57 protein-coding genes, 1 pseudogene and 2 riboswitches (1 of these 60 only partly in view) are annotated in these 57,671 nt (G+C 42.3%); of the genes and pseudogenes, 18 read left to right on the forward strand and 40 right to left on the reverse strand.

What is annotated here, in order from left to right:
- A protein-coding gene (locus IEV27_RS05015) for a Na-translocating system protein MpsC family protein (protein ID WP_188376344.1) crosses the window boundary here: on the reverse strand, window positions 1–159 show its 5' end (the start). It extends 198 nt beyond the left edge of the window; 159 of the gene's 357 nt are visible here — the first part of the coding sequence; it begins with the start codon at window positions 157–159; its stop codon lies off the left edge, out of view.
- A 54-nt stretch (window positions 160–213) separates the two neighbouring features.
- The gene (locus IEV27_RS05020; RefSeq protein WP_188376345.1) at window positions 214–1,473 is read right to left on the reverse strand and encodes an L-lactate MFS transporter; all 1,260 of its coding nucleotides are present in this window, start codon (window positions 1,471–1,473) and stop codon (window positions 214–216) included.
- Between the two features lie 336 nt (window positions 1,474–1,809).
- On the opposite strand from IEV27_RS05020, the gene fdhD reads away from it, so the two are divergent.
- Together fdhD and IEV27_RS05030 are read left to right on the forward strand one after the other, a co-directional pair.
- Window positions 1,810–2,631 (forward strand): formate dehydrogenase accessory sulfurtransferase FdhD, encoded by an 822-nt coding sequence (gene fdhD / locus IEV27_RS05025; protein WP_188376346.1) that lies wholly within the window; start codon window positions 1,810–1,812, stop codon window positions 2,629–2,631.
- Between the two features lie 5 nt (window positions 2,632–2,636).
- Window positions 2,637–2,867 (forward strand): group-specific protein, encoded by a 231-nt coding sequence (locus IEV27_RS05030; protein ID WP_188376347.1) that lies wholly within the window; start codon window positions 2,637–2,639, stop codon window positions 2,865–2,867.
- Between the two features lie 139 nt (window positions 2,868–3,006).
- On the opposite strand, the gene IEV27_RS05035 is transcribed toward IEV27_RS05030, so the two are convergent.
- From IEV27_RS05035 to IEV27_RS05050, 4 genes are read right to left on the reverse strand one after another with little or no spacing between them, the layout of a single operon-like run.
- Window positions 3,007–4,164, reverse strand: coding sequence for a saccharopine dehydrogenase family protein (locus IEV27_RS05035; protein ID WP_188376348.1), 1,158 nt, complete (start codon window positions 4,162–4,164; stop codon window positions 3,007–3,009).
- 32 nt (window positions 4,165–4,196) lie between these two features.
- Entirely contained in the window at window positions 4,197–5,699 is a 1,503-nt protein-coding gene (locus IEV27_RS05040) for an aldehyde dehydrogenase family protein (RefSeq protein WP_188376349.1), read from the reverse strand.
- A gap of 15 nt (window positions 5,700–5,714) precedes the next feature.
- A complete protein-coding gene (locus IEV27_RS05045) occupies window positions 5,715–7,373 on the reverse strand; it encodes a thiamine pyrophosphate-dependent enzyme (protein ID WP_245345287.1) in 1,659 nt (552 codons plus the stop codon).
- Window positions 7,370–8,545, reverse strand: coding sequence for an LL-diaminopimelate aminotransferase (locus IEV27_RS05050; protein WP_188376350.1), 1,176 nt, complete (start codon window positions 8,543–8,545; stop codon window positions 7,370–7,372). Before IEV27_RS05050 ends, IEV27_RS05045 begins: the two co-directional genes overlap by 4 nt.
- 267 nt (window positions 8,546–8,812) lie before the next feature.
- Here IEV27_RS05050 and IEV27_RS05055 point away from each other — a divergent pair, with 267 nt between their 5' ends.
- Window positions 8,813–10,000 (forward strand): CaiB/BaiF CoA transferase family protein, encoded by a 1,188-nt coding sequence (locus IEV27_RS05055; RefSeq protein WP_188376819.1) that lies wholly within the window; start codon window positions 8,813–8,815, stop codon window positions 9,998–10,000.
- An 11-nt stretch (window positions 10,001–10,011) separates the two neighbouring features.
- Window positions 10,012–11,202 (forward strand): acyl-CoA dehydrogenase family protein, encoded by a 1,191-nt coding sequence (locus tag IEV27_RS05060; RefSeq protein WP_188376351.1) that lies wholly within the window; start codon window positions 10,012–10,014, stop codon window positions 11,200–11,202.
- Window positions 11,203–11,464: 262 nt separating this feature from the next.
- On the opposite strand, the gene IEV27_RS05065 is transcribed toward IEV27_RS05060, so the two are convergent.
- Complete coding sequence (locus tag IEV27_RS05065) at window positions 11,465–11,761, reverse strand: hypothetical protein (protein ID WP_188376352.1); 297 nt, start codon at window positions 11,759–11,761, stop codon at window positions 11,465–11,467.
- 296 nt (window positions 11,762–12,057) lie between these two features.
- Between IEV27_RS05065 and IEV27_RS05070 the strand changes: the two genes are divergently transcribed.
- Window positions 12,058–12,849: a C40 family peptidase gene (locus tag IEV27_RS05070; RefSeq protein ID WP_188376353.1), complete on the forward strand. Its 792-nt coding sequence runs from the start codon at window positions 12,058–12,060 to the stop codon at window positions 12,847–12,849.
- Window positions 12,850–12,899: 50 nt separating this feature from the next.
- Here IEV27_RS05070 and IEV27_RS05075 read toward each other — a convergent pair whose 3' ends face one another.
- From IEV27_RS05075 to IEV27_RS05105, 7 genes are all read right to left on the reverse strand, one after another.
- Window positions 12,900–14,681, reverse strand: a complete 1,782-nt coding sequence (locus IEV27_RS05075) for an L-lactate permease (protein WP_188376354.1) — start codon at window positions 14,679–14,681, stop codon at window positions 12,900–12,902.
- A gap of 1,033 nt (window positions 14,682–15,714) precedes the next feature.
- Window positions 15,715–16,491, reverse strand: coding sequence for a fumarylacetoacetate hydrolase family protein (locus IEV27_RS05080; protein WP_188376355.1), 777 nt, complete (start codon window positions 16,489–16,491; stop codon window positions 15,715–15,717).
- 17 nt (window positions 16,492–16,508) lie between these two features.
- Window positions 16,509–17,975, reverse strand: a complete 1,467-nt coding sequence (locus IEV27_RS05085) for an FAD-binding oxidoreductase (RefSeq protein WP_188376356.1) — start codon at window positions 17,973–17,975, stop codon at window positions 16,509–16,511.
- 5 nt (window positions 17,976–17,980) lie between these two features.
- Complete coding sequence (locus IEV27_RS05090) at window positions 17,981–19,354, reverse strand: (Fe-S)-binding protein (protein ID WP_188376357.1); 1,374 nt, start codon at window positions 19,352–19,354, stop codon at window positions 17,981–17,983.
- A gap of 13 nt (window positions 19,355–19,367) precedes the next feature.
- The gene (locus tag IEV27_RS05095) at window positions 19,368–20,672 is read right to left on the reverse strand and encodes an FAD-binding oxidoreductase (protein ID WP_188376358.1); all 1,305 of its coding nucleotides are present in this window, start codon (window positions 20,670–20,672) and stop codon (window positions 19,368–19,370) included.
- A gap of 64 nt (window positions 20,673–20,736) precedes the next feature.
- On the reverse strand, window positions 20,737–21,465 hold the full coding sequence (locus IEV27_RS05100; RefSeq protein ID WP_229734838.1) for a FadR/GntR family transcriptional regulator: 729 nt from the start codon (window positions 21,463–21,465) through the stop codon (window positions 20,737–20,739).
- Between the two features lie 126 nt (window positions 21,466–21,591).
- Window positions 21,592–23,766 (reverse strand): malate synthase G, encoded by a 2,175-nt coding sequence (locus IEV27_RS05105; RefSeq protein WP_188376359.1) that lies wholly within the window; start codon window positions 23,764–23,766, stop codon window positions 21,592–21,594.
- 204 nt (window positions 23,767–23,970) lie between these two features.
- Here IEV27_RS05105 and IEV27_RS05110 point away from each other — a divergent pair, with 204 nt between their 5' ends.
- Window positions 23,971–24,858, forward strand: a complete 888-nt coding sequence (locus tag IEV27_RS05110; RefSeq protein WP_188376821.1) for a LysR family transcriptional regulator — start codon at window positions 23,971–23,973, stop codon at window positions 24,856–24,858.
- A 66-nt stretch (window positions 24,859–24,924) separates the two neighbouring features.
- Here the strand turns inward: IEV27_RS05110 and IEV27_RS05115 are convergent.
- Window positions 24,925–25,026, reverse strand: a pseudogene (locus IEV27_RS05115) (fructose-bisphosphatase class III); the annotation flags it as partial.
- Window positions 25,027–25,335: 309 nt separating this feature from the next.
- Here IEV27_RS05115 and IEV27_RS05120 point away from each other — a divergent pair.
- Entirely contained in the window at window positions 25,336–26,538 is a 1,203-nt protein-coding gene (locus IEV27_RS05120) for a Bcr/CflA family efflux MFS transporter (RefSeq protein ID WP_188376360.1), read from the forward strand.
- A gap of 815 nt (window positions 26,539–27,353) precedes the next feature.
- Here IEV27_RS05120 and IEV27_RS05125 read toward each other — a convergent pair.
- Window positions 27,354–28,169 (reverse strand): YitT family protein, encoded by an 816-nt coding sequence (locus IEV27_RS05125; RefSeq protein WP_188376361.1) that lies wholly within the window; start codon window positions 28,167–28,169, stop codon window positions 27,354–27,356.
- Between the two features lie 298 nt (window positions 28,170–28,467).
- Here IEV27_RS05125 and IEV27_RS05130 point away from each other — a divergent pair, with 298 nt between their 5' ends.
- Window positions 28,468–29,937, forward strand: coding sequence for a NarK family nitrate/nitrite MFS transporter (locus tag IEV27_RS05130; protein WP_188376362.1), 1,470 nt, complete (start codon window positions 28,468–28,470; stop codon window positions 29,935–29,937).
- Between the two features lie 315 nt (window positions 29,938–30,252).
- Window positions 30,253–30,356: riboswitch (SAM riboswitch) on the forward strand.
- 61 nt (window positions 30,357–30,417) lie between these two features.
- A riboswitch (cobalamin riboswitch) is annotated at window positions 30,418–30,622 on the forward strand.
- 141 nt (window positions 30,623–30,763) lie between these two features.
- Window positions 30,764–33,070 carry a 5-methyltetrahydropteroyltriglutamate--homocysteine S-methyltransferase gene (gene metE, locus IEV27_RS05135; protein ID WP_188376363.1) on the forward strand — a complete coding sequence of 769 codons (2,307 nt, stop codon included), beginning with the start codon at window positions 30,764–30,766 and terminating at the stop codon, window positions 33,068–33,070.
- Between the two features lie 196 nt (window positions 33,071–33,266).
- Here metE and IEV27_RS05140 read toward each other — a convergent pair whose 3' ends face one another.
- Together IEV27_RS05140 and IEV27_RS05145 are read right to left on the reverse strand one after the other, a co-directional pair.
- Complete coding sequence (locus IEV27_RS05140; protein WP_188376364.1) at window positions 33,267–34,112, reverse strand: protein-glutamine gamma-glutamyltransferase; 846 nt, start codon at window positions 34,110–34,112, stop codon at window positions 33,267–33,269.
- 344 nt (window positions 34,113–34,456) lie between these two features.
- Complete coding sequence (locus tag IEV27_RS05145) at window positions 34,457–35,533, reverse strand: FUSC family protein (protein ID WP_229734839.1); 1,077 nt, start codon at window positions 35,531–35,533, stop codon at window positions 34,457–34,459.
- Between the two features lie 221 nt (window positions 35,534–35,754).
- On the opposite strand from IEV27_RS05145, the gene IEV27_RS05150 reads away from it, so the two are divergent.
- Window positions 35,755–36,921, forward strand: coding sequence for an iron-containing alcohol dehydrogenase (locus IEV27_RS05150; RefSeq protein WP_188376366.1), 1,167 nt, complete (start codon window positions 35,755–35,757; stop codon window positions 36,919–36,921).
- Between the two features lie 48 nt (window positions 36,922–36,969).
- Here IEV27_RS05150 and IEV27_RS05155 read toward each other — a convergent pair whose 3' ends face one another.
- A complete protein-coding gene (locus tag IEV27_RS05155; RefSeq protein ID WP_188376367.1) occupies window positions 36,970–37,515 on the reverse strand; it encodes a hypothetical protein in 546 nt (181 codons plus the stop codon).
- A gap of 81 nt (window positions 37,516–37,596) precedes the next feature.
- On the opposite strand from IEV27_RS05155, the gene IEV27_RS05160 reads away from it, so the two are divergent.
- Together IEV27_RS05160 and IEV27_RS05165 are read left to right on the forward strand one after the other, a co-directional pair.
- Window positions 37,597–38,196, forward strand: a complete 600-nt coding sequence (locus IEV27_RS05160) for a TetR/AcrR family transcriptional regulator (protein WP_188376368.1) — start codon at window positions 37,597–37,599, stop codon at window positions 38,194–38,196.
- 77 nt (window positions 38,197–38,273) lie between these two features.
- Window positions 38,274–38,459: an H-type small acid-soluble spore protein gene (locus IEV27_RS05165; protein ID WP_188376369.1), complete on the forward strand. Its 186-nt coding sequence runs from the start codon at window positions 38,274–38,276 to the stop codon at window positions 38,457–38,459.
- Window positions 38,460–38,720: 261 nt separating this feature from the next.
- Here the strand turns inward: IEV27_RS05165 and ggt are convergent, their stop codons facing one another.
- The 6 genes from ggt to IEV27_RS05195 all read right to left on the reverse strand — a co-directional run bounded on the left by ggt (window position 38,721) and on the right by IEV27_RS05195 (window position 45,119).
- On the reverse strand, window positions 38,721–40,448 hold the full coding sequence (gene ggt / locus IEV27_RS05170; RefSeq protein WP_188376822.1) for a gamma-glutamyltransferase: 1,728 nt from the start codon (window positions 40,446–40,448) through the stop codon (window positions 38,721–38,723).
- A gap of 334 nt (window positions 40,449–40,782) precedes the next feature.
- A complete protein-coding gene (locus IEV27_RS05175) occupies window positions 40,783–42,786 on the reverse strand; it encodes a DUF6449 domain-containing protein (RefSeq protein WP_188376370.1) in 2,004 nt (667 codons plus the stop codon).
- Window positions 42,761–43,660: an ABC transporter ATP-binding protein gene (locus tag IEV27_RS05180; protein ID WP_188376371.1), complete on the reverse strand. Its 900-nt coding sequence runs from the start codon at window positions 43,658–43,660 to the stop codon at window positions 42,761–42,763. Before IEV27_RS05180 ends, IEV27_RS05175 begins: the two co-directional genes overlap by 26 nt.
- Window positions 43,653–44,030, reverse strand: a complete 378-nt coding sequence (locus tag IEV27_RS05185; protein WP_188376372.1) for a GntR family transcriptional regulator — start codon at window positions 44,028–44,030, stop codon at window positions 43,653–43,655. The genes IEV27_RS05180 and IEV27_RS05185 overlap by 8 nt, the downstream gene beginning before the upstream one ends.
- Before the next feature lie 298 nt (window positions 44,031–44,328).
- Window positions 44,329–44,757, reverse strand: a complete 429-nt coding sequence (locus tag IEV27_RS05190) for a GNAT family N-acetyltransferase (RefSeq protein ID WP_308808304.1) — start codon at window positions 44,755–44,757, stop codon at window positions 44,329–44,331.
- A gap of 83 nt (window positions 44,758–44,840) precedes the next feature.
- A complete protein-coding gene (locus tag IEV27_RS05195) occupies window positions 44,841–45,119 on the reverse strand; it encodes a YesK family protein (protein ID WP_188376374.1) in 279 nt (92 codons plus the stop codon).
- A 163-nt stretch (window positions 45,120–45,282) separates the two neighbouring features.
- Between IEV27_RS05195 and IEV27_RS05200 the strand changes: the two genes are divergently transcribed.
- Both IEV27_RS05200 and IEV27_RS19965 read left to right on the forward strand, forming a co-directional pair.
- Window positions 45,283–45,861 (forward strand): DNA-3-methyladenine glycosylase, encoded by a 579-nt coding sequence (locus tag IEV27_RS05200; protein ID WP_188376375.1) that lies wholly within the window; start codon window positions 45,283–45,285, stop codon window positions 45,859–45,861.
- A 64-nt stretch (window positions 45,862–45,925) separates the two neighbouring features.
- The gene (locus IEV27_RS19965; RefSeq protein WP_268235630.1) at window positions 45,926–46,051 is read left to right on the forward strand and encodes a hypothetical protein; all 126 of its coding nucleotides are present in this window, start codon (window positions 45,926–45,928) and stop codon (window positions 46,049–46,051) included.
- A gap of 111 nt (window positions 46,052–46,162) precedes the next feature.
- On the opposite strand, the gene IEV27_RS05205 is transcribed toward IEV27_RS19965, so the two are convergent.
- The 5 genes from IEV27_RS05205 to IEV27_RS05225 all read right to left on the reverse strand — a co-directional run bounded on the left by IEV27_RS05205 (window position 46,163) and on the right by IEV27_RS05225 (window position 49,357).
- Window positions 46,163–46,690, reverse strand: a complete 528-nt coding sequence (locus tag IEV27_RS05205) for a DinB family protein (RefSeq protein ID WP_188376376.1) — start codon at window positions 46,688–46,690, stop codon at window positions 46,163–46,165.
- 433 nt (window positions 46,691–47,123) lie between these two features.
- The gene (locus tag IEV27_RS05210) at window positions 47,124–47,606 is read right to left on the reverse strand and encodes a VOC family protein (RefSeq protein WP_188376377.1); all 483 of its coding nucleotides are present in this window, start codon (window positions 47,604–47,606) and stop codon (window positions 47,124–47,126) included.
- Window positions 47,607–47,679: 73 nt separating this feature from the next.
- The gene (locus IEV27_RS05215; protein ID WP_188376378.1) at window positions 47,680–48,204 is read right to left on the reverse strand and encodes a YcxB family protein; all 525 of its coding nucleotides are present in this window, start codon (window positions 48,202–48,204) and stop codon (window positions 47,680–47,682) included.
- Between the two features lie 65 nt (window positions 48,205–48,269).
- Window positions 48,270–48,743, reverse strand: a complete 474-nt coding sequence (locus IEV27_RS05220) for a GNAT family N-acetyltransferase (RefSeq protein WP_188376379.1) — start codon at window positions 48,741–48,743, stop codon at window positions 48,270–48,272.
- Window positions 48,725–49,357 carry a P-loop NTPase family protein gene (locus tag IEV27_RS05225; protein WP_229734840.1) on the reverse strand — a complete coding sequence of 211 codons (633 nt, stop codon included), beginning with the start codon at window positions 49,355–49,357 and terminating at the stop codon, window positions 48,725–48,727. The genes IEV27_RS05220 and IEV27_RS05225 overlap by 19 nt, the downstream gene beginning before the upstream one ends.
- A gap of 172 nt (window positions 49,358–49,529) precedes the next feature.
- Between IEV27_RS05225 and IEV27_RS05230 the strand changes: the two genes are divergently transcribed.
- Window positions 49,530–49,973 (forward strand): alkaline phosphatase, encoded by a 444-nt coding sequence (locus IEV27_RS05230; RefSeq protein WP_188376380.1) that lies wholly within the window; start codon window positions 49,530–49,532, stop codon window positions 49,971–49,973.
- Between the two features lie 401 nt (window positions 49,974–50,374).
- On the opposite strand, the gene IEV27_RS05235 is transcribed toward IEV27_RS05230, so the two are convergent.
- The 8 genes from IEV27_RS05235 to IEV27_RS05270 all read right to left on the reverse strand — a co-directional run bounded on the left by IEV27_RS05235 (window position 50,375) and on the right by IEV27_RS05270 (window position 54,337).
- Window positions 50,375–50,566 (reverse strand): hypothetical protein, encoded by a 192-nt coding sequence (locus IEV27_RS05235; protein ID WP_188376381.1) that lies wholly within the window; start codon window positions 50,564–50,566, stop codon window positions 50,375–50,377.
- A gap of 42 nt (window positions 50,567–50,608) precedes the next feature.
- On the reverse strand, window positions 50,609–50,908 hold the full coding sequence (locus tag IEV27_RS05240) for a hypothetical protein (protein WP_188376382.1): 300 nt from the start codon (window positions 50,906–50,908) through the stop codon (window positions 50,609–50,611).
- 113 nt (window positions 50,909–51,021) lie between these two features.
- Complete coding sequence (locus IEV27_RS05245; protein WP_188376383.1) at window positions 51,022–51,219, reverse strand: DUF6366 family protein; 198 nt, start codon at window positions 51,217–51,219, stop codon at window positions 51,022–51,024.
- A gap of 75 nt (window positions 51,220–51,294) precedes the next feature.
- Window positions 51,295–51,861, reverse strand: a complete 567-nt coding sequence (locus IEV27_RS05250; RefSeq protein ID WP_188376384.1) for a cell division protein FtsQ/DivIB — start codon at window positions 51,859–51,861, stop codon at window positions 51,295–51,297.
- Window positions 51,858–52,568 carry a class I SAM-dependent methyltransferase gene (locus tag IEV27_RS05255; protein ID WP_188376385.1) on the reverse strand — a complete coding sequence of 237 codons (711 nt, stop codon included), beginning with the start codon at window positions 52,566–52,568 and terminating at the stop codon, window positions 51,858–51,860. The genes IEV27_RS05250 and IEV27_RS05255 overlap by 4 nt, the downstream gene beginning before the upstream one ends.
- Before the next feature lie 20 nt (window positions 52,569–52,588).
- Complete coding sequence (locus tag IEV27_RS05260; protein WP_188376386.1) at window positions 52,589–53,116, reverse strand: GNAT family N-acetyltransferase; 528 nt, start codon at window positions 53,114–53,116, stop codon at window positions 52,589–52,591.
- Window positions 53,106–53,771, reverse strand: a complete 666-nt coding sequence (locus IEV27_RS05265; RefSeq protein WP_188376387.1) for a Type 1 glutamine amidotransferase-like domain-containing protein — start codon at window positions 53,769–53,771, stop codon at window positions 53,106–53,108. The genes IEV27_RS05260 and IEV27_RS05265 overlap by 11 nt, the downstream gene beginning before the upstream one ends.
- A gap of 77 nt (window positions 53,772–53,848) precedes the next feature.
- Window positions 53,849–54,337: a GNAT family N-acetyltransferase gene (locus IEV27_RS05270; RefSeq protein WP_188376388.1), complete on the reverse strand. Its 489-nt coding sequence runs from the start codon at window positions 54,335–54,337 to the stop codon at window positions 53,849–53,851.
- A gap of 347 nt (window positions 54,338–54,684) precedes the next feature.
- Between IEV27_RS05270 and IEV27_RS05275 the strand changes: the two genes are divergently transcribed.
- A complete protein-coding gene (locus IEV27_RS05275) occupies window positions 54,685–54,807 on the forward strand; it encodes a YjcZ family sporulation protein (protein ID WP_188376389.1) in 123 nt (40 codons plus the stop codon).
- A 219-nt stretch (window positions 54,808–55,026) separates the two neighbouring features.
- A complete protein-coding gene (locus tag IEV27_RS05280) occupies window positions 55,027–55,578 on the forward strand; it encodes a DUF2269 family protein (RefSeq protein WP_188376390.1) in 552 nt (183 codons plus the stop codon).
- Window positions 55,579–55,640: 62 nt separating this feature from the next.
- Here IEV27_RS05280 and IEV27_RS05285 read toward each other — a convergent pair whose 3' ends face one another.
- Window positions 55,641–56,672: a PLL family lectin gene (locus IEV27_RS05285; RefSeq protein ID WP_188376391.1), complete on the reverse strand. Its 1,032-nt coding sequence runs from the start codon at window positions 56,670–56,672 to the stop codon at window positions 55,641–55,643.
- A 242-nt stretch (window positions 56,673–56,914) separates the two neighbouring features.
- Here IEV27_RS05285 and IEV27_RS05290 point away from each other — a divergent pair, with 242 nt between their 5' ends.
- Window positions 56,915–57,220 carry a hypothetical protein gene (locus IEV27_RS05290; RefSeq protein ID WP_188376392.1) on the forward strand — a complete coding sequence of 102 codons (306 nt, stop codon included), beginning with the start codon at window positions 56,915–56,917 and terminating at the stop codon, window positions 57,218–57,220.
- Window positions 57,221–57,325: 105 nt separating this feature from the next.
- Here IEV27_RS05290 and IEV27_RS05295 read toward each other — a convergent pair whose 3' ends face one another.
- Window positions 57,326–57,583 carry a hypothetical protein gene (locus tag IEV27_RS05295; protein ID WP_188376393.1) on the reverse strand — a complete coding sequence of 86 codons (258 nt, stop codon included), beginning with the start codon at window positions 57,581–57,583 and terminating at the stop codon, window positions 57,326–57,328.
- Window positions 57,584–57,671: the final 88 nt, after the last annotated feature.

The raw sequence follows: 57,671 nt of genomic DNA on the forward strand, positions 1-57,671 counted from the left end.
GTTTGCAATAAACTTCTCTACAGGAGACAAATTGCCTTCCATCTCACAAATGGCCCAATTCTTACAAAACGTTGTATTAATTTTCCTTGGGCCTTTGCCCATATGTTTTTTCCGAAAGGATTTTACTAGGTTACTAAATTCCGCTTCGTATTTATTCATGGATGTTCAACCTTTTTTCGTTTATTAAAAGATTATAAGCGTACGCCTAAAAAGTCAACTAGACAACTTCTGCGCAGCTTTTTCTTGTTTGATCTGATTCATTTGCTTCAACTTTTTGATGTCCACGCGAATCCATAAAGAAACGAACAGCGCAGCGATTAACGTAATGCCAAAAATCGATAGCGTTAATACATAGCTTTCGGTTACTTCACGGATCCAGGAAACTAATAGGGGACCGACTAATCCTGCCGCCGCCCAAGCTGTTAAAATATATCCGTGAATGGCACCTAATTGCTTCGTCCCAAAAAGATCACCAATGTAAGCCGGTACAGAGGCAAACCCTCCGCCATAGCAGGAAATGATTAAGAAAAGGATCACTTGGAATAACAAGGCGTGAGTAACACTTGGCAATGCAAAAAAAGAAACGATTTGTATTAAAAAGAACGTCGTATAGACATTAGGACGTCCCATGTAATCCGAAATGGAAGCCCAGGCAATTCTCCCGGCCCCGTTGAAGAATCCCATGATGCCAACCATTGTCGCTGCAGCTCCTGCAGAAAGTCCAGCAATTTCCTGAGCAATAGGTGAAGCCACAGATAGAATGGCAATCCCACATGTAATATTGATAAAGAGCATCACCCATAATAACCAGAAGCGTCTCGTTTTGACGGCTTCGTTGGCCGTTAATTGGGATAGGTCCGGTGTTTTCTTTTTTTCCTGAACAAATTCTTTCATGTACCCTTCAGGGGGTCGTTCAAGGTAAAGAGCGGAAGCCATCATAATAATAAAATATACAATCCCTAAGATTAAAAATGTAGCTGGAATTCCAACTGATTCAATCAGTGTGGCCATAATGGGGCTTGCGATCATGGCTGAAAAGCCAAAGCCCATAATGGCCAGCCCCGTAGCTAATCCTCTGCGATCCGGGAACCATTTCACTAGTGTTGAAACAGGGGTAATATATCCAATTCCAAGTCCAATTCCAGCTAATATTCCATATGTAACATAAAGCAGCCAAATCGATTCAAGAGCCGCAGCTCCTCCAGATGCCATCATACCAACACCAAAAAAAGTGGCGGATACGATGCCCGATCGGCGGGGCCCGTGTTTTTCTACAAAGTGACCCATAAAAGCGGCAGACAAGCCTAAAAACAAAATAGCAATACTAAACGTTAACGATACATAACTGAGATCCCATCCGTATTGGTCGATCAGTGGATTCGTAAAAACACTCCATGCATAAACCGAGCCAATCGAAATGTGAATTCCTACGGCAGACAAAGCTATCAACCAGCGATTTTTTGTTTTTTTCATTCCATTCACTCCCTCTCTTCAATAAAAAAACGCCGAATCTTCCTTTTGTAAAGGGACTTTCCCCACACAAAAGAAAGAGACGACGTTTAGCTTAAGCAGGCACTCTACTTACACCAAAAGTAATCGCTTACACAAAAAGCACTTAAGTCGACGACAGGGTCGCTGTCTCGCACCTTAAATGTGACAAATGTATGAATCTATTATAGATCGTATCTTTTTTTGAAAAAAATTTCAATTGTTTTTTGCATATTTCAACCTTTCCTGCCTTCGTTCTTTCCTTTTTGTTCTATTTTTAGTAAGGTGACAACTATCAGAGTTGTTAAGTGAGGTGATTGCTTGGATGAAAATATGAGTGTAAAAAAATCGATTGTAAGATTTAAGGATGGACAATTCCATGAAGTGGAAGACGTTATCGTTACAGAATTTCCAATGACAATTTTCGTCAATGAAGAAGAATTTGCGACGATGGTATGTACCCCTGCTCATTTTGATGAGATGGTCATTGGCTTCTTAGCTTCAGAAGGCGTGATCCGTTTTCGAAAAGATATAAAAGAGCTCAAGATTGATGAGGAACAAGGGTTTGCCTATGTTGACTTGGCGGAAGGTAAAACAATAAATAACCAGCGTGACTTTTCTAAGCGTTTTATCGGATCCTGCTGTGGGAAAAGCCGTCAATTTTATTTTCAAAATGATGTGCAGACAGCTAAAACTTCTATGTCTGACACGAAAATCACTGCTGAACAATGCATTAAGCTCATGCGGCAAATGCAGGAAAACAGCCACGTCTTTAAAGGAACCGGCGGTGTTCACAATGCTGCGATTTGCACGAGTGAAGAAATGGTGGTCGGCCGAACGGACATTGGCAGACACAACGCGCTAGATAAACTTTATGGGCACTGTTTATTAAATCAAATTTCTGTAAGAGATAAAGTTCTTGTTTTTAGCGGCAGAATTTCTTCAGAAGTCTTAACAAAAGCAGCCAAAATAGGAGTTGGGATTGTATTGTCCAAGTCAGCACCTACGGATTTAGCGGTCCAGCTGGCAGACGACTTAAATATAACAGCGGTCGGATTTATCCGTGGCGGCTCGTTTAACGTGTACTCCCACCCAGAGAGAGTGATTCTTGCAGTGGATCAACAAAAGGAAGAGATGAGGTGAAGCAGATGGGTTCATGCAACATTGATCATACCGTTGAAGATACACGAAAGAAGCTGGAAGGCCAAAAGGATTACCTGCCTGGTAAACTGTATGCTGAATCGAATTCGTTCTTAAACGAAAGTCCTTCTCAAGAAGAATTAAATGAGCTTTTCCATTTATTGAAAAAATATGATTTATCCTCTGTAAAAGAACAAGAAGAACGAAATAGCAAGATTAAGGAATTGGTAGACTCATAAGGGTACCTGGTACCGAAAAAACTGTAAAAGAGCGAAGTGCCAAGTGTAAATTTCGGTACCTGGTACCCGGTGCTCACTCCTGACGACAAGAAGACCAGAACTCCACAGAGTTCTGGTCTTTTTTTGGTTTATTAAATTACTACTTCTCCTGGAAAAACTCCTCCGAAATAACGACGCCTCTTTTCGACATCTCAGCTATATACAGATCTCCTGGCACCGCCTGCTCTGGTGGAAATACCCCTCTTTTCGTAATCGATTGATTTCCGATCATTTGAGCGACGACTGAAATCGTATTCGCAGTTGCACGGGCCATCGCCGTCACTTGATTGAGCCGGTCTTTGTACGTGACCATTTCATATTGGTAGGTGGTGTTTTTGCCATCTTTCACACCGCCGACACAGACGCGAAGGAGCACGGCATCATCTTTGTCTTTTAAAGAAACGATCGGGTCAATCGCTTTTAGCAGTACTTCTCGCGGCTTCACTTTAACGCCGCCTATCTCCACTTCATAGTCATTTCTTGTCAGTTTTAAATCCACGAGCAGTTTCATTTTTTCCGCGTGCCCGGGGTAACGAATGGTTTTATATTCAAGAGTATCGATCGATGAATACGACTTGAGTAATGTGGAAGTTCCTCCAGACGTGTGAAACGCCTCTAACGGGCCAAACCGGTCAAAATACAATCGCTCAACTTCACTCAAAGAGTCGACTTCTCGCAGTTTACCATCTCGAATGATCGTGGATGGATCTGTATAATGATCCATCAGCCCTTCCATCGAAAACACGTGATTATATTCTAACGGGGGCTCTGGATGGACAGGTATTCCCCCGACAAAGAGTCGAATAGAGTTTAACTGGTCAAGTTTGCTAGCACCGTAACCTGATAATATATTAATCATCCCGGGCGCAACGCCAAGGTCAGGAATGATCGTTACTTCAGCAGCTTTTGCCTTCCCGTGTAGATCCAGTACCCGATCGGTAATATGACCGATGTGACCGCCTAAATCGACGGAACTTACACCTACATCAATTGCGGTCTGAGCGACAATCTCGTTAAAAGAGTAAAACAGTGCATTAATGACGACATCATATGATTTCAAAAACGCAGCCAATTCAGCCACATTACCTGCATCAACTTTATAAGCCTGAATTTTTGGAGAGTTAATCGCCTGGCATACAGCCTCTGCTCTTTTTACATCTAAATCAGCCAGCCCGACTTTCATCACTCCATTGCTTTGGACTAAATCACGGGCCGCTTCTTTTCCCATTAAACCGGATCCTAGAACAGCTACTTTCATAGTCCGCCTCCTTCTTAAGCCACTAACAACATCTACTCCACATCAATTTGGGCACGCTGCAGCTTGCCGCTGAAATCAACGTACACGGCTTTCCACTCGGTAAACACATCCAACGCAGCTACACCAGAATCCCGATGGCCGTTACCTGTTCCTTTTGTACCGCCAAAAGGCAGGTGAATTTCGGCACCAGTTGTGCCGGCGTTTACATACACAATTCCTGTATCTAAATCTCGCTGGGCCGCAAACACTTGATTCACGTCCCGAGTAAAAATAGAGCTGGATAATCCATACTCGACGCTATTGTTAATTTCGATCGCTTCTTCTAAATTTTTTACCGGAATCAATGATACAACCGGCCCAAAAATTTCTTCTTGCGCGATGCGCATATCCGACGTTACATCCGTAAACAAAGTTGGAGCAAAGTAATTTCCTTTCGCGTGATCACCACTCTCCAGCACGTGACCGCCGGCCAGTAATTTCGCTCCTTCTTCTTTACCTACTTGAATATAGCTTTTGATTTTTTCAAGTCCGCTCTTATTAATAATGGGGCCGACCTTAATCGATTCATCTAACCCGTTTCCAATCGTCAGCTTGGAAATTTCATTTTGCAGACGATCCTCCAGTTGCTCTTTGACACTCTCATGTACCATCACTCGACTGCAGGCCGTGCACCGCTGTCCGCTCGTCCCATACGCACTCCATAAAATTCCTTCGACCGCTAAAGACAGGTCGGCGTCATCCATGACGATCACTGCATTTTTCCCGCCCATTTCAAGGGAAACTTTCTTAAGACGCTGACCACACTTTCCAGCGATCGTGCGTCCAACTTCATTCGAGCCTGTAAAAGAAATGACGCGGATGTCACCCTGTTCGATCATCGCTTCTCCTACGGTGGATCCTGATCCGAAAACGACGTTAATGACACCTTCAGGCAACCCTGATTCTTCAAAAATCTTCGCTAATTCAAAGGCCATAATTGGCGTTTCGGTAGCCGGTTTCCAGACGACGGCATTGCCGGCAACTATAGCTGGGAATGACTTCCACGTGGCAATGGCAATCGGAAAATTCCAAGGCGTAATAATGCCGACAACACCAACAGGGGCGCGCACACTCATCGCAAATTTATCCTTAAGTTCAGAAGGCGTCGTTTGTCCAAATAAACGACGGCCTTCCCCCGCCATATAAAAGGCCATATCAATGCCTTCCTGCACTTCCCCGCGTGCTTCTTCGATTACTTTTCCATTTTCCATCGTCAATAACTGTGACAGCTTTTCCTTCTTCTCTTTCATGAGCACGCCTACACGATAGAGAACCTCAGCTCGCTGAGGTGCAGGCAAGAGAGCCCAGCTTTTTTGAGCCTTCTTCGCTGCTGCTGTTGCTTTCTCAACGTCCTGTATGCTGGATAATGGAACTTGGACGAGGGTATCTAAATTTGCCGGATTCGTAACGTCTGCATATTTCTCACTAGAAGGTGCCACCCACTTTCCATTTATAAAATTTCGAAGCTTTTCTTCTTTCATGAGTTTTTGAGTCATCGTTTCACTCCTCCTTTAATTCGAGCGATCTCTTATTTGTTGAATGGTTGAAGCAACTGAAATTTGTTCAGGATCGCTTTCGACTTCAATAACGACAGGCTTTTCTGCGTATATGGCTTTAGTAAGGGCTTGTTCAAATTCTTTTGGAGTTTCTACATAAAATCCAATTGCCCCTAATTCTTTAGCCATTTTTGAAAAAGGCACGTGACCTAAATCTGTACCGATTTTCTTATATGGAAAATGAATTTCTTGATGCATGCGAATGGTGCCGTACATCCCATTGTTAAAAACAATACTGATGACCGGGATGCTATAGCGTACAGCTGTCTCAAGCTCCTGCATCGTCATCATGAATCCCCCATCACCTGAAAGCGAGACGACTGTCCGGTTTGGCTGCGCGATTTTCACGCCTAACGCCGCGGGCATGCCGTAACCCATTGCTCCCGAGGTAGGACCAATGTATGTGTTCTTTTGATTGAACTGAAAAAATGTATGCAGCCAGCCAGCGAAATTACCTGCATCGTTGGTAAGAATCGTGCCAGCGGGCAGACGGTTTTGCAGAATGGAGATCATCTTCTGATTCGTCGTTTCTTTTCCTTTGATGGCAAGTGTGGAATCAACATAAGCTTGCCGGCGAGCTTTTGACCAGGCTGTCCATTTAGTTGGCGCGTGGATGGATGCTAAACGCTGCAACGCTTCTTTCGCGTCCGAGACCACGCCAACGTCTGGAGGGTACACTTTTCCTAGCGTTTCATAATCAATATCAATATGAACCAGTGTCTGATCTCTTCCCAGGAGAGAATAATCCTGTGTCGTGACTTCAGAGAGTCGCGTACCTATCGCAACTACTGTGTCCGCTTCCTGAATGGTATTGACGATATTAGGATTTCCTCCTAATCCAAGGTGGCCCGCGTACAGTGGATGATTGTTTGGAAACACATCGTGTCTGCGAAAAGCACTCAGAACGGGAAGACTAAATGTGGTGGCAAATTTGATTAATTCCTCTTCGGCTCCGGAGTTTTTCACTCCTCCACCGGCAATAACGACAGGACGCTCTGCTTCTTGTAATCGCTGCTCGATCTCGTGAACTTCACGTAATGAAGGACTTGGTGCAGGCTTTACAGCAGCACGAGTAAACACCATCTCGGCTTTCTTGCTTAACAAATCTTCAGGTAAAGAAATGACGACAGGACCAGGACGACCGGTTTGAGAGATTCTAAACGCTCGCTGCACAAGCTCAGGTACTCTTGAGGGCTCTTGAATTTCAACGGTCCATTTCGAGATTGGACCAAAAAACCTCTCCAAATCAACCTCCTGAAACCCTTCTCTCCCTTTAAATTGACTGTGCACCTGGCCTAAAAACACGACCATTGGAGTAGAATCCTGATACGCCGTGTGGACGCCTATAGCCAGGTTGGCTCCGCCTACTCCTCTAGTTGCCAGAACGACCGCCGGCTTCCCACTGGCTTTCGCAAACCCTTCCGCCATAAAGGCAGCACCGCCTTCATGTCTTGTGGAAATCAGTTCAATGCTCGGTTCATCAAAAATGGCATCCATAACAGGGAGGTAGCTTTCACCGGGAACACAAAACACATTAGGTATCTCTTCGATCTTGATACATTTCACAATGGCTTGAGCACTCGTTAACAGCTGAGGTTGATAGTGGATCTTCAAGGAGACCCTCCTCCATTCATTTTTTTCAATCGATGAACAGCTTCTTGCAGCCGTTCGGTAGGAACCGATAAAGAAATACGAATATACCCTTCTCCCCTTTTTCCAAAAGCTGTACCTGGTGTAACGATGACTCCAGCTTCCTCCAACACTTTCTCCGCAAACGTTTGAGAGGTTTCACCCTGGGGCACCTTTGCCCAAATGAAAAAGGTCCCTCTTGGCTGATCTGCTTCTATCCCCATTTTCTTTAAAGCGGTTATCATTTCTTTCATTCTCTCTTGATAGATCGCATTGTTTGCTTTAATGGTAGAAAAATCACTGTATAAAGCAGCCGCTCCAGCTTTTTGTATGGCTAAAAACTGGCTCGTATCCATGTTACTTTTCACGATGGATAATGCTCGAATAAGCTCCTTATTACCAACGACATAGCCGATTCTCCACCCTGTCATATTAAAACTCTTAGACAACGATCCAAATTCGACAGCGACCTCTTTTGCCCCGGGCACCTGCAGTAAACTTGGTGCTTTATAATCTTCGAACGTGACAAGATCATAAGCCGCGTCGTGAGCCATACAAAGCTTGTGTTTCTTGGCTAAAGCAACGGCCTCAGCAAACGTTTCTCGTTCGACCGTCCCTCCCGTTGGATTGCTTGGATAGTTTAAAAGCATCAGCTTCGCTTGCTCCCAATCAGCTTCTTTCACTTTTTCAAACTGTGGAACGTACCCCTTCTTTGCATGAAGCGGCAAAGGGAGAACTTTGCCGTAAGCTAAATGAATCGCTGATTGATAGACGGGATACCCAGGGTCAGGCACAAGCACTCCATCTCCAGGATCAAGGATAGCGCTTAGAAAATGGGCAATTCCTTCCTTAGAACCTATCAGCGCATGCACCTCTGTCTCTGCATCTAATGTGACGCTGTAGTGCTTCTTATAAAAGTCAGCCACAGCTTGTTTGTACTCCGAGCAGCCGCCATAAGGAGAATATTTATGATTCTCTGGTTTTCTGGCTTCTTCCGCAAGCCGGTCTATGATGAAAGATGGGGTTGGTAAATCGGGTGCCCCGATTCCTAAATCGATCACGTCGATCCCCTGATCCTGAAGCTTTTTCTTCTTTTGATGAAATACGGAAAAAAGATATGGAGGTAAACGATTCACCTGTTTGGACCCGTACTGCATGTCTTCAACCCCTAAAATCAAATTAATCTCTCTCAAACTTACCTAACGGGTTGTCCCACTGTTCTATCCTATTAGCGATCATTTCGTTTCATGATAGATCTTTTTACCTTCTATTGATCTACTGATCATATTTTGTTCATTCACTGAATAACGTGTAATGTAGGACAATCCTTTACCAGCCTGACCCAGCAGATCCCAAGCCAGTTGGATTCATACATCGTATGGGTTCAGCTGGCTTTTTCCTTAGATAGAAAGGGTGTGATCAACCTGACGGAGACGTTAAAAGGCATAAAAGTACTTGATTTAACAAGGGTGCTTGCCGGACCTTACTGTTCGATGATCTTAGGTGACCTTGGAGCTGCCGTGATTAAAGTCGAGGCACCCGGAGGAAGTGACGAAACGAGAAAGTGGGGTCCCCCTTTTAAAGAGGGGGTCAGTGCTTATTATTTATGTGCCAACCGCAATAAAAAGAGCCTTACCGTCAACTTAAAATCAAAGCAAGGCAAAGAGATTATTAGGAAACTTGTCCGTCAAAGCGATGTCGTGCTGCATAATTTCAAAACTGGAACGATGGAACGGCTCGGTCTCGATTATCTGCAATTAAAAACCATCAACCCCCAATTAATTTACTGTTCAATTACAGGCTTCGGAGAAACCGGTCCCTATAAACATTTACCAGGGTACGATTTTATCATTCAAGCGATGAGCGGTCTGATGAGTATTACAGGAGATGATGTCTCTGGTCCGCAGAAGCTCGGCGTCGCGATTACGGATATTTTAACGGGGTTATACGCGTGTATAGGGATTCAAGCGGCTCTGCTTGAACGGACTCAATCGGGGATCGGGCAAAAGATTGACTTATCGCTTTATGATTCAGCCGTCAGCTCACTGATCAACATTGGGAGCAATTATTTAATGTCAGGCCGTGTGCCTGAGAGATTAGGCAACCATCATGCCAACATCGTCCCCTATCAAACGTTTCACTCGGCTGATGGTAAGATGGTTGTTGCTGTTGGTAATGATACGCAGTTCGCCTCCCTTTGTATGGTGATTGAAGCTCCTGAATTAGCTGCAGATCCTCGTTTTCACACGAATCCAGATCGGGTGGCCCATCGAACGTTACTTGCTGAAATTTTACAAGAAGCGTTCGTTAAAAGAACAACTGGCTATTGGAAGGAAAAATGTCAAGCAGCCAACATTCCATTTGGTGCCATTCAAACGGTAGAGGATGTCGTGAAGGATGAGCAGCTGAAAGCTCGAGAAATGTTTGTTTCGGCGGACCATCCTAAAGCGGGCGAGATTCAAATGATTGGCAGTCCGTTAAAGCTGTCGCGCACCCCTATTGAAGTCAAGCGGCACCCTCCGGAACCTGGTGAACATACGGAAGAAATTCTGCAGGCGCTTGGCTACGAGAAGAAAATAATTGAGCAATTGCGAAACAAGAACACGATTTAAGGAGTGTGTATATGAATTTCGATTTTACTAATGAGCAAGTGATGCTGAGAAAAACAGTAAGAGATTTTACAGATAAAGAAATTATGCCTTTTATCAGCGAGTGGGATGCGAACGGTTATTTTGATAAGGACATTTTAAATAAGTTGGCGGATTTAGGGTTGATGGGTGTCTGTATTCCTGAGAAGTATGGCGGGAGCGGTATGGATTACAATTCGCTCGCGATTGTATGCGAAGAGTTAGAACGGGGCGATACGGCCTTTCGAACGGCGGTTTCTGTGCATACGGGGTTAAATAGTATGACGCTGCTGCAATGGGGAACGGAGCAGCAAAAGCAGAAGTATCTCATTCCACAGGCTAAAGGGGAAAAAATCGGCGCCTTCGGGTTAACCGAGCCAGGTGCCGGCTCAGATGTAGCGGCTTTGCAATCAACAGCAAAACGAGACGGAGATAGTTATATAGTAAACGGTCAGAAAACGTGGATCTCCTTATGTGACACGGCTGATCACTTTCTCGTTTTTGCTTACACAGATAAAAGTAAAAAGCACCACGGCATCTCAGCATTTATTGTTGAACGAACGATGGAAGGGTTCTCCTCGAAAGCGACGAAAGGCAAGCTTGGGATTCGTGCCGGAAACACAGGTGAACTGTTTTTTGACCAAGTGAAGGTGCCAAAAGAAAATTTAGTGGGACAAGAAGGAGATGGATTTAAAATTGCGATGGCGGCATTAGATAATGGAAGATTTACAGTAGCCGCAGGAGCGTGCGGTCAAATTATGGCTTGCTTAGAAGCCAGCATTGACTACTGCCACGCCCGAGAGACATTCGGCAAAGAAATCGGGCGGCACCAGCTTGTACAGCAGATGATCGCAAAGATGGAAGCCGGTCTTCAGATGAGCCGCTTACTCGTCTACCGTGCGGGAGAGTTGAAGAATAAAGGCGTGCGCAACACCCGTGAAACATCACTCGCGAAATGGCAGGCGTGCGACTTCGCTAATCAGGCAGCTGACGATGCGGTGCAAATTCATGGAGCTTATGGGTACTCCAGTGAATATCCCGTCGAACGCTATTTGCGCAACTCAAAAGCCCCCGTCATTTATGAAGGAACACGTGAAATCCACACCATTATGCAGGCAGAATATGTCCTAGGATACCGAAAAGATAAACCCCTTAGTCATATGCTTCCTGCATGGGATCATAATTAGCACGGCCGCCCAAAGTTCCCTTGTAAATCTCTGCTTACAAATCTAGGCTGGAACGTAACCGAATAAAGCATAAAATCATCCACCGGGTACCAGGTACCGAAATTCATACTTGGCACTTCGCTCTTTTACCTTTTTCGGTACCTGGTACCCTAATGCTCCCTCGCATCTGCTATTATACGAATATTTGTTTTTGACCACTACTTTTGTCCCACCTCTTCTTTTAGACTATCAAACCTGCTTTTCCCCACAACCTCACGGCTCTCTACATAGTCCAAATTTCTATGATTTTAATTATTCCATATGATTTCTTGGTTGTTAACAGGTAAAAATGCATCCCAAATAACAATGTCAACCCTAAATAAATAGGAAGAGTGATTACTTCTTTCTTTCTTTTCGACAAGAGGAAAACAGCCATCCAGATCATTGCTGGAATTAATCCTGACATTAAAATGATGATTTCATTGTCGGGTGCCATAACGACTCCACCTATGGATAGCATAAGGTTTTGGAGTATTAATAAACCCGAAGCAAACATAAAAAAGACATTGGCTTTCTTCATACTCCCCCTCCAAACTCAAGGATTATTTTTCCATTATACACTTATCACCTCAGACCTGGCATTTTCAACAGCAGAATTGTATTAATTGTTTGTAAAAAGAATATAAAGTCAGCTTAATCTGTTTGAAACCTGCTGTCGACTTTTGTCTGATAGACTAGGTTCTAGTTTGAAAGATCACGTGAATGACATAGTAAGCTTCAATTCATTTAAGCAAGGATTACATATGATCCTCAATTGTTGAGCTATCTGCTTTCCTGATTTCAAACTGAATAACTCAATTTTTAGGAGGATTTTACATGGTTAAGTCATCTCAGTCTGTGCGAAAGTATGTGATTTCTTCAGCACTCGTCACGACGTTAGCACTAACACCAGTTTTAACAGAAAATGTTTCTGCGAAGGCAGACCCTACTTCAACGGAATCAAGCACTTCAGCAGAAACGTCTATATTAAGTAACGGAGCTCAAGGAGAAGACGTAAAGTCTGTACAATCTGATCTCGAGGCAGAAGGATATTATACATCAAACCTTGATGGTATTTTTGGACCTCTGACAGAAGAAGCGGTAAGAGATTTCCAAGCTGATCAAGGGCTAGCTGTAGACGGTTTAGTAGGACCAGAAACAGAGTCTGCGCTTTCTAATTCTGATGACAGCACGAACGAAGAAACGACTACGGAAGAGCCAACAACTGAAGAACCAACAACTGAAGAACCTTCTTCTGATGACTCGGCTTCGCAATCTGACGTGGTTTCCATCGCAGAAGATCAAATCGGCACGCCATATGTATGGGGTGGAACAACTCCAGACGGCTTTGACAGCAGTGGGTTCATTCTCTATGTTTTCGATCAAGTTGGCATTGACTTAAATAGAAAAGAAAGTGACATGTGGTTATATGACGGCGAAAGAGTCGAATCTCCAAGTGTTGGGGACGTTGTATTCTTCGAAGGAACATATGACACAGAAGGCGCATCTCACAGCGGTATTTATATTGGAGATAACAAAATGATCCACTCTGGCAGTAACGGAGTTGAAGTAGCCGATATGAGCATCGACTACTGGCAGGATCACTATATCGGCGTTAAATCTTTTTAATAAGCTAGTAAAAAAGGGAACTTCCAACGGTGGAGGTTCCCTTTTTATAGTTATACGGTTTTTCGTTTTTGCTGAAGGTTAGCCAATGGATCACGATTTTTATTCGTAGCGATAATATAGACGGCAACTGTCGTAATGATCGCTGCGACGACAGTTCCGATATTGAAAATTCCTTTCTCCGCTGTCCATACGATGGAGTACCCAAGGGCTCCGGCAAAAGTGGCATAGTAGAGAAATGGGAAGATTGTTTTTCTAATGATATCCCCTTCTTTACCGACTAATCCGACGACAGCACAAGCGGCTACAACGTTGTGTACGCAAATCATATTTCCGGCTGCTCCCCCTACGGCTTGCAGAGCAACAATCCAGGTGGCATCGACGCCGATTTGAGCGCCAACGTCATATTGGAACAGTGAGAACATCATATTGCTGATTGTATTACTTCCTGCGATAAATGCGCCGAGACCGCCAACAAAGGAAGAGAACAGCGGCCACAAGTCCCCGGTTAAGGCGGCGACTCCATTGGCTAGCTCAATCGGCATGCTTCCAAAACCTGCTGCTCCTCCACCGGAATTCAAAAACACTTGAACCATGGGTACGGTAAAAAGAAGGGCAGCGGATGCTGGGATCATCGTTTTGCCTGATTGAGTCAAAGCGCTCTTATAAGACCTGAAATTCATTTGATGAATCGCAAACGTGATGAGGGATACGACGACAAAAATGGTGCCTGGTAAATAGAGTGGCTGGAAGCTTGCTGTTATTTCCGTACCAAAAATGTTTGGCATCGTCACATTCACCGAGGTTAACCATTCATTTAAAGGCAGGAAGGTCAATCGTGTCATGACTAGGAATAAGCCTACTAAAATGTAAGGCATCCATGCCTGAAACATCGACATTTTTCCACTTTTGTGAGCAATATCCTTAATCTCGATTTTTCCGGTCCATGAAGGATCCCACTTGGACTGTTCCTCGAAATCCCAATACTCTTCTTTAGGAGGCATGAGAAAGCCTTTTTTAGCAGCAGGAACAACGATTGCCAGTCCGACTAGACCGCCGATCATGGACGGAAACTCAGGACCAAGTACATTAGCGACAATCACATAAGGAATGGTCATCGCAAAGGCTGCAAATAAGGCGAATTTCCAAACTTTGATGCCTTCGCTGAATGACTTGTTTTTACCAAAAAAGCGAGTCATGAGCGCCACAACGAATAAAGGAACCAGTGTACCGACAATGGCATGAAGAATAGCGACACGGCCGCCGACCATAGTCGTTAAAGCCAGAAAGTTATCCGTGATGCTGGCGTCAGCTGCCAGTCCGGACTGAACCCCAACGAGAATCGGTGTCCCAACAGCACCGAAGGAAACAGGTGTACTCTGAATCACCATCCCAGCAATTACAGCAGCCATAGCTGGGAACCCTAACCCAACGAGCAGTGGAACAGCAACCGCTGCCGGCGTTCCAAACCCTGCTGACCCTTCAATAAAAGCACCAAACAGCCAGGCAATGATAATCACTTGAATGCGCCGGTCTGGCGACACATCAATAAACCCTTGCCTGATTGTCTTAAGACCTCCACTCTCCTGCAACGTGTTTAATAATAGAATCGCTCCGAAGATGATATATAAAAGCGTCCCGGCGACAACTAACCCATTGACAGAAGCAGCAGCTACCGTTGCACCAGGTACCTGCCATACAAACAACGCGAGTAAAACAGCTACTATGTACGAGATGGGCATCGCTTTGCTTGCCGGCCACCTGAGCCCTACGAGAAAAACACCTACGGCAATGATCGGTAAAAGTGATAAAAGTGCTAATGTTCCAGTATTCATGATTCACCCTCCATTGATTTTATTGTCAAATGCTTCCGGTGAATACTCCTTCCCTCCTTTCGCTTCTCCTGACAAAACATGGGTTCAAATACCATTCAAAAAACAATAATGAAAGCGCTTTCTATTTATTATAAAGTTACCTCCTACTATTTTCAATAATATTCAAATATTGTATTATTTACATACTCCGACATTGTAACGGGCTATTTTTACTATTTAATTGTTCCGCAGACCCAAATCTATATTTTGGACCCCTGGAACATCTCGTTGCCCAATTACCATCTTTTCCAAAAAAACTCCCTCACTCCCCGTTCGATTTATATATTTGGCTTTGTTAAAGTTCAGTGTTGATATTCATATACTTTAGTGGAAGACTCAGCTTGGAGATGTTTGCACTGTTTCCGTTATGTTTAACAGAGGTAAGAGCTCCGGGAAATCACTCCCTTTCCTTGGGAGCGCAGTGAGCCTCCTTCGAGCTTCGCTCTCCGGGGTCTCACCAAGCACTCTCTTCCCACAGGAGTCTCGCGATTTCCCGGAGCTCTTTGCCGATCATTAGTAGAACGGAAACTCTTATGACAGTACTTCAGCACCTTAGAACCTTTATGAAGTTTTTCACTCAGAACATGGCTAGCGGTAGACATACACCTCCTCCATCCATGTAGTGTGTCATACCCAAGCGCAATATTTTCATTCCGCTGGAATCGGAAAAACGCTCATGTGAGGGTTCGTTTCTCACCTTCATCGAATGGGGTTGTTGGGAAGCTGCGAGACTCACGTGGGAGAAGGACGTAGGCGAGATCCCACAGGGCTGCAAGCCCGAGGAAGCTCGCCACTTCCCCCACAGGAAAGCGAGTAGCTTCCCAACCACCCCTGACTGGCAACCTGGCCACGAACCCCGATTATCTCGAATTCAAGTCTTCCACTATCCTGCCATATTGTTGAATAACTTACTTGTCAATATCAACAACCACCTTAAACATAGCCATATATTTAGGGAGTAATGATGTTTTTATGAAGAGTGATTGCTGTTCATCTATGATTCTACAGAAACAGAGGTCTTTACTAATCGATTTTTCAATGTGCCGATTTCATCGATTTTACATTCCACAACGTCCTGGTCTTTTATAAAATGAGCTCCTAAAGGACTGCCCGTTAAAATGCAATCGCCCGGCTTCAGTGTCATCACCTTCGACAAATAAGAGACCATGTACGTTAAAGATACGATCATGAGATCAGTTGGACTGTTCTGCGTTTCCACTTCGTTAATGTCCGCTTTGACCGAAACCTTGGACGGATCCAGGTCCGTTTCGATGTATGGACCAATCGGCGTGAAGGTATCAAATGCCTTTCCTAATGTCCAATGGCCGTTTTCATGAAAAAGCTGCGGCGCCGTCACATCGTTTCCGATTGTATAGCCGAAAATATAATCCAGCACTTCATCTTCTTCTATATTTTTAGCTTCTTTTCCAATAATGACAGCCAATTCTGATTCAAATTTAACTTCATCAATTCCTCGTGGCATTATAATTTCTTCTTCAGTTCCGACTACCGAAGAAGCAGGTTTGAAAAAGAAGACCGGGATCTCTGGCAATTGATCCGGCTTTTCTTCTTTACTGCCCACATAGTTCGCTCCGATGCCGATGATCTTTTCCGGTACGACGGGAGCCAGCAAATTCACTTGATCTAGTGGCAGAACTTCTCCTGTATAGCCCCATCCCCCGTAAATTGGTCCCTCGATCAGACTGATGTCATCATTTGTGACGACACCATATTGGACTTCATTTTTGTACGTAAATCTAGCAAATTTCATAAACGTCTCTCCTCCTATTATTGAACGGCTACCGTGTCTTTAACGATTTTTTTTACGTCCATGCAGCGGCTCGGCGTTGGAAAAAGCTTTCCTTTATTCAGCAGGTCGTCTGGGTTGAAAACTTCTCTAATTTTAATTTGGGCTTCCAATTCTTCGTCTGTAAATACAAATCGCATTTCTTCTTTTTTCTCTATGCCGACGCCATGCTCCCCAGTAATTGATCCTCCTACGTCGGAACAGGCTTTCAAGCAGGCCGTTCCAGCTTTTAACGCTTTTTCCGTTTCCCCGGGGTTGCTGGAGTCAAATAAGATCAATGGGTGAAGATTACCATCTCCTGCATGAAAGATATTTGCAATCCTCAATCCTGATTCTTTACTGATTTCTGAAATATTCTTCAGCACTTCTGGAAGTTTACTTCTCGGAATCACACCATCCTGGACGAGATAGTCCCTTGAAATGGCTCCCATCGCTCCGAACCCTGTTTTGCGGTTCGCCCACCATCTTCCTCGTTCTTCTTCACTCTCGGCCACTTTCACTTCCCTCACGTTCCTCCCCTTACAGACAGAGAGGATTTGGTCAATCTGTTCCTCGATTCCCGCTAAAATTCCATCCACTTCAATTAATAGAAGTGCTTCAATATCATCCGGGTGCCCAACAGGATAAGATCCGGCTTCGACTCCTTCAATCGCTGTCTTGTCCATCATTTCAAGCGCAGCGGGTACAATGCCGGCAGAAATGATATCGGAAACGGCACGGCTCCCGTCTTCTATATGGTCGAAGTAAGCAAGCACCGTTTGCTTTCCTTCTGGATTTTTCAATATCCGTACGGTGATTTTTGTTACGATGCCAAGCGTCCCTTCCGAACCTGTCAAAAGTCCCATCACGTCATACCCCGGGCTATCCGGCACCCCATCTTCGCTAATCTCAATAATCTCTCCATTTGGCAAAACGACTTCAAGACCTAAAATGTGGTTCGTGGTCACCCCGTATTTCAGACAATGGGCACCACCCGCATTTTCCGCGACATTACCGCCGATGGTACATACATATTGACTGGATGGATCAGGAGCGTAATAATACCCTTTGTCCGAAATGGAATTCGTCAATTTCAAATTGACAAATCCAGGCTGGACCACGGCTTGACGGTTTTCATAGTCCACACTAAGCAAATGCTTCATTTTCACTAAGCTGATGATCACTTCACGGTTTAGAGGAATGGCCCCTCCGCTTAAGCCTGTCCCCGCACCACGGGCAAGGAAAGGGATGTCATTGATAGAGCAATAGCGGACAATGGCCGCCACTTCTTCCGTATTTTCCGGAAAAACAACGGCTTTAGGCATCGCTCTGTGTACGGTGAAGCCATCACAATCATAAGACAACAGATCCGCATCTTCATAAAGAACTTCTTTCTCCCCTACAATCTCAATCAGCTTGTTAATATGCGGATCTCTCTGCGTTTTCTTTTTCTTCTTGTTTTTAAACATCACTCTCACCCCTTCTCTGCAGCAGCTTTTGACCTATCACCCTGGATCATTTGCTTGTCTTTTTGGTAAGCCCAGTCCAGCAATTGAACGGTATGAACAATTTCGCTTTTTCGCCCATACTTCTGCACTCCCATAGCCATCTGCAGCATGCAGCCTGGATTCCCCATCGAGATCATTTCAACCTCTTGCGGCACATCCTCCATTTTTCGATCTAATACCGCCTCAGCCATCTCAGGATTGGTAATGTTATAGATTCCGGCGCTTCCGCAGCACGTATCAGCATTCGACAACTCCGTGTAATCGACACCTGGAATATCCTTAAGCATTTGTCTCGGTTCATGACGGACGCCCTGTCCATGGGCTAAGTGACAGGCATCATGATACGTAATCTTTTTGTTCAATGGGCTCTGCGGCTTTTCATAACCCGTATCATATAAGTATTTAGATACATCTTCCACTTTTTCTGAAAAAGCTTCTGCCCTGGCTTTCCACTCAGGATCATCTTTAAACAGTTCCGGGTATTCTTTTAACGCACAACCACAGCCTGCAGCATTGACGACGACTTTCTCCGAGTTTTCAAAGGCTTCAATGTTTTGCTTGGCAAGCTTCCTTCCCGTTTTCCGATCCCCTGCGTGCACATGCAGGGCTCCACAGCATGTCTGCTTCTTCGGAATGGTCACTTCATTATCGTTATGGGTCAGTACGTTGATGGTGGACTGATTGATGTCCCCGAACATGACATCCATAATACAGCCTGTCAGCATCGAAACTCTGGCTTTTGGAACTCCTCTAGCAGGTATCACATCGACATCCTTATATTTCTTCTGTACCGATGGCTTGATTGCCGGCATGATGCTCTCCATATTGGCCAGATGGTCAGGCATCACCTTCAGCGCTCCGGTTTTACGGACAACCTTCTGCAAACCACTCCGCTGATAAAACTTAAGCAGGCCGCTGAGTGTATGCATTCGCTCCTGATAGGGGAACAAACCTTTTAAGAAAAACATGCTGACCGCACCTTTCCAACCTTTGAGAGGCATCGCCTGCCGAATTTGACCGCGGGCTTCCTCGATCAAGCCGCCCACATCGACATCGGCCGGGCAGGCCGTTGTACAAGCGCGGCAGTCCAGGCACTGAAAAACAGGATCAGCGAATTGTTCATTCAGTTGAATTTTTCCTTCCGCTACTGATTTGATCAAATGTACTCTCCCGCGCGGGGAGTGCTGTTCCTGCCCTGTTTCCAAATAGGTAGGGCAGGCTTCTAGGCACATGCCGCAGTGTACGCAGTCCATCCATTTGTTTTCATCCGGATGATCGCTGCTGAAATAATTGCTTATACTTGCTGATGAGCAGGGTGCAGTTTGGCCGGACGCTGCCATTTCCTTAAGCAATTTATATCCCTCCTATAAACCGTTGATGGTTCAATGTATTGTTCGGATCGATCGTGTGCTTGATTCCTTCAAACAAAAAGAAGTACGACGTCTTTCCGCCCCATATATCGATTTGATTTCTCAAGTCATACAAAAGGTGTTTTACGACGGCATACCCTTTCCTCACTTCCGTGATCCTGCGCAGATGATATACAGCTGCCGTAACTTCTTCTCCTTTTCCAGACACTATATAGTGACTAATTCCATGCCCCAGACCACCGTGGGCTTCTACACTCACGTCATGTTCCAGCTCAATGCTTTTTGACTCTTTCATGATTTGATAAACGTCCATGTTTTTACTTGCTACCTTAACCACTGCTTGTGTAATTTCAGCAGCTTTATCTGTAAGGCTGTTAGGAGCATGCGACCTAAACGTTTTCCAAAAATTCTGCGCTTCCTGTTGGGTAAGCACTTCTGCATAGCATCCATCAGGTTTATGCTTTTCGATCCACTCCTCCTGATCACGGCACGACTTCTCTACATCCTCAAAAGCAATCAGCAGCGTATACGCTTCACGGTTGATCATTTTTTTCGATAAAGCGGGGTTTAGTAGTTCAAGCGTAACAGGCTCCTTCATAGAATCCTGAATGCTCACACCAAGCTGCTTTAAGTCATCAATCCGGTCCTCTGAAGCAGATACTTGCACAAGACTCTCATATTTAGGGATCGGCCGTAGTTTCATGGTGATTTCTGTAATGACTCCTAACGTTCCCATAGCTCCGATAAACAGCTTATTCATGTCATAACCAGCTACATTTTTAACAACCTTGCCACCAGTCCGAATGACTTGCCCGTCTGGGTATACCACTCGTAAACCAATCACAAGATCCCTGGCCGAACCGTACTTTAACCTTTTGGGACCGCTTTCATTTGCGGCAATGACTCCTCCTATGGTGGACTGATCGGGCCAATTCGGATCGATGGCTATCATTTGATGGTGTTCCTGTAGAAATTCCTGGAGTTCTGTTATGGTTGTCCCTGCTCGTACAGTGACAGTCATGTCTCCAACGTTATGCTCTACTACTCCTTTGTACTCTGCCATCGAAAGGGTATAATCATAATTCTCTTTTATCCCTCCATATCCACGTTTACTCCCTCCAGATTCAATGGAGACGCTCTTCCCCTCTTGATTTGCCTTCTGAAGGATTTCTGAGATTTCATCTTCACTTTTTGGTGTAACTACAGCAGCCCCTTTGTTTCCGAATCGATCGACTAAAGAAACCGATGAACCATTCTGCTGTCCCGGATGTGACGCTTGAAAATCCACTTCATTCACCTCTTTTGTTTGTTAATTAAGAAGAACGGATTTACTATGCATAAAAAAACTTCTTTTACTTACCAATATCCAGAGATTTCTCCTGATCGTACTTTCGCATAAGGTTTCGTACAAACTCCAAGTGATTCAACATAGCTTCACTTGAAGGTTCAGCTTCCCCCGCCTTAATTTTTTCAAAAATGAGCGCATGCTGCTCGATGACTTCTTCTAAAATCAATGGATCCGATACGATCGAACAGTGAAATTCAACCATTGATTGTTTAATAGATGAGGAAATAAAATCCATCAACCTATAGAGAATTTGATTACCGGAAGCCTCAGCAATATGAAGGTGAAATTTATAATCAGACTGCTCATGCCCCTCACCTTCCTTCGTCTTCATCTCGTTCATGGCCAGTTCCATTGCTTGTAGATCTTCGGAGGTCCGCCGTTGGGCTGCCAGTTTTACCATACCAGGCTCTAATATCTCCCTCACTTGAAACAATTCTTCGATAGATTGTTGGTTGGATAAAAGTAAAAATTGATGAAGCAGCTTAGCGGTGTCGAAGCGACAGACGTAAGTCCCCTCACCCTGCCTGGTTTCTACCAGACCTTTTCCTTTTAATGAAGTGATCGCATCTCTTACAGCGGATCTTCCCACCCCAAAAAGGTCACATAATTCGCGGACCGATGGCAGTTTCTCTCCAGGTTGAAACTTATGGGAACGAATGGAGGCTTCCAAATGCTCTTCTACACGTTCAGATACTTTTTTAGTAGAAATTTTTTCAACTCTCAGCAGCCCCACCCCTTTCAGTTATCACATATCTGACAAGTCATCGCGCAGGCCGGTAATCAAGATTAAAAAAAACGTGATACAACAGGAGCCACTAACTTTCCGTTAATGGCTCTGGTTGTCATGACTTGAACAATATTAATTTGCGTACACTTTCTCTTTCACTTCTCTGCGGCGGCGGTGTAAGATCGGCTCGGTGTAGCCGCTCGGCTGATCATACCCTTTAAAAACCAAATCGCAGGCGGCTTGGAAAGCGATGGATTTATCATAATCAGCAGACATCGGATGGTAATCCGGATCATCAGCATTTTGCTCGTCTACCACTTTGGCCATGCGTTTTAACGTTTCCATCACTTGTTCTTCATTAACAATACCGTGATGCAGCCAATTCGCCATGTGCTGGCTGGAAATACGGAGTGTGGCCCGGTCTTCCATAAGCTCGACGTTATTAATGTTCGGAACTTTAGAACAACCAACTCCATGCTCCACCCAGCGAACAACATACCCAAGAATACCCTGCGCATTGTTATCCAGTTCTTCCTGGATTTCCTCTTCACTCCAATTCGAATTCTCCGCCACCGGGATTTGTAAAATGGCTTCCTGCTCATCCGTTCGGTCTTTAGCCAGCTCACTTTGGACTTGTGCGATATCAATTTGATGATAATGAAGGGCGTGTAAGGTAGCCGCCGTCGGCGATGGAACCCAGGCTGTATTGGCCCCTGCTTTTAACTGACCGTCCTTTGTTTCCAGCATATCAGCCATCAAATCAGGCATCGCCCACATCCCTTTACCGATTTGGGCTTTCCCTTGAAAGCCGCTGGCAAGACCGACACGTACATTGGATCTCTCATAGCCATTCAACCATGCGGATCCTTTCATATCGTTCTTTCTAATCATTGGACCTGCTTCCATAGACGTATGGATTTCGTCTCCCGTTCGATCAAGAAAGCCTGTATTAATAAAAGCAATGCGCTCTTTCACTTCATTGATGCATGCTTTTAAGTTCAGTGTCGTACGGCGTTCTTCATCCATAACTCCAATTTTTAACGTATTCCGTTTATAGCCGAGCAGATCCTCGGTACGATTGAACAAATCGTTTGCAAAAGCGACTTCCTCGGATCCATGCATTTTTGGTTTCACGATATAAACGGATCCTTTTTTAGAGTTTTGGTATTGACCATTGTTCAACACATCGTGCTTCGCAAGCAGGCCGGTAATTACAGTATCAATGATCCCTTCAGGTACCTCTTCTCCATTTTGATCAATGACCGCATCACTTGTCATCAGATGACCAACATTACGCGCGAACATGAGGGAACGGCCCGGAAGCGTTAATTCTCCTCCCTCCGGCGTGGTGTACGTACGGTCTGGATTCATCTCCCGCGTTACTTCTTTATCGCCTTTAGCAAACGTTACCGATAAATCTCCTTTAAGAAGACCTAAATAGTTCCGGTAGACCTCAACTTTATCTTCCGCATCAACTGCAGTAACAGAATCTTCAAAGTCCATAATCGTGGTTAAAGCAGATTCAACAAGAATGTCCTTCACACCTGCTTCATCCGTGCGGCCGATCGGATGAGTGTGGTCCACTTGAACTTCCAGATGAATGCCATTATTCTTTAACAGAATCGCCCTGGGAGCCTCCGGCTGTCCTGAAAAGCCAGCCAATTGAGCAGAATCCTTCAAACTTGTTGTCTTTCCATCTGTCAGTTTAGCGACCAATTGACCATCAAAAAATTGATAAGATTCTACATTCTTGTGGGAGCCCTCAGCTAACGGCACCCTTTCATCGAGGAATTTTTTAGAGAAAGCAATGACTTTCTCTCCACGTACAGGGTTATAATCTCCCTTGATCTCCGCGCCATCTTCTTCACTAATGGCATCCGTGCCGTATAAAGCATCATACAAACTTCCCCAGCGGGCATTTGCTGCATTGATCGCATAGCGTGCATTATTAACCGGAACGACGAGCTGAGGACCCGCCTGTACGGTTATTTCATCATCAATGTCCTGAGTGGACACTTGAAAATCTTCAACATCCGGCTCAATATAATTCAACTCTTTTAAAAAAGATCGATACGCTTCAGGCTGAATCGTTGGGTTTTGCTTGTGATACTCATGAATTTTGTTTTGAAGGTCGCCTCGTTTCTTCAACAAAGCTTTATTTTCTGGAGCAAGGTTGTGAATAATCGCCTCCAGCCCTGACCAAAAATCATCACTGGAAATACCGCTATTTGGAATGGCTTCTTTGTTGATGAACTCATACAAAACGGGAGCCACTTTTACATTACCTACTGTTACATAATCTTTCACAATACATTCCTCCTTGAATGGATTAAAGAATTGTCCATGTTGAAACGCTTACATTTTTTGTCGGAACATTCTTTCTATTTGTTGTTATTTATCTTATAATAAAATTTACCATATCAAAAATACATATTTAGAATGAGTCGTATTCCTTTTAGTTATAACTCATCGAGCAGAAGGTGAAATTCAGCGGAATGGAGCGTGAATCAATTGGACATTCGTCATTTGGAGTATTTTTCAGAAGTAGCTAAACAATTGAGCTTTACGAAAGCCGCTTCAACCCTGCATGTTTCTCAGCCGTCACTTAGTAAAGCTGTTAAGCAGTTAGAAGATGAATTGGGCGTCCCCTTATTTTACCGGTCGAAGAAGGTAGAATTAACGGATGCCGGTAAAGCTGTTCTCACAAACGCGATCAATGTGTTAGACGCCTTTCACAATTTAACCTCTGAATTAAGCGATATCATTGAATTAAAGAAAGGGGAAATTAAAATCGGAATCCCCCCGATCACTGGTGCTGCTTTTTTCTCAAAGCTGATCAGCTATTATCGCGACCAGTATCCGCAAGTTAAGATTCTCTTAAGTGAAGTCGGTTCTAAAATGATTAAACAAGGCGTTGAGGATGGCTCACTAGATATTGGGCTAGTATGCAATGTTCCTGTGAAAAAAGATAACTTGGAAGTACTCGAAGTGATCAACGATCCCCTCATGCTTCTGGTCCATCAGGATAATAAATTGGCTCAACAAGTACGAGTTGATTTAACGGACCTCGATCAAGAATCTTTCATTCTCTACCGGCAGGATTTCTCCCTTCATGACCGGATCATTGAAGAATGCAGCACAAAAGGATTTTATCCAAATGTCGTCTGCCACAGCTCACATCGCGACTTTATGATTGAAATGGTTGAAGCTAAAGTCGGAATCGCTTTACTGCCAAGTGAAATAGCCACCACCATTCAAGATCGCGCGATTAAAGTGATTCCTCTTGAAAACTCGAACTTAAGTCTCGAGCTCGGCATGGTGTGGAAAAAAAATAAATACCTGCCCTTTGCCGTTCGGGAATTTATTGACTTGTCTAAACAGTACCTGACAAAAGTATAATGTTCATCCCCAGGCAAATGGAGCACGTCCAGCGTTCATTCGCTGGACGTCTTTAATGAACGTATCAGCTTGTCCGAGTTTATATAGCAATTCTACTATAATATAGGCGAACTGATTCGGCAGTGCATTACGTAATTTCGAACGCGTGTATTTAGAAGAAGCATAACTCCCCTAACTACACTTCCTGCTAATAAAGCCTTTGACAATTTGGAAAGTACTTATCATTATTTGTTTCGCTGCTACAACTGGATTAACCCTTTCCATTCACTTCATCTCTAACATTCTTTCATTTTCTTCAATATAATTTTCTCCAAAAAATTCCCTCAATTGAATTACTCTAGCAACCCTTCCCCTTTCGTTTTTACAATAAATATTGTATAGTGTATGGGTTCTAAAATTAGGTAAAAAAGACGAACATAATCTAGCAAACTATAAAGCAGAAAAAGTCGTCTTAGGTAAGAAAGGTGCTATCAATCTATGATTCATAACCCAACAGGAAAAGAGCGATTAGGCCTGGCTTTTCTTTTAGGAATGCTTGGAATTCTCGGACCGCTTAATATCGATATGTATTTACCGAGTTTTCCTGGCATTGCTAGTGATTTAAATGCCAGTGCTTCGCTTGTACAGCTTAGTTTAACCACGTGTTTGATTGGTCTCGCTGTAGGCCAAATTGTTATTGGTCCTATAAGTGATGCGCAGGGACGAAGAAAACCGTTAATGATTTCAATCTTCTTATTTGCGGTAGCTTCTCTTCTTTGTGCACTCGCCCCGAATATTACAACGCTCATAGCAGCCCGTTTTCTCCAAGGGTTTACGGCTTCTGCCGGAGTGGTGCTATCCCGGGCTGTGGTACGAGACGTGTTCAGTGGAAGAGAACTGACGAAATTTTTTGCGCTGCTCATGGTGATCAATGCAACGGCTCCAATGATTGCGCCCATGGCAGGCGGAGCCATTTTGCTCTTGCCTTTTTCTAGCTGGCATACGATCTTTTATTTTTTAAGTATACTCGGTCTTTTAATTGTGTTCGTGATTTCGCTGAAGTTAAAAGAAACACTGCCGCCGGAAAAAAGAATACCGAGCACAATTGGACATTCTCTCCGTACAATTGGAAGCGTATTTAAAGATCGTTCGTTTATCGGATATGCCTTAACCATCGGCTTTGTACATGGGGGCAGTTTTGCTTATGTATCAGGAACTCCCTTTGTCTATCAGGACATTTATGGCGTCTCTCCTCAAGTATTTAGTGTGTTATTTGGGATTAATGGTCTTGCCATTATCTCTGGAAGTTTTATTATTGGTCGACTAGGCGGCATCATACACGAACGGAGCCTGCTTCGGACCGCCATTCTTACTGCGGTAACGGCTACTTCATTCCTTCTTGTCATGACAATTATCGAAGGACCGTTACCTGCGTTAGTCATTCCGATTTTCATTTATATGACATCAATGGGCATGGTTTTAACCAGTACCTTTACGCTAGCGATGGAACATCAGGGCCACCGAGCAGGAAGCGCAAGTGCTGTCCTAGGAATGCTCCCCCTATTATTCGGCTCAATGGTTTCTCCACTTGTGGGGATTAATGAAACGACAGCTGTCCCAATGGGAGCGACATTATTTATAACATCTTCCATAGGATGTATTACGTTCTTTACACTAACGAAAAAGCCTTCGGAAGCCTAAGATTTAACAAAAAACAATATCAATTTCCGAAAAGAGCTTAGAACAATACGAAATAAAACATCAAACAATCCGAACGATTCGATTGATATCCGTTCGGATGATTTATGTTCAAGAAAGGACTTTCCCCCCTTCGCTCGGACAAAAAACTAAGGTCATTGAAAATCTGAAGATCCATGAAAGTCAGAATTTAAATAAGCGGTCTGTGTGAAATTTATTTTCCCACACAGACCGCTTTTCTTCTAATTTTAGAGATTTGCGCCTTCTCTACCTTTATTTCAACCTTATTTCGTTCTTTAGCCTTTTGCTTAGGTAAAGTTAGTCAATACTTCTTGAGGAGATGTTTGATTTTATTCACGACTGACAACCTATAGAAGGTTTTAGGAGGAGATATTTAAACATACGAATGGGATATTAGATTGATCTCTGTTGATGCCACGATGAGCGTTCGGTGGTGACGCCTGGTCGATTAAAACCGGCCACGTCCTGTGCGTCGCGGGAACAGCGCGAGCCGAAGATCCACTTGGTCAAGTGAACTTCTTGACCAAGTTAGCTGAGACCGTGCCCGCGGCAATCATCCACCGACAAGCGATTCGTGGAGATCAGTGATCTCAGCCTTCTCCCAAAGCTTTATTCGATTGATCGGAAGAACGAGTGAGCCAAGATCGCCGAGTGCGGGTTTCGCGAGGAAGCTCGGGCGCTCGTCCGCGGAAAGGGAAGGGGCCTTCGCTCCTGGCAGCAAGAAAAAAAGCTTGCGGAAAAACAAGGGTTTCTCCACAAGCTGAAGTCGCTTATCACAGTGATAAGCGACTTTTTAATTACCTTCTAAAGTTCCCTATGACTTCAACCGTTTCACTAATACTTACAAATGCTCGTGAATCCACACTTGTAATCAGAGATTTAACAAACGCCAATTCATATCGTGAAATCACTGTATAAAGAACTTTTCGCTCTGTATTCGAATAGCCGCCCTGGCCATCCATCACGGTAATGCCACGTATCAAATTGCTGATCAATTCGTTTTTCAGTTCGTCTCCACGATCGGTTACCACCATTAAGTTCAGTTTAATATGGCGTGTATGCACACGGTCAATGACGATCCCTGTAATGTAGATCGACGCCATCGTGTACAACGCTAAGTCCCACGAAAAAATAAACCCAGAGATAAAAACGACGCCGCTGTTTAAGCTGAAAATTAATCCACCAAGCGGAATATCACGTTTTTGAGTAAGAACCAGTCCAATCACATCAAAACCACCAGTGGACCCGTAAAAACGTATAATAAAACCGATAGCAATTCCGGCGATGACCCCTCCAAATACAGTAGATAATAACGCATCATCAGTGACTTTAAGAACTGGAATATACTGCATGGCTATAGAAGTAGTAAATACAGAAAATATACTGTTCCATATAAACTCTTTTCCAAGCTTCATCCATCCAATAATTAGTATAGGAATATTTAAAATAACGAGCCAGAGCCCCGTGTTTACAGGCGTTAACAAGCCGAAAACCATGGCCAGACCTGTAATCCCTCCAGATAATACTTCATGTGGCAGTAAGAACAAGTTAAAAGCAAACCCTAACACAATCGAACACACAAATAGGACAGCGAATCTATATAAACGATTCATTTTCACGGCACCTCAATCTAAATAGTGATTTAAACACCTAATGAATTTTAGGGGCCATAAAAATGAAAGTCAATACTTTTTCTATGTATTTAGGGCTATCGATTTATATGCTTTAAAGGATTAAAATCCGCATGGTTCTGTCGTTTTCCGCTCTGTTTTACTCTCTTCTGCCCTCCTCCGATTCAAATAGTAAAAACGAAGTGTTTTTTCAATTTCATGTCAGAAAACCTAACACAACTTATGACAAAGTTCTCTATTTTTGAAATAATCAGTTTATTAACAAATTGGAGGCTTGGTTATGGTCGAAGAAAAGGTTACATACAAAGGAAACAAGAAAATCTTATTCATGACAACATTCGCATTTTTCTTAAGCTTCGTTGTCTGGTTTAATATGGCACCTTTCGCATCTACGATTCAAAAAACGTTGCAATTATCTAATGAAGAGATCGCTGTCCTGCTGTCAATCAACGTTGCTTTAACAATTCCTGCAAGAATTATCATTGGTATGCTCGTTGATCGATTTGGGCCGAAACATGTGTACGCCACTTTGTTGCTTGCCGTTAGTATTCCTTGTTTTTGGTTTGCCTTTGCTAATTCATTCTGGCAATTGTTTATGGCTCGGGCATTATTATCCGTCGTCGGTGCAGGATTTGTTATTGGCATTCGAATGGTATCCGAGTGGTTTCCAGAAAAACACCTCGGCTTGGCAGAAGGTATATACGGAGGATGGGGCAATTTCGGATCTTCAGCAGCAGCCTTCTCCCTGCCGCTTCTTGCCTTGTTGTTTGGAGGAGAAAATGGCTGGCGCCTGGCGATCGCTCTAACCGGCGTTTTATGTATTGTGTATGCATTTATTTATTTTAAATCCGTTGAAAACACACCTTCCGGCAAAGAATTTAAAAGACCAAAACGAAGTGGCGCGATGGAAGTCACCAGCTACCGAAGCATGTTCGGTCTTATGCTGATGTCTATTCCTTTATATGCTGCTCTTGCTTTAATCACGTGGCAATTAAGTAATACATCAATCATTTCTAATCAAATCGCTACGTTAATTTACGTCATTCTTGCAGCCATCTATTTTTATAACTTATATAAAATTTGGGTAGTTAACCGCGATCATTTACGAAAAGGCGTCCCTGAGGAAGAACAGTATTCGTTTAAACAGGTGGCTATTTTAGACTTCGCTTATTTTATCACTTTCGGTTCAGAATTAGCCGTTATTTCTATGCTGCCAATGTTTTTTGAAGCCACGTTCAGCATGGGAGTAGCCGGGGCAGGAATGATCGCCAGCTCGTTTGCCTTTATGAACCTTGTGGCCCGCCCAGGCGGTGGTTGGCTCAGTGATAAATTTGGCCGTAAGAAGACACTCATTATTTTGTTAGCCGCTACCTCCGTCGCTTATCTTGGAATGGCACAGATCGGGTCCGATTGGTCAATTGTAGCTGCTGTTCTATTGACGATGACGTGTTCCTTCTTTGTACAAGCTGGTGAGGGTGCTGTATTCTCGATGGTGCCACTCGTTAAAAAACGCCTGACCGGACAAGTGGCAGGTATGGTCGGTGCTTACGGAAATGTTGGCTCTGTCTTATTTTTAGCCGTACTCAGCGTACTAAACCCTTCACTGTTTTTCTTAGGAATTTCCATTATGGCGTTTTGCTGCTTTATCGCTTGTTTCTTCTTAAAAGAACCAGGCGAAGCACGTGTCACCGAGCGTCAGCCAGTAAAGGAAGAAGAAACGAGAAAGTCTGGAAAAGAAGTGGCGATTTAAATTTATTAAAAGTGATTCCCTCCATAAGGGAATCACTCAGCTTGTAGAGAAACCTTAGTTCTCTCTTTTACCTCGACAGTGTAACCATTTCTTCTATGAGGAGGAGTAAAGGGTTGTAGGAAACGACTCCCTTTCCAGGGGCGAATGGTGTGCCGCTATGAAAACAGAATGTGCAACAGGGCATTCACCTACGATGGTTCCGCGAGCCCACTATGATTAAAGGAACGGAAAAAGAGCTGATTTATAGTTTCCACTATTTATTTACGTTGACAGCTTCTCCCTCCCATGCTAGTCTTGTAATCAATTCAATAGAATCTCTTATTTCGAGAGGTGGAGGGACTGGCCCTGTGAAACCCGGCAACCGATCCATTTGATTGTGGTGCTAATTCCAGCAAAGCGAACGCTTTGAAAAATAAGAGAGGTGCGTGTGTAAACCTCTCTCACCGGGAGGTTTTTTGTATACACATGCAAGAATCATTTAAATATTGTAGATCACTCAGGTGCTGAATAAACTCATAAGAGCTTATTCAGCTTAATAGGGAAGCCCGGTGAAAATCCGGCACGGTCCCGCCACTGTTAGAGGGAGCACCCTGCAGCATGTCACTTTCTTTTTTTATAAAAGATGGGAAGACGCAGGAATGTGAAGATCTTAAGTCAGGAGACCTGCCTGGTGATGACGCACTACAACCTACGAGGAATAGGGAGGTGTTAGGACACGTAACGGGATCAGTCTGTCTATACAGGCTGAATTTGAAAATACTGTCATAACAATCTCTCTTTTCACAAGAGAGATTTTTTTATTGCATTTATTTTACGAGGAGGAAAAATGATGACAAAGAGTTCGAACTTAGGTTATCCAAGAATCGGAGAAAAGCGAGAATGGAAGAAAGCATTGGAGCAGTACTGGAAAGGAAACATAGGTGAGCAAGAGCTTCAAACTGAGTTAGAAAACTTAAGACTCTATGATCTTAAAAAACAAAAAGATCTGGGCATTGATTTAATCCCCGTTGGAGATTTCAGTCTCTATGATCACGTCCTTGATACAGCTGTGATGTTTGGTTTGATTCCTGAACGTTTTCAGCATCAAGACGAGAAATCTCTGCAAACGTACTTTGATATCGCTCGCGGCAATAAAGATGCTGTAGCTTCTGAAATGACAAAATGGTTTAACACGAACTACCATTACATCGTTCCTGAAGTTTCATCAGAAACGGAACCGAGACTTGTAGAAAACCGACTGCTTCCCTACTTTTTAGAAGCAAAGGAAAAGCACGGGATTATAGGAAAACCAGTGCTTCTCGGTCCCGTATCCTTATTAAAATTAGCCAAAGGCTATGAGAATAAAGACTTTGACAAACTAGTAGAGAAACTCGTTCCGTTGTACATACAAGTACTACAGCAGCTTGAACTTGCTGGAGCAGAATGGGTCCAAATCGATGAGCCCATCTTAGCCACGACATTAACTGAATACGATATCAACGTTTTTAAGAAAGTTTATCAATCCATCGACAGTAAGCTCTCCAGTTTGAACGTTTTACTGCAAACGTATTTTGAATCCGTCGATCATTATGAAGAAGTCGTTTCTCTTCCCGTGGCCGGAATTGGCCTCGATTTCGTTCATGATGAAGGGGCGAACTTGGAGGCATTGAAGAAGTATGGTTTCCCAGCAGATAAATCTCTTGCAGCTGGCATCATCAATGGACGAAACATATGGAAGGATGATCTCAACACTTCATTGACTGTACTTGAAACACTGCGTTCCTTCGTAAATGAGGATCGCTTAATTGTTCAACCCTCATGCAGTTTATTGCATGTACCCGTGACGGTTGAAACTGAATATGAATTACATCCGCAGCTAAAGAATGCCCTGGCCTTTGCAGATCAAAAGCTAGAAGAAATCAACCTTTTAACGGAGGGATTAAATAAAGGAAGACAAACGGTTGAAAAAAAGCTGACCGATCAAGCACACTGTCGCGAACAATTATGGAAGTCCGCCAGCAGAAATAACGAGGATGTACAAAAGGAAGTGGAATTTTGGAAAGGTGTCGAACCAACACGCGAGCAGCACTTCGCTAAGCGCCAAACCATTCATCAAAACTTTTTCAACCTACCTTTATTACCAACTACGACGATCGGCAGTCTGCCGCAAACGACTGATATCAGGCAAGGACGTCTAAAGTGGCGCAGAGGCGATTGGTCTGATGCTGACTACCAAGACTTTGTTGAAGCAAATATCAAGGAGTGGGTTGCACGTCAAGAAGAAATCGGACTTGATGTTCTGATCCACGGAGAGTTTGAACGTAATGATATGGTCGAATTCTTTGGTGAAAAACTCGATGGATTTGCCTTCACAAGGTATGCCTGGGTGCAGTCCTATGGTTCGCGCTGCGTGAAGCCTCCTATCATTTATGGAGATATTGCTTTAACCGAACCGATGACCGTGAAGGAAATTAGCTTCGCTCAATCGCTGACCGAAAAGCCGGTCAAAGGAATGCTCACAGGACCGATTACGATTTTAAACTGGTCCTTTGTACGCGAGGATATCAGCGAATTTGATGTAACCAAGCAAATCGCCTTAGCGCTTCAAAAAGAAATAAGAGCTTTAGAGGAAAATCAAATTCATATGATTCAAGTCGATGAACCTGCTTTACGGGAAGGCTTGCCGCTTAAACCTAAGAAGCAGCAGCAATACCTGGATGAAGCGGTCTACGCTTTTAAACTCGCTACCTCTGCTGTTAAGAATGAAACACAAATTCACACGCATATGTGTTACTCCGAATTTGGAGAAATTATGAATACGATCGATGAATTGGATGCCGACGTCATTTCTATTGAAGCAGCTAGAAGCCACGGAGAACTGATCGCTGATTTTGAAGAGCAGTCGTACGAGAAAGGGATTGGACTTGGTGTGTATGATATTCATAGTCCACGTGTTCCTGAGGTGGAAGAAATGGAAAGGTATATTCTTCGTGCATTGAAAGTACTTGACCCGCGTCAGTTCTGGGTCAACCCTGATTGTGGATTAAAAACAAGAGACGTCACTGAAACAACGGAGGCCCTGACAAACATGGTAAAAGCCGCTCACCACGTCCGAGAAAAAGTTGAACAGAAGTCAATGGCAAACAAAGGGTAGTTTTCACAAAATTAGCTAGGACAGATGAAAATATGCGATTACAGAGTTCCTTCACTTTGTCTGGTGAAAAGGAACTGGAAAAGCGACGCATTCCTCTTCCCAACGCAAGGAATAGAGATAATTAAGGTTTCTCTACAATCTGAAACGCTTAGAGCGCTCCTCTAAGCGTTTTTTTAATGATCCGTTTTCCTTTCTACTACCGTTTAAACACTTTACTAAAGAAATAACGGTAGCGATCATACGAAATCGAGTTCTCATCATGCAAAATCATGGCAGGCTGGTATTTACGTACGGCTCCATTTCGCGTCGTAACCGCAAACTGCTGTAAATGTCTAAAGGATGGGCGAACGACTAAATTTGTTAAATACGCAGACTGAGTGGACATCGGGTGTCTTAATTCATTGAGAGTCTCAATCATTTCTTTCGCTGTCATGATTCCGAGTCCGTGCCCAAAGTAAAGGTCCTTCCCAACCACAATCGCATTTTCTCCTCTCCACTGAGGTGCTCTAGGGTCAAAGCCCGGATTATCAAAATATACGACATCTCCTGGTAAAAACCGATTGATGTACGTAGGGTATAACCCAAGATCACTATCCGCGTGCCAGCTATAAATATAAAGATCAGGGAAAATTCGATTAAAATTAGATTCTCCTAAGACATTCAATACCGCATGATAGTAAATGATGAGCATAGCCCCTGCACATTCAAAAGCATAGCGGTCACTATTTGTAAAGATATCCTTAATGGCAGCAGAAGGTCGTACACCTGGTCTAAGACGCAGCGCTCCATATCCCGATAAAAGCCAGTAATCAGGATTGCTGCGAGTTGTTTCAAAAGTAGCAAATTCGACTTGACTGCCGTTCATTAATTCTGCACTCTTCACAATTTCTTTCCTCAGTTTTACTTCAAATATTAATTCATTCCTAGATCCATAAGTATAAACGGCCGGTGAATCCAACATCTGCCGAATAATCATTTGTTCTCTGCTATCCATCGTCCCTATATCATTTTGCTGAAAAGGGACCCCCGCTACTTGAATCATCCCGTCCCTCCTCCTCTTTGTAAAGTTTGTTCACCCTTACTACATGCCTATTCCAATGAACAGGAATACTTGTTAAAAACCTTTTCTTACTCCACCTCTCCGTGTCTCGTGTAAACAAATCGTGAAGCCTTAACATATAAAAAAGACCCTTTCTCAAGGGGCGATCCCGCAGGAAAGCGTTCTTCGCATTCCGAGGAAGCTGAGTCCGTGCCCACGGAAAGCGAAGTGTTTTGACGGAGCGAGGGAAAAAAATTTCTTGGCGCATAAATAATCCGAACTGATTAATAAAATCGTTCGGATTATTTTATGCCTTATTCAGTTTTGTCCAGCCTCTTTACGTATATCTACTTTATGTAACATCGCTCAATGATCCGCTGATTCGAATGGCACAGTTCTGCTATTTCCTCAAGAACATCATGCAAACTTAGTAGTTCATAAATTAAAATCGTCTGAGGCGGCAGATGCTGCCTAAAGTGTTTCTCCTGCTCCACATGATTCTCTTTCCATTTCCAAAATAAAGCATCCAGCTTCTCGACGGTTACAAAATGATCTTCACTCATGTGATGGGCTGGGTCCTTTAAGATCTGCATGTATGAAGTGGTCACTTCTTCAATCAGTTTACGTTCATGAGGCTTAAATTCTGAGAGGTTTGCTTCCACATATTGAAGGTTGCCTAAATGAAACGTAATCTGCTGCAATGCCCCAAGCTTTCTTTGCGAAAATTGAAAAGCTCGCATTTCCTCATTCGTATGCTTGTGGTATTTCCATTCCTCTCGTTGGAACTGAGACAATTGATACGTCTTTTCTAAATGAGCTGTGAGCTGACGATAAGAGCGGTTTATACGCCTTGACCTCTCATGAGAAGCTCCTTTTTCTGCGATTACGATTGATTCAAGCAGCTGAGCTGCATGTCCGTATAAATCATTTACACTTTGAAAAATCCGAGAAGTGTAATTCGGCGGCAACAAGAAAAAGTTTACGATCGTAGAAACGACAATTCCGATCGATGTCGTTCCTAATCTTGTCAGAAACGACACAAAGTGCTGATCCTGAAAATCTGGAATCATAGCCGTGGCGGTTATCGTGGCAACCAATATACCATCATCCAGCTTTAATTTGTGACAAATGGCAATCGTCAACATAGCCGCTAAAGCAAATGTTAGAGCGCTTTTTCCCCATATCGCATAAAAAGTAGTAGCTAAAAGAGCACCTATAGCTGAGGCGGGAAAGCGAATGGCTGCTTTTTTAATCGAGTCAGCGGCTGTATGTTCGATCGTGACAATAGCCGTAATGACAGCAAATACAACGGGTAAATTAAAAAAACCACAGATCAGTGCGGTTACGAATACTGATATTCCTGTTTTTAAGGTTCGTCCACCTAAAAAATGAGATTCTCTTATTGAGTCGATGAACTTAGACACGTTAATCACTTCCATAGGTATACTTAGCCCCAATTTTACACGATACATTAAGAATTTGCAGGCTTTTCTAGAAAGAACTTGAACTCTGCTATGCCTTTCCCTTCCCCATTTTATTGAATGAAAAGACGATCCGTATGTTTAACAATTCCCATTCTCGTGAATGACAACGTAATATGCTGGTTATGCCAGCACTAAAACTAGAAAAACAGGAGGCAATCAACATGAATCGATTTACTATTCCACGCGATATTTATTTCGGAAAAGATGCACTAGATATATTAAAATCAATCAAAGGTAAAAAAGCTGTTTTAGTGATTGGCGGCGGATCCGTCAAAGAAAACGGCAACTTAGATACGATTCAAAATAACCTTTCTGAAGCCAACATTGAGACAAAAGTGATTGAAGGGATTACACAAGAACCTTCTACCCAACTGGTTCAGGAGCACCTTCCTGTTCTTAACGATTACCAGCCCGATTGGATTATTGGAATCGGCGGCGGCTCCCCAATGGATGCGGCAAAAGCGATGTGGATTTCTTTTGAACATCCAGATTTAACATTCGAAGACATGGCTCAGCCGTTCAACTTGCCAGAATTACGATCAAAAGCTAAATTCGCCGGTATTCCTACGACTAGCGGTACGGCTTCTGAAATCTCTAACCTTTCCGTCATTACAGATTCAGAAACAGGCGTAAAGTATCCATTGGCGGACTTCGAACTTACTCCAGACCTTGCGATCATTGATCCCGTAATGGTTGAAGCCATGCCTAAGAAAGTTTTAGCTTATAGTGGAATGGATGCAGTGACTCACAGCATCGAAGCCTATGTAGCTAAACCACGTACTACATTTACGAATTCATTGTCGATCGAAGCGGCCGAAATCTTAAAAGATCATCTGCTGTCCTCCTATAATGGAGACCAGGAATCTCGTGAACAAGTCCATTATGCTCAAGCGATGGCAGGCATGGCATTCGCAAATGCCGTACTCGGAAATGTGCACAGCATGGCTCATAAAAGCGGTCCGACTTTTGAAGTGCCCCACGGTTGTGCGAATGCTATTTATTTACCATATGTCATTCAATTTAATCGCAGTGAAGTCGAAGATCGTTTCGCAGCAATTGCACGAAGAATTGGCTTATCTGGAAATTCAGATAAAGAGCTAGTCGATTCATTAATCGCCTGGGTTCGTGACCTGAATCGCGAAATGGATGTACCAAATACACTTAAAGAATTTGGTGTTTCTGAAGAACTGTTTAAAGAACATGTAGATAAAATGGCAGAGAATGCTATGGAAGACCCTTGTACAGGTACGAATCCACGTGAAACGTCTGTAGAAGAGATGAAGAAATTGTTCGAAGCGGCTTACTACGGTCAAGAAGTTACATTCTAATGATGAAATAGATCATGGCCTCGGTTTAGTAACCGGGGCCATTTTTAATTAAACGTTCATCCCATTTTCTTTTCTCGGCATTAAGGTGTAGCTAAAACTAATGAAAAAATCAATAACTAAAACGAAGGACCATAATTGCAGGGTGCGAAACAATGCCTCCGTCTGAGAAATGTTATTAACAAATAAAATAATAGCTCCTATTAGTACTCCTCCAATCATCCATGCCAAAACATGACGATACCAGCCCTTTCGTTCCTTTCTCGCATGTTCAACTCCATATTTTTTCTTTGAAACTGGTTTTTGCCCATGTACGAACCAATAAGCAAATCTTTCATCTGCCCATTGGATCAGTTGATGGCCATATGCCGCACTAATACCAATATAAACTGCAGCAACTCCGTGTACAGTCGTTGCGACAGCCCCATTCTTCAGGTCAGCAACAGTGGCTGCGAGCAGGATAATATCTACGATAGGGGTACAAATAAGCAGCAGAGCTCCTAGCTTCTTTTTCTTGAAAACATATCTAGCGATTAATCCTGCTAAGACAAATACCCAAAATCCTATTTCACACGCAATAATTAACCAACCAATCAAATCAGCACCCCTTTTTCTAATACGTTTGTATTAAATAATACCAAATTTATTTATTTAATACAATTGTGTTAAAATATATTTATGCCAAAATTAGTTGATCATGATAAACGAAAAATTCAAATAGCAGAAGCCACTTGGAAAGTGATTGTAGAGGATGGATTAGAACAAGCTACTGTAAGAAAAATTGCAAAAACAGCCGGATTATCAGTAGGTGCTTTACGTCACTACTTTTCAACTCAATCAGAGTTATTATTATTTTCGATGGAGCTTGTATCTGAACGCGTAAAACAACGAGCTGAAGGAAAAAATTTTGAAGGCTCTCCCATGGAGATGGTAACTGAAGCGATATGCGAGTTATTGCCTGTGGATGAAGAGCGGCGGATTGAAATGGAGGTATGGTTTGTTTTCTCTGCCAAAACGCTCGTCGATGCGAAGCTTGAAGCACTAAGTGAAACCGTTTATTCCGAAATGCATCAAGGATTAAGGAATGTCATCGAGCTCCTATACTCTCTTGACCTTCTTAAAGAAAATCTCGATCTAGATGTTGAAATTGATCGGTTACATGCGTTAGTTGATGGCATGGCACTGCACCATCTGTTACATCCTGCCACCTTCATGTATGAGAAAATGATCCGAACATTAACTTATCATATAGAAACGCTTTGTAAAGGTTCCTTATAAATTTTTACCACCTCACGAATAGATCTATAGGTTCGGGTGAGAATAACATAACGACTTGGTAAAGGAGGACGTTATGTATGAACAAAGAACGAGCAAAAGAAATCTTCCACTCCCCTGAAATGATCGATGTCACTCATGAGGACAGACACGTCTATATTGAAGAAGTCATTGAAAGAAATGAGACCGCTCGAGTTCATCCGATGGATCAGCCAAACATCATTCAAGAAGTTCCATTGTATGAATTAAAAGAAGCTCAACATTAAAAACAGTCTGGGTAAAATAGAATAAAGCATTAAATAATCCGAACGATTTTATAGAAATCAGTTCGGATTATTTATGTTACATCGAATGTGCGCCGCTTCGTCAAAATACTTCGCTTTCCGTGGGCACGTCCTCAGCTTCCTCAGAAAGCAAAGAGCGCTTTCCTGCGGGATCTTCGGCTCGGGCTGTTCCCACAGAATTCTTCGTATTTTGACTACGCTCATGATCTGCTTTTTACGAATGTTCGTTTTTAGTTGATCACATTATTTTTTCAACGGCTTGCCCGCGGTTTTGTCTAAACCAACCGCAGTACCTGCTCTAGAGGAATCGGCAGCACCTTTATAAGTCCCGTCTTCCAGGATCTTTATAGCTTGGACATTTCCTATTTCTACAGGACTGCTCTGCCATTCATGTCCCCATTCTTCCATTGTGTCTCTAACATCAGTTGGTATACCTTCCTCCCACCTGATTTGAGGGTAAGAAGCACTATAAATTCTCGGCTCCTCAATGGCATCCTTTAACTCCATATCATAATCAATGACATTTACGAGTGTTTGAAGGACAGAAGTGATAATGGTAGGTCCGCCTGGTGAACCGAGTGTCATAAATGGTTCGCCATCTTCAAATACCATCGTAGGCGTCATACTGCTCATTGGACGTTTGTTTGGCTCAACCTGATTAGGACCGCCTGGCACAGCGCTGAAGTCCGTGATTTCATTATTCAGCATGAAACCATATTCAGGAACCATAATTCCGGAACCAAAGACTTGTTCAATCGTCGTCGTATAGGACACGTGATTTCCCCATTTATCTGCTACACTGAAATGAGTCGTCTCTCCAATTTCGCGGTCATCCTCTTCATTAACCGTCGCTTCAGGTGCTCCATCTTGATAAGCCCATGGATCTCCCGGTTCGACATTTTCATTTGCCTGGCCAAATTCAATAAGAGAGGCACGCTCTGCTAAGTATTCTTCATTCAACATACCTTCCATAGGTACATCCACAAATTGTGTATCTCCAATGTATGCATTTCGATCGGCATAGGCAAGGTGCATCGCTTCAGCCAGTAAATGGTACTTTTCAGGCGACCTTGCATCGTACTCACTAAAGTCAAAGCCTTCTAACATTTTTAACATTTGAAGAACGGTCAGTCCTCCTGAACTCGGAGGCGACATCGAAACAATCTCATACCCCCGGTACGTGCCTGTTACAGGTTCATCAATTGATAGTTCATAATTAGCCAAATCCTGACTGGTCATGCTTCCCCCAAATTCTTGGACGGTATCTGCCAGTGCCTGACCAATTTCACCGCCGTAAAAGGCATCAAGGCCGCTTTTCCGAATTTCCTTAAAAGTGTTAGCTAAATCTTCCTGAACTAATAATTCGCCTTCCTGTAATGGTTCCCCATTAGGCATAAACACATCCTTTGCTGCACTTCTGCCTAATTCATACTGATTATCTTCAATAGCATCCGCAAGGACATCATTGACCTCTACCCCTTTTTGGGCAAGCTTAATGGCTGGGTTAATCAGTTGATTAAAAGGCTGCGTTCCCCATTCTTCATGGGCTGTCATTAACCCTTTCAACGTTCCAGGAACACCTACTGCATCTCCGCTAATATGGCGCTCTGAAAAAGGGATGACATTCCCGTTTTCATCAAGAAACATATCTGGGGTAGCCCCTGCTGGAGCACGTTCACGACTATCAATGATGGAGACATCGTCTTCATTAGCATCGTACACCATCATAAAACCACCGCCGCCAATCCCCGACATCATAGGTTCAGCTACGTTAAGTGCCAATTGAATGGCAATCGCTGCATCCATTGCAGTGCCGCCTTTGCGAAGAACCTCCGCTCCTATTTCTGATGCCGCCGGGTGAGCAGTAGCTACCATTCCCTCTGTTCCATAGGCCACTTCATCATTTGATTGCTGTGGTCCTTTGGCAAGGGCTCCTGCTGGTAATGACATGGTGAACAAAAGCACAATCATGACAAACCAAGATAAAAACCGAGTACGTTTTACGTTCAATATTTCTCCTCCTTTCTATATTGTTCTACATTTTACAGAATATTCGAAATATATCATATAGACGATACCTCCTAATTACTGCTAATTTATAGAAGGCCATTCATCGAATGATGAAATTCTACGGTTCCATTCGACTATTAAACGACATCATTCAACGAAAGCCCCTATAAAAGCACACAAATTAAATAGGTAGTTGGATAGACACCATTCAACAAAAAAATGGACCAGTTTCAGCCTGGTCCACGTTTTTCTTACGCTGTATAGTAGAGTTGGTCAATCATTTTATAAATCGCAGTTATTTCTCATTTCCCAGAGCTTCTATAACAAACTCTGGAGCATCATTTTCATGAACACCCATGACTGGATTGACGTAACCCCGGCCTTCATCTAAATAAAAACCGACTAAGTAAGCCCCGTTGGATTGGTTAGAAGGAGCCTCCAGCATTTCGTTTATGCGATCAGCATTTTCAATCCTCAAAGGAACTTTACCTGATTCTTTCATTTGTTCAATAGCCAAGTCTGGAGGTAAATCACGGGAATGCTGCCACTCATAAACCTCGACGTATTCAACATCATCGGCTTGCAGCATGACTTGCTCTTGAAGCCCTTCTTCTATCAGCCATTCCTGTGTATTTAAATACGTCAGCTCTAATGAAAAGTGGACAGGCTCTTCACCGTTAATCGTTGCCTCGACAAATGAACCTAATTCAGCTGCACCATTTACCCTCTGATAAGGCAACTGATAAATGTCCTTTTTCACATTTTCCAAAAAGCCTGCTATTTTATCAGGTTCTACAATTTCTATATTACTTCCCTTATAGGGGGCATGAATACTTAGGCGATCAACTTGATCAATATCGACATTAAGGATAGGATTGTTCATTTCTTTATATTCTTTCGTTTTGGAAATAGCGTCTAGTTCTTCTTGTAAGCGAGCGAGGTCTGCTTGATACGAACGATACGTCTCCTCCCCGTTCTCTAATTCATAAGCAATGAAAATCCTTTCCCCGTCTCGCTTAAGCGGATCTCCTTCTTGAAGAAGTTTTTCATGCAAAACTTTAACCGTCTCAATCGTATCCTCTGATTCAATCAACTGATTTTCTTCACTTGTCATATACTCGTCATACTGATAGTAGCTGGTGCCTAAGTAAACACCTTTGACTTCACCGCTGGCAGGAACATGATTTTCGTAGGTGATAAAGACCAGAGGAATTAAAGCAATCAATAAAGCAGCCACTGCTCCATAAACAGCAAGCCCCTTCCACTGGGGGACCGAGAACACTCTCCACGTTTTACGCAGAAGCATAACAGATAAGAAGAACCCAAAAATCCCACCGAAGAAGTATCCAAAGATGATCCATCCATACGTGTTTTGAGTTTCTCCGAAATACATTCCGGCAAATAACGCGAAGCAAAAGGTAACCCCAAACTTAAAAACCGGCCTGAGCCAGGAAACAGCAATTGGGTGCGACGCTGACTCGAGCTGCCGCTTTTTATAAATAAACCTGGAAATAAAGTAAAACAATACCGTGATGAGTACATAAATCCCTAGAACCGAGTAACTTACGGGTATAAAACCTTCCCCTGCATCGATGCTGGAGAAATCAGCTACATCAGCAATCGGCGACAAATGGGGAATGGATTGATCGAGCACTGTACTCCCTGAAAAACCATTGACGTAAAAGCTGATGTGGTAAAAAACAAGTGCAACAATACCCATCGGAAACAAAAGAAGAATAAAAGTCAAAACACCATGCACAGCTGACAGCCCCGTTAACGTTCCGACAAATACTCCTGCCATAAAAACGAACCACGATACAATGATCATTAACAATAGCCAGTTTCCGAGGTCAGCGATATTATAAAAGTCAACGACATCAGCAAACCCTATGAAAAGAAGCATAATGAAGCCAATCAATAGGATTGGCACCAGTAATAAAACAAAACCACTCATTAAGCGGTAGTTAAACAATGTTTCACGACGTATCGGCAGACTATGAACAAAGTCTGAAGATGACGTGACGTGCAAATAACGAAACAGGAACACAGCCATCAACACAGGCAGCCCAAACAAGAGAATCATTTGAATCTCGAATAAAAATGTCGATGAAAATAATCCTGTATCCTTTGGATACATTCCATAGTTCGCTGCTTCAATCACATCATCACTAAGCGCCATGGCTAACTGTAAGGGCAACGTAAACATCAGCCCGATAAAATAAACAATACTAATCCAGCCGACGTTCCTAAAATCCTGCTTGAACATCTCTTTCTTAAACGAGGATGTTTTCAATGGCATAACCCGCACCTCCCAGCTCATAAATAAAAATCTCTTCTAATGTAAGCGGAAGGCGATCAAAAATAACCGGCTGATACTGATGAATGGCTGCCGATATGTCCTGGTCGTTTCCTTTTACAATCATAAGAAGAACGCTTCCCCTTCTTTCGTAATAGAGAATGTCGAGATCACTGTTTAAAATGGCTTCCTGATCACCCGTTAAAGCCACCTGAATTTTATGAACATCGGCTTTTAAATCATCTAAATCCCTCTCAAGAAGCATCTGTCCTTTATGTAAAATACCGACGTGATCACAAATATCTTCCACTTCTCTTAAGTTGTGCGAAGAAATCAATACCGTCATGTCACGCTCCGCCACGTCCTGGATCATGAGGCTGCGTACTTTTTTCCGCATGACAGCATCCAATCCATCGAACGGTTCATCTAAAACCAGAACATCCGGCATGCACGACATGGCCAGCCAAAAAGCTACTTGCCTCTGCATTCCTTTTGAAAATTGACTGATTTTTTTATTTTCCTCTAATTGAAAAACGTCTTTTAACTTTTGGTACCGCTCTTCATTCCACGAATGATAGAGGTCTTTATAATAATTCGCCATATGCTTTACGGTGTATTGAGGTAAAAAGTAAAGGGCATCCGGAAGAAAGACCATTCGCTGCTTCATATCTTGATTTTCAAAAACTTCTTCCTCATTGACCATCACCTTACCGGACTGCTGCTTTAATATACCGACAACCAGACGCATCAGCGTCGTCTTCCCTGCTCCATTGGATCCTAATAAACCGTAGATGGATCCTTTGTCTACATGAAAGGTCACTTCATGAAGTACTTTATCGTTATCAAATGATTTATGAACCTTACATACGTCAATCATTCTCCTGTCCCCTTTCTACTTCCCGAAGAAGTGATTCAATTTCTTTTGAAGTCATTCCAAGATAGATCGCCTCAGCGAATAACTTTCTCAACTCTTCCCTCACTTTGTTCAACTCCTCTTCATTCTCTGATGGTTTTACAGGATGAACGAAGCTCCCTTTTCCTTTTAAGGAATAGATATAGCCTTGAGATTCCAGCTCCCTATAGGCTTTTTGAATCGTATTAGGATTGATCGTCAGCTGCTGAGCCAATTCCCGAACGGAAGGAAGTTTTTCATCCTCTTTTAAAACATTAGTAATGATTAACTGCTTTAACTTTTCCACCAACTGCTCGTAGATCGGTTTTCGACTTCTAACATCCAGCTCAAACATGTATACACCTCCAAACCATAGGTTTATCTGTATTAACTGTATTAGTATATGTATTACAGTTATGATTATAGTCCAATTTCTTTAATTTGGAAAGAGTTTTTTTCATAGGAAAGAATTTTGGCAAAAGAAAAGCGCTTATCAAAAGAGTGATAAGCACTTTTCTAATACGTTATTTTAGAATGGAACCAGCTATTTTTATCAGCGGAAATCGAAATATATAAGCGGTTATAAAGATATTTCAGCGAATAATTTATTTTATCAGCAGTTTTTGAAAAATATCAGCAAATTTTTAAATTTATCAGCGTAACCTCTTACTCATGGAGTAGACGAGCACTTTTTTCACATCAAGCTGAATTTCTTTCTCAAATTCCATCCCTGCCTTGGTGGCGACGCTGATGGACCCCGCATTTCCAGGTTGAACGAGAGCCATCAGTTTATCTACATGTAATTGCTGAAAGGCGACATTCACTAACGTGGCCGCAGCTTCAGTTGCGTACCCATTTTTCCAATAACGCTGGTCAATCCAGTATCCCAGCTCTATCTCTTCTGTATGATCCATACGTTGAGGCACGAGACCAGAGTGACCAATCTTGGCATTATCCTCTTTTCTGATGACTACATGCATCCCTAAATCAGGGTGTTGTTTATATGTATCGTAAATCCAATGCAGGAACGCTTTCATACCCTCCTGATCCTTGACTTCTCCATCACCTATATACTGCATCATTTAAGGATTAGTCAGCATCGATTGTAAAAACCCTTCATCCTCCGGCATATAAGGCCTCAAATATAAACGATTCGTTGTTAAATTCATTTACTCTCTCCTCTATTAGAATTTATCATTCTAATAAGCAGCATGATGAGCAAAACAATCAACCCAAAGAGAAATATACTAACCCCTAATAAGCTCACTCCCATGCCTTCAAAACGCCGTACTACCCATAGTCCGTAGTAATAAACGGACAGCCCTGCCAGGCAAACGATCAGTAATAAAGCAAAAGCAAACTTGCGATGATACAATAGGTAGAGCATGAAAACAAATCCTATAGCCATGAGGATACCAGGCACTACATTTAGTAGGAAATCCATTTCCAGCTGACCTCCTTTAGTTTTACCGACGAAATTCATAATTTTACCAGTGAAAATCGATTTCTATAGATAGTGGGACATAACTCCCTAGAAAATACTGGTAATCAAAGATTATCACATAATAATTAGTGATAGAACCATTTTATAAGAGGTGTTACGAATAATGAATGTTCTGCCAAAAGACTTTTACGAGCAGCCAACGTTAGAACTCGCCCGCTCCCTCTTAGGGTGCGAGCTTGTGAAGGAAACGGACGAAGGTACGGCTTCAGGTTATATTGTGGAAACAGAAGCTTATATCGGACCGGTTGATCGTGCGGCTCACAGTTACAACTATAAAAGAACGAAACGAACAGAGGTTATGTTCGGACCTTCAGGATATGCTTATACGTATGTGATGCATACCCACTGCCTCGTTAATGTGGTCAGCGGCGAGGAAGGAAGCCCGGAAGCTGTTCTCATCCGCGCTGTTGAGCCTCTCGAAGGAATCAACTTAATGTACGAAAGACGAGGAGATAAAAAGGAGAAGGATTTAACGAATGGACCTGGAAAACTAACAAAAGCTTTGGGGATTATTCGCAGCGATTACGGCCGTCCTTATGACAATCCTCCCCTTTATATTAGAGAGGGTTTTAAACCTGCTCACATTTCACAGGGAAAAAGAATCGGTATTGAGAACTCAGGAGATGCGCGTGATTTTCCGTGGCGTTTTTGGGTTACGGATAACAAATTTGTTTCAAGATAAGGGGAATAGGACCTTCCTTTCAGCAAATACTGAAAGTAGATATTCTTAAGGAGGTTCTACTTTCATGAACAGTAACGACTATCACATAGCCAACCTTTCAGAAACTGAACAAGAGAAGTTAGCAAGTCTTGAGAAAGAATTAGGGAAAATATTAATTGCATGGGAAGGCGAACAATCCGTTCAAAATTAATACATGTAAATGAAGGGACAGTTTCTACAAGAGAAACTGTCCCTTTCTTATTCTTTTTCACGTTCGTTGTGATCCCAGTGTTGTTCAAAAGCTTAGCCACTGCTAATGGTTTCATAACAACTCTTTATTATTTAGCAGCCTTTTCATCATCCTTATCTGCCCTCGATGATTAATCTCATCCTCCATTACGTGATACCACAAGTAATAATTATTATGTGGAATTCCATTCGGCCAGTGCTTCAATTCACATAACCACTTATCATCTTTTACTTTCAATTGTTTTAAGGTGTCCGCTCGCACTTCATTCAATAAGGCGGTGTAATAGTGAATGTCTTTATATTTTATACTGCGTCTAGCCATTTCTCCTAACTCTAAAGCGATTCCCCATTTTGATTTTTCCCGTTCAGTTAGATCCCGGTTTTCAAATGAAATCACCTGATGGACAAATTCAATCGCCGCTATATGATATAAGAGAGCTGCGATCGAGTTCCCCTGTTCGTAAGGCAAAGCATCTAGTTCTTCAACAGTTAAATATGCTACTTCTTCTAACGTAACTTCTTTTGTATGCTCCAGCATAGAAACAAGTTCTCCAACCTTAGGTGAATACCCTTCAACCGGCTCGATTTGGTAATGAATCATTTTTGCCCTCCCTCTATACACCTCTTAACATTACCAATTTATAAGAAAATGAATAGTCTAATTTTTTCATCTGAGGAATGGTATACTTAACTTATATAAGAAGAGGCAGGAACAAAACTGAATAAAGCAAAAAATCATCCGAACGATACTATTGAAATCAGTTCGGATGATTTATGTTAAATCGAGTGTACGCCGTCCCGTCAAAATACTACGCTAATCATCTGCGTTATACGATTGTTCGTTTTTGACATCACAGCTTTACTTATGTTCCAGCATTTTTTTGTATTCTTTGATAGCATATGTCCAACTAACAACACCAATTAACATAAGAATAATAGGCAGAGCTTTTAGAGTACCAAAAAAAGAGAAACCTTCCATAGAAAATATGGAAAGGATCGGCCGTCCACTCAACCAAAGTAAAGTTGCTGATTTCTTATTGATGATAAGCTTTTTCTAACTCTTTAATTTCCAGCTTCTTCATTTGAAGCATGGCTTTCATCACTTGTTGTGCTTTTATTGGATCAGGATCATTTAATCGTTCACGTAACAATTTAGGAACAATTTGCCACGACACACCAAACTGGTCAGCCAGCCAGCCACATTCCACTTCCTCCCCATCTTTAGAAAGCTTTTCCCAAAGTTCATCTATTTCTTCCTGCGTGTCACAATCAACTAAAAAAGAAATAGCTGGAGAAAATGAAAAATGGGCACCGCCGTTTAAAGCGATAAAGGACATTCCCTCAATTTCAAATGAAACGGTCATCACACTTCCAGCAGGTCCCGGCCCTGCATCGCCATAGTAAGCAACGTTAAGAATCCTGGAATTAGAAAAGGTGGAAACATAAAACTGCGCCGCTTGTTCCGCCTGGTACTCGAACCATAAATTTGGGCTGATTTTCGAAAGGGAAAGATTCATGTCTTCTTTATGCTCCTTTCCTTTTTATCGCCTGTCTATTGAAAAGATTCGATGCCTGGATCCATTCTCCTGCTTAAAGAAATTTAATTTGATTCGTATCAGCATATTTCTTAATCATGGCTTTAAACGTATCGATTTCCTCTTCTGTATCAAAGAACCACTTGGACAAAATTAATGCGTGATGCTTAGATACATATAATTGAAAAAGATCCTTTTGCTCTTGCACAGACAAGAGATCAGACCATTGATATTGGTTCACTGATTTCTCGAACTTCTGTTTAATATCCATCGAACGGAATATATAGGTGATTTCACTTTGCAGTCTGCGATCTTTATTAAACTCTCTAGTGGCTCTCACATTAATCATAAGAATGAGAAACAACAATACGAAACCAGCGAGGAGAAAAGAGACCACACTCGTCACGAGTAATGAAATAAGCCATGGACCTTCCATTGATCGAAAACTCACATAAAAAAACAATGCGAACGCTGCAAGAAAATAAATAAGTTTCACTTTTTTCATATGGTAATTGTTATGCCTTCTATAATCTCCAACGGTTAATGCACCGCTGACCGTCAATCTCTGATTTTCCTTCATGCACTCACTCCTTGAAACGACTTTCCTCATTAGCTTATCACGAAGGAAGAATTTTTTGGCTAAAATTACTTTACATGCTTGATAAAAAGAACGCGTTCTTGTCCTTTTCCATCATAATTGGTGACCACAGGCACACCATTCATCACTTTGTCTCCATGGTCGAAATCAAATCCAATCTTCGTGTGGAAATCAATTGAAGTTTTATTGATCGGAGATGTCACCGCACGAACGATGGAACGTCCTGATTGTTTGACGACATTGAAAAATTCACCGTAAAGCTTTCTAGCGATATCTTTTTGTCTATATTCCGGATCAACGCCGACAAAATGAACATAAGCTTCATCTTTATGCGTTTGAGAATAAAATGTGATGAGAAAACCTATAATTTTCCCATTCTCTTCTGCCACAAAGCTGGTATCTTTAAAATGAATAAAGAACAATTTCGGCAGCATATCAGCCATCGATCGTCCACCCCACCAATCATTAATTAAAGGCGAGATCACACCATAATCATCGGCTGTTACATGTCTAATTTGCACGATTTTACCTCCTCAATAAACGTACGATCGTTTCGAATGATTACTAGTTTTTCTTCATAATCGGCCAACTTCTCCAAAATGACGGGATTCCTCTCAAAAGAAGCATTCCATTTAAACATTTTAATGAATATCGAAAAAGTCGGGGTATAGTTAGCTTTTTCAAAGCCCAGCTTTTGCTTTATAAACCTCTTAATGATTCTATACTTACGTCGTTTATAAGCATTATCTAGAAAGATGATGACGTCAGCTTCCTGAAAACTTTTCATCATCCACGGCTCGTGATGAACACCTTCCACAATCCAAGCCTCGGACACGAGAATATGATTTAAATACTCTTCTCTTTCTCGTTCAGTCCTTCGAATATCTTCTTTATTTCTGATCCATACCACGTTATCAAGCTCATAATAAGGGATATCAAGTTTAGCAGACAGTTTTCCAGTTAACGTCGTTTTCCCGCTCGCTACAGACCCAATAATATGTATTTTCTTCCCTTCCACCAGGCAATCCCCCCTGCGAAAAAATGAACTTGGCAAGCGGCTGCGTCCATAATCCAAATAGAATCCATAAACAAGTGATGAGTAAAAAACAAACGTAAAATTAATGCGATTTTTCATCCTCTTCGTCCTTCCACTGATTCTTCAAGACATCTACGTAGTGTTTGCTTTCAATGAGCGACAAGCCAAATGTTTCTCTCTCTAATTTAACCGCCTTTCCATCTTTTCCCTCATTCAACAGAGCACATAATTTCCGGTTAATCGGATCATCTGGGATCTTAATTTCTGGAACATGGCTGAGCAATTGAATGAGGATCAGAGTAATATCGCACAAGTCGTAGAGGAGTATACAGGGTTAGAGTTAACGGATGATGAAGTAGAAACGATTCGTTCAGCAGAAAAACCAAACGAAGCCATCAATAATGTTGTTAGTGACCGGGCCCTTGTAGGAGGGACGAGTTCAGTACATACCGGTGTGGATGTCCCAATTTATGCATATGGACCAGCATCTGATGACTTTTCCGGATTAGTTGAGAATACGGATCTTCCGAAAATAATGGCTGAAGCGATGGGGGTTAAACTTGGCAGTTCAACAGAAGATGAGCAGAGCAAAGATAAAGGAAAAAATAAAGATAAGCACATTTACTGGGAAGATCAAGGAGGACTGACCTACGCCACACCTTTAATGGGATGGGATAAGCGTACTCTCGTAGACTATTTGAAATCCAATGGCTAACCTTCTGATTTCACATTTCGAGGCGAAATAGCCGACAGCTTTGAAGTTGAAGACTATAAGGGCACGACACCTCAAAACATAACTATGCTCGATCAGTTGAAGAAAGCATTAGACTAGTCATTTACAACAAAAAAACGGAGGCCGCCATATTCAATTTGGCGGCCTTCATTTATTGTTGAGACTATTGAAGAAATGTCGCTATCTTTGTCGTTAAAGCGTTATTAACTGGAGTTAGGGCGCTATCGTTTAGAGATAGGACGTTATCTTCTGACGTTATGTCGCTGTCTCACCTTTCCATTGCCACTACTACCAGTAAAAACCCCCAAGAAAAAAACGCGGCACCGACGGTAACTATCAAATGGCGTCAACTTTATTTTCTAAAGAAAAAGCCCTTCCCTCTATCAGTTTTCTCGGAAGTTCAGTAGGTCACGGAACACTTCAACGTTCACAAAGTCCCTTGAAAAATTCGGCATTATTTCTAACCAATGTACACCTGAGAAGATACCTGAAAGAACAATCAATCCAAAGAATAAAGTAAGCACTATGAAAGTGAATCCAACAAATTCAAGGCTTTCTCTTCGTTCAGTACTCATCATCCTTCTCCTTTCCTATATTCTTAAGGTCAGTGGAAAGGATTACGGATAAAAGCCTTCGTTTTCTTGATAAAGAATAGCGTACACAGCATGAGGTTGGATAAAGCTCCTTTTTTGAAGAAAAGTTGTGCAGAAAACGTTTTTTATAATTGAAACCGGAAGCAGAACTACTTCTTTGCTGGACAAAGAAGGGATGGAATTAACCTGCGAAACAGCCGCAATTGAATGTTGAGCACTCAATTCTTCTTCCTGGTGATAATACGACTGTGGTTGTACCTTTTGCATTCCTAAAAGTAACGTCAGCAAGATGATGAAAATAAAAACTGCTGATTTTTTCTCCAATTGCTTTTCCGCCTATTCTGTATTAGATGTAGTGAGTTGTTAGCAACTATTATTCTTATACTATAACCTCGCGTGAATGTTTCGAGGATAGGGAAGAAGGACTATTTATGCTCCTAATTAAAGAGGTAAAGGAAGGCAATAAACCCGATAATCATAGCTGTAACCAGTATCCCCGTTCCCTTCCAGCTTAACCCGCCGACTAAGTCCGGGAGTCCCGAACCTTGAGCACTGCTGGCCATGCTGCTTTTTGATTCTTCTTGCTTTAATCTTTCTCGGCACATTTCCGGCGTTTCATTATTGTCTCTCACCATCTCATCTCCTTAATTTCTCGTATGGTACATTTAATTAATAGGCAGTATTCGCTTAAAGTTCTTTTAAGTAGAAATTTATGCACCTCTGCTGCTATGATACACGTTGTAAAATTCTTTAAAAGACTGAGCATTTTGTCTATAGACCTTGCGAATGCTGCTGTAGCGATTTTGTAATTCTTTTCTTGAAGCCCATTCATCGTCTTTCGTAACTCTTAACTCATTTTCAAGATGCTGCAGATTGGTAACGAATAAATCTAAAGCGCTTTTCGTTTCCTGATCATACCCTTCTTGGTATAGAGCAAGGGAGAATGCAGCATCGATTGATTGCTCCACTCTGACCTCAGCCATCATAAGTTCTTCAGGCGGCAATTGAGCACTTTCTTGATACAACCAATCAAAATCGTAAATATTCTTCATAATGTACAACCGATTAACAGTCACATCGTCTATGGCTTCGTCCGATTCCCAGACGTCATCCAGAGGTTTTAAAATGTCTTCTTCTGTATAGGTGTGAGCATTCGTCACTTCTACATTTTTGTAAAAACTGATCGGGCTGTACGGGTATTGCCAGATCGAAATTAGGTAAATCGCAAGGATAGCAGCTCCGATCCCCCACCATATTTTCTTTTTAGACGTACTCATTTAGTCCTCTCCTTCTTTTTTTTAGTAACAACGAGCATCGAATTAGCGTTCTTTTGAAATTCATAGGAAACGTTGACCTCCTCCACTGCATAGCCTTGAGAGCTTAAGTGCTCAACCAAATCATCCATTCTTTTATAACGTTTGCCTTCTAAGTCAACGAGAGGAAAAATACGGACTTCTTCTTTGGTAACTCTCAGCAGCTCTTCAAGCGATCTTAGATGAAATTCATAGGTTAAGCGGTCTGCATACATAAACAAGAAATGAGCGGATAGAACGAGCTCAAACTCTTCATCTTTAAAAGGAAGTTCAGGAAGCACAACAGGAAGATAACGATCACTGGCTTCTTTCCAATCCTGTGTACAATTTTCCAATGCACTCTGTCTATACTTCTTTAACTCCTCAATATTTTGAAAGTAACTCCATATGTAATTGTTCTTTGCCTTTTCCATGTGTTCCATCGCATGATGTAAATCTTGCTTCCCTTTATTTTCAAGAACTGCGCCAGAATGATCGTAAGCCATATCAGCTGCGGTAATATCCATCCCTTTTGACCTTCCAACTGCCGTGAATGAACAAGCACCAGAAGGACAATCGAGAATTTTCTTTCCCTTTAACGCTTCTTCATTTAATGAAAACATGTCAAGATACTCTTCGTAGGTTCTTCCAATAAAGATGATCTTTTCTAAATTTAATTTTGTGCGGCTCATCTCTACTCACCTCTTCTAATCTAATTATTGATCATGACACTTACATCAGTCCACCCGTAAGCAACTTCAGTAAGTTCATAACCATCGATTGTTATTTGCTTTTCATCGAGCACAGCTCCACCAAGTGTTTCATAAAACCGACGGTAAGGATTTTCTTCAAGCACCCATACGAGCATCGATTGAATTCCTTCACTTTGAAGTTTACGAGCCAGCACCTCTAACAGCTTTTGACCAAGACCATCTCCTTGCACCTCTTTATAAAAGTAAATGGCGTACAATTCACCTCTAAAAGGATAGTTCCTCGTTCGTTCTAAACCGCCATGACAAAAGCCAACGACCTCTCCATCCATGGTCTCAACAACATAAACAAAATTCTCTGCCTCTTCAACGATAAATTCTTCCCACTTGGATCGCTTATTGCGAGGATCTAGAGAGGATAAAAAGGAGTCAGGAAGAATATTTTCATACGTGGATTTCCAGCTGCTTGTGCTGACTTTCGCAATCTCTTCAGCATCTGCCGCTTTTGCTTTACGGATGTTATACTTCATCCTCCACCTCCTCGGTCGGCTCTTTTTTCCCAAATTCATCTACTAAAAATGAAGAACGAGTGCCAATCGAACGCATATGTTCCCCGTTCCAATGAATGGCGTTTCCATCCGGCAGTAATAAAATCGGATGGCGCAGTCGTTTCACACGTTTATGTATGGCTTGATCGTCCTTATGCTTATAGTGACACCAGATTGAGCGATCTTCTATTAAGTTAAGTCCAGCCACAGGATGTCCACTTTTAAAATGGGTGATCTCTTTCCCGAATATAATCGCTCCTGCACTTTGTCCGTAAATGATCCCGCCGTCTTGAAAGTACTCGATTAACGCCTCATCAAAATCAGCTTCCTTTATTATGTGTAATAGTCGCTGAGAATCGCCTCCACTTATATAAATAGCTGAGAAAGGTTCTAAATCCTGACGTGATTTTCGAGAAACATCTGTCCACATCACAATTTCTTTAATTCCCACTTCTTGAAAAGCTTGTACGATATAATCGTAACTTTCTTTATACGTTCTAACTTGAGGATCACCGGCCAGAGGGATATATAATACCGGCTTCTGTTTGTTGATCAATTCGGCAAAATGCAGGTTTATGACATGCGACTGCTCCGCATTTCCTCCTCCGGACAATATCAATGCCCCTACTTTACTCATCATCTGTCTCCCTAGTTTGTACTTCTGTTTGGTTAATGGATTCTGCATGCTTATTATACCGCATAACGTGACCCTCCCTATTTTGCCTTCTTAAAAGAGTTGGTGTGAAATTCTTGAATATGCTTGCCTTGCTCCACCGTTTCCACGAAATATCCTTCAGTGAGTCGGCTGATCACTTTTTTCCAAAAAGCTTGGGATGGTTTGTTTTTCTCCATTTGATGGACGCTCCACGCACCAGGATATTTGTTAAAAAGCTGAGTGGCCGCTATTTTCCCAAAACCTTGACCATGGTACTTACCGACAATAAAAAATTCTTCAATCGTATTCGGCTGATTCTCAGACTGGCTTTCGAGAAGAGCAAAACCAATCAACTCCTCGTAATGCTTAATGAAATAAGCATGAAAATGATCGTTCTGCCAATATTTATCTAAGTTAAACCATTGGTAAGAACCATCATCCTCTAATTGTATTGAAGGTATATATTTACTAAATTCATAGATGTAAAATTGCATCAGGTTGTGTAAAATATATTCTTCCTCCGCTTTTGCTTCCTGTAGAATGATCATATTCCCACTCCCTTCAATTTCTAAAATATCGATGATAATCCGTCTTGTTTCCATTTGTTATGTCTGTCAATCTGTCTTTCCATAATTCGAGTCTATATATGTAATTATTTCAAATTTTATCAATATTCACAATAAAGGTTTCTATTTTTCATTAAAACTAAACGTTGATGTTGATTTTCATAAGAGAGTTATTCAATGAAATGACATAGAATCGTGTCGCTAAAGGTTTTTAATCTCTTTTGCAAGAGGTCCTATTGGCTCTAAGCATTATTAATGAAATTTGTGCCCTGCCTTTTCCCCCTCATCGTACATAAGCTATCTTTAACGAGTGAAAAGGTGGTGAGAAAATGAGCTATGGTTGTGGATATGGCGGTTTTGGCGGATACGGTCGCAACAGAGGCGGCAGTTTTGCTTTGATCGTCGTTTTGTTCATTCTTTTAATTATTGTTGGAGCATCTTTTTATAAATAAAATAAACCTTTTTTAAATAAGTTAAGGCCGATTGCCTTAACTTATTTATTTTTAGATGGTTCAATACGATATTTTATTATTTTCGCTTCTTATCACTCTCGAGCTTTTCATCCACCTTACTGAATAAACGTAATCTTGTTTCATCTTTAATGGAATAATAGCCCTTTGCCATTCGTAAAGTATACGAGTAGTAAATAGTGATGATGGGAGTTTATTGATATGTTCTACAATGTTGTCTTATTTCTTCACATACTAGGTACCGTCGTTATGTTTGCAGCCGTAGGGGTGACAGTTACCGCAATGGCAGCCATGCTATATGCTAATAAAACAGAATCTTTAAGAGAATGGTCTTCTTTAGCAGTCAAAATGGATATACTGCTCCCATTTAGCGTCATTATCGTCTTAGTTCCAGGTTTATTTTTAGTATTCTCCACTTGGGGATGGGGTGAGGCGTGGGTCAATTTATCGTTAGCTGCACTCTTACTCATGACGTTTATGGGGCCGCTCATTAACCTCCCCCGTTTAAAAGCCATTTTAGCTGCTGCAAATAAAGAGCTGGAGAGCACCCCCTCTTTACAATTACAAGCTAAGGTTAAGGATCGCGTTCTTTGGCATTCTGTTCTAATCATGACGTTGATGTTGGTTGCCATTCTTTTTCTAATGACTGTAAAACCCGTTTGGATTGGATCTCTCATAACTTTATTTATCGCAATAGGTGGTGGTTTTATTGCAGCGCCTATAGTATTGAGCAAAGCATCTTCATCTACATAAAAAAGCAATCTGCGCCAGGCAGACTGCTTTTTACTTTACCAATATTTATTCTACGAATTAGATTATGAGTACCACGTGTGCCACATATGATCGTTTCTTCCTCTGACAAAGCAATCAATTCGATCAGCTCCCCATGACACAGCACTTGGTGCGGAACGAACTCCACCCCTTGGGGCTCCAAGGTCTTCCCAATTTCTCCACCTGGTTCCATTCCACCACTTATGCCATAGTTCATTGTTGCTGCCTCGCACAAAGCAATCCAGTCGGTTTCTAGCCCACGAAGACACAGCCGGGGCATCATCAAACCCACCTCGCGGGGAGCCAAGATCTTCCCAGTTACTCCACCTGGAACCATCCCACCATTTGTGCCACATTCGATCATTTCTTCCTTTCACGAAACAATCAATGCGGTTTGGCCCCCAGGATACCGCTCCAGGGGCACTTCTTACTCCTCCTCGTGGGGAGCCGAGATTTTCCCATTGGCTCCAATTCGCGCCATTCCACCATTTATGCCATAAATTGTTGTCATCACCTTGAACAAAGCAATCTAAACGATTGGATTGCCAAGAGGCCACGGCTGGCGCTCCTTCAAACCCTGGGGATGGAGAGCCAAGATCTTCCCATTCACTCCAGCGAGAACCATTCCACCATTTGTGCCACATTCGATCATTTCTTCCTCTAACAAAACAATCGATTCGGTTCGGTCCCCAAGAAACGGCTCCAGGGGAACTTCTAACTCCCCCTCTCGGCGCACCAAGATCTTCCCATTCCCTCCATCTCGAACCGTCCCACCACTTGTGCCACATCCGATTATCTCTGCCCCGAACAAAACAATCTAACCGGTTCGACTGCCAAGACGCTGCAGCCGGTGCTCCTCGAAAGCCATTTGGCGGTGCGCCAAGATCTTCCCACGGCTTCCAGCTAACACGCCACTGATTATCATTCATCTCCTGTGGTAGTTGTGTTGGTTGGTAATAAGGCTGGAATTGTGGTGGATAGGGATGAGGATGTCGATAAGGATTGTAATTGAATTGAGGTCCGCTTCTGTAATAATAGTCATAATGAGGATGCTGTGGATATCCATAATGATTCATGACAGGTGTACACCTCCCTTTAGTTATCGATATCAATTTTATGCGGGCAGCTAGTAAAACATGTAAAAGATACAAGTTCATTCAATTTACCGGTTACACTTTTTACTATTAAAAACGTAATTCCATCACGCTAAAATTGTTAAAATTACTCTTGAATGAGCCAAAACTTAACCTTAAACTAATACTTAACCTTTACACGAAACGATTCCAAAACTGCATTTACAGCAGGAAGGAGAATACGTATGAATCACATTAAATTTTTCATTTACCAATTCATCTTGTTTGTCCCGGCTCTTGTCATTCATGTGTATGCCGATCAATACATTAGCAAACCTCTTACTTATGTTGATGTAGCAGCTTCGTTAATTACGTTACCTATTTTTATACTGGTTTTAGTAGTATTGAGTAAGATGTATAAGAATTACGATTTAATTCAAAAACGTAATAAGTACTTGCTGTCAGGTACAGCCTTTATTTTAGCGGGCTTATTTATAGGTCAAATGGAGTATATCTGGTATCAAATAACCGGGGAATTGATATTTTCTTAGCTGTCACTTCACTCTAATGACACGCAGCCCCATTGGGGAAATTATTATGAAAAACACATAAAAAAATGAACCCATTTAAAGGATGGGTTCATTTTTTCATGCCGCTTATTCTTCAATTGGTTCATCAAACAAGTCTGTATATTTAGCAACATTTTCATGAGTAAATTCAAATCCCATTTTCACTTCACCAAAACCCGGCTGATAAAAATAGCCTTGAACCTCATAGCTGCTATTGTTTTCTCTAACCTTTGTAAGATGAAAATATGGTCTAAAGTACTGTGCCATTTCTTCTAGTTTTTTGTTCCGAACTTTAATCCATTGCTTTTTAAGTTCTTCTGTAGGAAAGTCAGTTTCCTTTAACATTTGGTCACTCCTCTACGGAAATCATTTCTATGAATTCTATGAAACTGTGTATTAACTTTATGATATATAAGCTCACACTTATTTTCAA

Origin of the sequence: Halobacillus andaensis (assembly GCF_014636475.1) — a bacterium.
Lineage (GTDB): Bacteria > Bacillota > Bacilli > Bacillales > Halobacillaceae > Halobacillus_A > Halobacillus_A andaensis.

Coding starts and splice junctions, on each gene's coding strand:
- IEV27_RS05020 (WP_188376345.1), bottom strand. CDS start 1,473: ATGAAAAAAACAAAAAATCGCTGGTTGATAGCTTTGTCTGCCGTAGGA.
- IEV27_RS05030 (WP_188376347.1), top strand. CDS start 2,637: ATGGGTTCATGCAACATTGATCATACCGTTGAAGATACACGAAAGAAG.
- IEV27_RS05035 (WP_188376348.1), bottom strand. CDS start 4,164: ATGAAAGTAGCTGTTCTAGGATCCGGTTTAATGGGAAAAGAAGCGGCC.
- IEV27_RS05040 (WP_188376349.1), bottom strand. CDS start 5,699: ATGACTCAAAAACTCATGAAAGAAGAAAAGCTTCGAAATTTTATAAAT.
- IEV27_RS05050 (WP_188376350.1), bottom strand. CDS start 8,545: ATGCAGTACGGGTCCAAACAGGTGAATCGTTTACCTCCATATCTTTTT.
- IEV27_RS05060 (WP_188376351.1), top strand. CDS start 10,012: ATGAATTTCGATTTTACTAATGAGCAAGTGATGCTGAGAAAAACAGTA.
- IEV27_RS05065 (WP_188376352.1), bottom strand. CDS start 11,761: ATGAAGAAAGCCAATGTCTTTTTTATGTTTGCTTCGGGTTTATTAATA.
- IEV27_RS05070 (WP_188376353.1), top strand. CDS start 12,058: ATGGTTAAGTCATCTCAGTCTGTGCGAAAGTATGTGATTTCTTCAGCA.
- IEV27_RS05075 (WP_188376354.1), bottom strand. CDS start 14,681: ATGAATACTGGAACATTAGCACTTTTATCACTTTTACCGATCATTGCC.
- IEV27_RS05080 (WP_188376355.1), bottom strand. CDS start 16,491: ATGAAATTTGCTAGATTTACGTACAAAAATGAAGTCCAATATGGTGTC.
- IEV27_RS05085 (WP_188376356.1), bottom strand. CDS start 17,975: ATGTTTAAAAACAAGAAGAAAAAGAAAACGCAGAGAGATCCGCATATT.
- IEV27_RS05090 (WP_188376357.1), bottom strand. CDS start 19,354: ATGGCAGCGTCCGGCCAAACTGCACCCTGCTCATCAGCAAGTATAAGC.
- IEV27_RS05120 (WP_188376360.1), top strand. CDS start 25,336: ATGATTCATAACCCAACAGGAAAAGAGCGATTAGGCCTGGCTTTTCTT.
- IEV27_RS05125 (WP_188376361.1), bottom strand. CDS start 28,169: ATGAATCGTTTATATAGATTCGCTGTCCTATTTGTGTGTTCGATTGTG.
- IEV27_RS05130 (WP_188376362.1), top strand. CDS start 28,468: ATGGTCGAAGAAAAGGTTACATACAAAGGAAACAAGAAAATCTTATTC.
- metE (WP_188376363.1), top strand. CDS start 30,764: ATGATGACAAAGAGTTCGAACTTAGGTTATCCAAGAATCGGAGAAAAG.
- IEV27_RS05140 (WP_188376364.1), bottom strand. CDS start 34,112: ATGATTCAAGTAGCGGGGGTCCCTTTTCAGCAAAATGATATAGGGACG.
- IEV27_RS05150 (WP_188376366.1), top strand. CDS start 35,755: ATGAATCGATTTACTATTCCACGCGATATTTATTTCGGAAAAGATGCA.
- IEV27_RS05160 (WP_188376368.1), top strand. CDS start 37,597: ATGCCAAAATTAGTTGATCATGATAAACGAAAAATTCAAATAGCAGAA.
- IEV27_RS05165 (WP_188376369.1), top strand. CDS start 38,274: ATGAACAAAGAACGAGCAAAAGAAATCTTCCACTCCCCTGAAATGATC.
- ggt (WP_188376822.1), bottom strand. CDS start 40,448: ATGATTGTGCTTTTGTTCACCATGTCATTACCAGCAGGAGCCCTTGCC.
- IEV27_RS05175 (WP_188376370.1), bottom strand. CDS start 42,786: ATGCCATTGAAAACATCCTCGTTTAAGAAAGAGATGTTCAAGCAGGAT.
- IEV27_RS05180 (WP_188376371.1), bottom strand. CDS start 43,660: ATGATTGACGTATGTAAGGTTCATAAATCATTTGATAACGATAAAGTA.
- IEV27_RS05185 (WP_188376372.1), bottom strand. CDS start 44,030: ATGTTTGAGCTGGATGTTAGAAGTCGAAAACCGATCTACGAGCAGTTG.
- IEV27_RS05190 (WP_308808304.1), bottom strand. CDS start 44,757: ATGATGCAGTATATAGGTGATGGAGAAGTCAAGGATCAGGAGGGTATG.
- IEV27_RS05195 (WP_188376374.1), bottom strand. CDS start 45,119: ATGGATTTCCTACTAAATGTAGTGCCTGGTATCCTCATGGCTATAGGA.
- IEV27_RS05200 (WP_188376375.1), top strand. CDS start 45,283: ATGAATGTTCTGCCAAAAGACTTTTACGAGCAGCCAACGTTAGAACTC.
- IEV27_RS19965 (WP_268235630.1), top strand. CDS start 45,926: ATGAACAGTAACGACTATCACATAGCCAACCTTTCAGAAACTGAACAA.
- IEV27_RS05205 (WP_188376376.1), bottom strand. CDS start 46,690: ATGATTCATTACCAAATCGAGCCGGTTGAAGGGTATTCACCTAAGGTT.
- IEV27_RS05210 (WP_188376377.1), bottom strand. CDS start 47,606: ATGAATCTTTCCCTTTCGAAAATCAGCCCAAATTTATGGTTCGAGTAC.
- IEV27_RS05215 (WP_188376378.1), bottom strand. CDS start 48,204: ATGAAGGAAAATCAGAGATTGACGGTCAGCGGTGCATTAACCGTTGGA.
- IEV27_RS05225 (WP_229734840.1), bottom strand. CDS start 49,357: ATGAAAAATCGCATTAATTTTACGTTTGTTTTTTACTCATCACTTGTT.
- IEV27_RS05230 (WP_188376380.1), top strand. CDS start 49,530: ATGGCTGAGCAATTGAATGAGGATCAGAGTAATATCGCACAAGTCGTA.
- IEV27_RS05235 (WP_188376381.1), bottom strand. CDS start 50,566: ATGAGTACTGAACGAAGAGAAAGCCTTGAATTTGTTGGATTCACTTTC.
- IEV27_RS05245 (WP_188376383.1), bottom strand. CDS start 51,219: ATGGTGAGAGACAATAATGAAACGCCGGAAATGTGCCGAGAAAGATTA.
- IEV27_RS05250 (WP_188376384.1), bottom strand. CDS start 51,861: ATGAGTACGTCTAAAAAGAAAATATGGTGGGGGATCGGAGCTGCTATC.
- IEV27_RS05255 (WP_188376385.1), bottom strand. CDS start 52,568: ATGAGCCGCACAAAATTAAATTTAGAAAAGATCATCTTTATTGGAAGA.
- IEV27_RS05260 (WP_188376386.1), bottom strand. CDS start 53,116: ATGAAGTATAACATCCGTAAAGCAAAAGCGGCAGATGCTGAAGAGATT.
- IEV27_RS05265 (WP_188376387.1), bottom strand. CDS start 53,771: ATGAGTAAAGTAGGGGCATTGATATTGTCCGGAGGAGGAAATGCGGAG.
- IEV27_RS05270 (WP_188376388.1), bottom strand. CDS start 54,337: ATGATCATTCTACAGGAAGCAAAAGCGGAGGAAGAATATATTTTACAC.
- IEV27_RS05275 (WP_188376389.1), top strand. CDS start 54,685: ATGAGCTATGGTTGTGGATATGGCGGTTTTGGCGGATACGGTCGCAAC.
- IEV27_RS05280 (WP_188376390.1), top strand. CDS start 55,027: ATGTTCTACAATGTTGTCTTATTTCTTCACATACTAGGTACCGTCGTT.
- IEV27_RS05285 (WP_188376391.1), bottom strand. CDS start 56,672: ATGAATCATTATGGATATCCACAGCATCCTCATTATGACTATTATTAC.
- IEV27_RS05290 (WP_188376392.1), top strand. CDS start 56,915: ATGAATCACATTAAATTTTTCATTTACCAATTCATCTTGTTTGTCCCG.
- IEV27_RS05295 (WP_188376393.1), bottom strand. CDS start 57,583: ATGTTAAAGGAAACTGACTTTCCTACAGAAGAACTTAAAAAGCAATGG.